Origin of the sequence: Clostridium rectalis (assembly GCF_900626095.1) — a bacterium.
Classification (GTDB): Bacteria; Bacillota; Clostridia; order Clostridiales; family Clostridiaceae; genus Clostridium_AS; species Clostridium_AS rectalis.
In genome coordinates, this window is record NZ_UYZZ01000006.1 from 115,344 (window position 1) to 173,014 (window position 57,671).

Sequence of the window (57,671 nt, forward strand, 5' to 3'; positions counted from 1 at the left end):
AATATAGTAGATGAGGATTAAATAATATAATGATTGAAGTTTGTCGATGTAGTTATACATTGACATTTTTTATATTTAAATTTACATTTAATTGTTATAAAGACACTAATTAATAAGAATTTTATATAAATTAGTTTTCAATTTTTTTATTTGTTATGTTATAATATCAATATCGAATATGTAAATATCAGATAGTAAAGTGGTAATAATTGTATAATAGAGGAGAGGTTCTAATGATAGAATTTAAGAATGTAAGCAAAATTTATAATCATAATATATTTGCATTATCTAATATAAATCTAACAATTGATAGAGGAGAATTTGTATTTTTGGTTGGACCTAGTGGAGCGGGTAAATCTACGTTTATAAAAAGTCTTTTAAAAGAAGTGGACCCCACTAGCGGTAATATTGTTGTAAATGGTACAGATATAACTCAATTAAAACGAAAGGACATACCTTATTATAGAAGAAAAATAGGGGTTGTTTTTCAGGATTTTAGATTAATTCCTAACTTAAATGTTTATGAAAATGTAGCTTTTGCGATGAGAGTGGTACAAGCTCCTATTAAAGAAATAAGAAAAAAAGTACCAATGTTCTTGTCTATGGTAGGATTATCTACAAAATATAAGGCATTTCCTCATGAATTATCTGGAGGAGAGCAACAAAGAGTAGCTTTGGCTAGAGCTATAGTTAACAACCCATCTTTATTAATTGCAGACGAGCCTACAGGTAACTTAGATCCAGAAACATCTATGGAAATAATGGACATATTAAATGATATAAATCATGCTGGAACTACTATACTTATGGCTACTCATGCAAGGAATATAGTGGATAGTATGAGAAAAAGAGTTATAGCTATTGAAAAAGGGGTAGTTGTAAGAGACGAACAAAGGGGTGTTTACGGATATGAAGATTAGTACCATTAAATATTTTATATTAGATTCATTGAAGAGTTTAAAAAGAAATAGGACAATAAGTTTAGCATCAGTTGCAACTGTTGCAGCGACTTTGTTTATTTTAGGTGTATTTTTACTAGCTATGTTGGATGTTAAAGTATTGGTAAAAGATGTAGAATCAAGAGTAGAAATAAGAGTATTTTTAAATAATGATATAACTATAGCCCAAGAAAAAGATTTAGGTAAAAAACTTAAGGGTATGAATGAAGTACAAAGTGTTACATATGAAACTAAAAATCAGGCTATGGATAAATTTAAAGATCAAATAGGAGAAAATAATAAAGCATTAGTGGAGGGTTTAGACAAAGATAACCCACTACCAAACGCATTTGTGGTTAAGGTTAAAACACCAGAAATGGTTGCAAGTGTTGTAAATAACATTAAGGACGCTAAAGGAATTTATGAGATTCAGGACGGAAGAAAAATAGTAGATAAAATTATTGCTATAACTAAAACTATAAAATGGGTAGGTATGGTATTGTTTGCTATCCTTATAGGAGTATCTTTATTCTTAATAGGAAATACTATAAAGATTACTGTTTATTCAAGGAGAAAAGAAATAGGTATAATGAAATATATAGGTGCAACAGATTGGTTTATAAGGTGGCCTTTTATAATTGAAGGTATGATAATTGGTATAGCAGGGTCTATAATAGGATGCATTGCATTATACTATTCATACAATATAGTTTATACTAAGGCGGCATCAAGTTTATTTTTAGGGCAGTTAATCTCCCCGAAATATGTGCTTACAACTATATCATGGGAATTTTTATTGGTAGGACTTTTAATAGGTTCAATAGGTAGTATATTATCCATGAGAAAGTTCCTTGCAGTTTAATAAAAATTTAATATAAATAACAATTTAAGGTGGTTTTATACCACCTTAAATTAATATTAGAACAATTTTATTTTTTAATTAATTATTAACTACACAAATATTTTTTAAATTTATTTTTTTTAATGTTATAATTATCTATGATTTATATAAACATATATATAGAGCTTATATTAAAATAATTACTGATTTATATAAAGGAGTGAAATAAATGGAGAGTGGTAAGAAGAAATGGATTGGTATTACTATATGTATAGTATTAATTACTAATATGCTCACTTTTTTTGGTAGTAATCTTATTTCTTTAAGTGTTCCTAATGGAAAGGTTATAGTAAGTAAACAGGATTATAATAGATTATTAGATTTTTCTAAAATGTTTCAAATAAGAGATGTGCTATATAAAAGTTATGATGGTAAGATAGATGATGCTGCATTGGAAGAGGGAGCAATTAAAGGAATGACAGCAGCATTGAATGATCCATATACTGTATTTATGAATAAAGAAGAATTTGGAGAATTTAATTCCCAAACAGAGGGAAATTATAGTGGAGTAGGATTACAAATACAAGTTAAAGACAATAAAATAGTAGTAGTGGACGTTTTTGAAAACTCTCCTGCTAAAAATGCAGGAATAATACCTAAAGATATAGTAGAGAAGGTTAATGGAACTACAGTAACTGGAAAAGATTCTGAAAAAGCTGTAACTATGATGAAAGGGCAAGAAGGTACTGAGGTTACTGTTACTTTTTTTAGAGAAGGCAAGGGTAGTTTTGATACGATACTAAAAAGGTCTAAGATAGATATGGTTACGGTAAAGGGAGAAATGATAGATAGCAATGTGGCATATATTCAAGTAAGTATGTTTGATGAAAATACATCTAAAAACTTTAAGAAAAAACTAGATAGTTTAAAAACTGAAGGAATGAAGGGATTGATTGTGGATTTAAGAGGAAATCCAGGTGGTGTATTAGATGAATGTGTAAAAATGGCATCTAACTTTATTCCTAAAGGCAAAGTAGTAGTTTCAACTATAGATAAATACAAGTCAGAAAAAAAGTATAAATCAAAAGGTGGAGATTTTATAGGATTACCATTAGTTATATTAACTAATGAGGGATCTGCCAGTGCCTCGGAGGTTTTTTCTGGAGCTTTAAGAGATTACAAATCTGCTACATTAGTGGGAGAAAAAACTTTTGGAAAAGGAGTTGTTCAAACGTTATTTGATACAGGAAGTGGAACAGCTTTAAAGGTTACTATATCAAAATACTATACTCCTAATGGTGAGAACATACATGGAATTGGAATAAAGCCTGATGTGGCAATTGAATATCCAAAAGAATTATTGAAACTACCATATAATAGAAGTACAGATCCTCAATTTATAAAAGCTCTAGGAGTAATAAGAGAAAATATAGAGAGAGGAAAGAAATAAGCATGAATATTATAATTCATACACTTAGGGTTATAGCCTTTGCGTTAACGGAGCCTTATTTTGTTTTATTTTTATTTATACTGGCTGTTATACTTTATAAACAAAATAGAAAAACTTCCGCAATGCAGAGGATGATTATTGGGGAGCAAGTAAACTCCCCTTTTGAATTAACTGTGTCTCAAGTAGTTATGGGGATTTTTGCAGGTGTTATAGCTAGCGTTATCATGACATGTTTAGGAGTAGTATTTTACGAAAATTCTATGATAGAAATTCTTTTTTTAACTTCTATACTTTTAATGGTTTGGAGTCCTAGATTCATGTGTTTTTCTTATTCTGCTGCCATTTTGGGGGGAATAAGTATAATAAATTCATTTATATCAGGAATTTACGGCACCACTGAGGTAGCGTATTTAAAGTTCAATATAACATCACTTATGACTATGGTAGCAGTATTACATTTTGTAGAAGGATTATTAGTAATATTTGATGGAAATAGAGGGTCGGTACCTGTATTTACCAAAAGAGAAGATAAAATAATTGGTGGATTTATAATGAAAAGATATTGGGCGTTGCCTATAGCTATAATTATGCTATATAATATGTCTTCATTAGGAGGAGATGTTACGGGAACAACACCAACACCAAATTGGTGGCCTATTCTAAATGGCACCATATCTACAGATATGCTAAAAAATACTGTACTTTTATTGGTTCCATTTTACGGAGTATTAGGTTATAATAGCGTCACTTTTACTAGAGATAAAACTGGAAAGGTAGTTAATTCAGGTTTATTTATAATTTTATATAGTATTATATTATTTATATTGGCCCAGTTGGCTAACTTGAATATATTCTTTAAAATACTTGTAGTATTGTTTGCACCTATAGGTCATGAAATAATGTTATATATTCAAAGGGTTATGGAAATAAAAAGGAAGCCTAAATATGTAAGCGATGAAGGAATAATGATATTAGATACAGCACCTAGTTCCTATGCTTATGAATTGGGAATTAGAAGTGGAGATTCTATAATACAAATAAATGATGAAGATATAGACACAGATTCCGATGCCATTAATATACTAACTAAAATACATTCTAATATTAAAATAAAATTAAAGAAAAAAAATGGGGAAATCAAAGAAATTATATACAAGTATAGTTGTGATAAACGTAAACTTGGAATGGTTTTTGTGCCTAAGTCCGTTCCAGAAGATAAAACAGTATTAAAATTTACTGAAAATACATTTACTGAAATTTTAAATAAAGTAAAAAATAGGAATAAAGATGGTGAGGAATAAGTTATGAATGATTTTAAAATTCATTCTAAATTTAAGCCTATGGGTGATCAGCCTAAGGCTATAGAGGATATTGTTAAAGGAATAAATAAGGGACAGAAGTTTCAGACTCTCTTAGGAGTAACAGGATCGGGAAAAACATTTACTATGGCAAATATTATAGAGAGAGTAAAGAAACCTACGTTGGTATTGGCTCATAATAAAACACTAGCAGCTCAGTTGTGTTCAGAATTTAGAGAGTTTTTTCCTGAAAGTTGTGTTGAGTATTTTGTTTCATATTATGATTATTATCAACCAGAGGCATATGTACCTCAAACAGATACTTATATTGAAAAAGATGCGTCAATAAACGACGAAATAGATAAATTAAGGCATTCAGCCACATCAGCTTTATTCGAGAGAAGAGATGTAATAATTGTTGCTTCAGTATCCTGTATTTATGGATTAGGAAATCCAGAAGAATACAGAAAACTTACCATATCGTTAAGAGAAGGTATGGGAAAGGACAGGGATGAAGTAATAAAAAAGTTAGTTGAAATACAATATGAAAGAAATGATATAAACTTTGTTAGAGGTACTTTTAGAGTTAGAGGGGATGTTTTAGATATATTCCCTGCTTCTTCAAGTAATAAAGGTATAAGAATAGAGTTTTTTGGAGATGAAATAGATAGAATAAAAGAATTTGATGTATTAACTGGTGAGATAATAGCAACTAGAAAGCATGTAGCTATTTTCCCAGCATCCCATTTTGCCACCTCTTATGAAAGGTTACAGGGGGCTATAGGTAAAATAGAAGGTGAGTTAGAACTAAGGGTTAAAGAATTAACTATGGAAGATAAAATTTTAGAAGCTCAAAGATTAAAGCAAAGAACTAATTTTGATATAGAGATGATGAGGGAGGTTGGATATTGTAGTGGTATAGAAAATTATTCTAGAATTCTAGATGGAAGGGATCCGGAAACTCCACCTAAAACTCTCATGGACTACTTTCCGGATGACTTTTTATTATTTATAGATGAAAGCCATGTTACTTTGCCACAAGTTAGAGCTATGTATGCTGGAGATAGATCTAGAAAAACCACTTTGATAGATTATGGGTTTAGACTAACTTCTGCATTTGACAATAGACCATTAAAATTTAATGAATTTGAATCTAAACTTAACCAGGTTGTATTTGTTAGTGCTACTCCAGGTCAGTATGAATTAGAACATTCTGAAAATGTTGTAGAACAAATAATAAGACCTACTGGGTTGTTAGATCCAGAAATTGTAATTAGTCCTGTTAAGGGCCAAATTGATGATTTATATTCCAGAATACGAAAAACTATAGATAAAGGTTTTAGAATACTTGTTACTACACTTACAAAAAAAATGGCAGAAGATTTAACACAGTATTTTAAAGAAATGGGTATAAAAACAAATTATTTACATTCGGACATTGATACAATAGAAAGAATGAAAATAATTAGAGACTTAAGAAAAGGTGAATATGATGTATTAGTTGGAATTAACCTTTTAAGAGAAGGTCTTGATATACCAGAAGTAGCACTAGTTGCTATTTTGGATGCAGATAAGGAAGGATTTCTAAGATCCGATAGGTCTTTAATCCAAATAATAGGAAGAGCAGCAAGAAATTCTGAGAGTAAAGTAATTATGTATGCAGATAATATAACCAAATCTATGGATAGAGCCATGAAGGAAACTAATAGAAGAAGAAGTATACAAATGGAATATAACAAGAAAAATAATGTGGTTCCAACAACTATAATTAAAGATATAAGGGATGTTATAGAAATAACTAATGTTGCAGAAGAAAAGGTAGATTATAATAGTTTAGAAGAGGCTATTAAGGCTAATAATGATAACATAGAATTATTAATAAAAAATTATGAAGAGGAAATGAAACAAGCAGCATCCAGCTTGCAGTTTGAGAGGGCGGCAGAAATTAGAGATATAATTTTTAAGTTGAAAAAGAAAAAGAAAGGCTATTAGTATTGATAAACTAAGGAGAGTGTGGTAAATAAACTATGATAGATAAAATAGTGATAAAAGGAGCTAAAGTACATAATTTAAAAAATGTAGATCTTGAAATACCAAGAGAAAAGTTTATAGTCTTCACAGGATTATCAGGATCTGGTAAATCATCTTTAGCATTTGATACCTTATATGCGGAAGGACAAAGAAGATATGTAGAATCTCTTTCTGCATATGCAAGGCAATTCTTGGGACAAATGAATAAACCTGACGTAGAGTATATAGAAGGACTATCTCCTGCTATATCTATCGACCAAAAAACCACTAGTAGAAACCCACGTTCAACAGTAGGAACGGTAACAGAAATTTATGATTATCTAAGGCTTTTATACTCAAAGATTGGTAAGCCTCATTGTCCTAAATGCGGAAAGGAAATACGACAACAAACTGTAGATGAAATGGTAGATAAAATTTTAGAATTACCTGAAAGAAATAGGATCCAAGTGTTAGCGCCTATAATAAGAGGAAGAAAAGGTGAACATGTAAAGGTATTAGAAAGTATTAAAAAGAGTGGGTATATAAGAGCGAGAATTGATGGAGTTACAATAGATTTAGAAGAAGAATATATAAAATTAGAAAAAAATAAAAAGCACGCTATTGAAGCGGTAATTGATAGACTGATAATTAAACCTGATATAAAAAGTAGATTAGCTGATTCTATAGAAACAGCCTTAAAATTATCTGATGGTATAGTTATTATTAATATATTAGATAAAGAGGATATATTATTTAGTGAAAATTTTGCATGTCCTGATTGTAATGTAAGTCTAAGTGAAATTTCTGCTAGAATGTTCTCTTTTAATTCACCATTTGGGAAATGTGATAAATGTGATGGTCTGGGAACCTTACTTGAAATAGATGAAAATTTATTAATACCAGATAAGAGTAAAAGTATATTACAGGGTGCAATATTACCCTGGGCTAATGCTGTGTTAAAAGAAGATTCTTGGACATATAGTATACTTAAATCTTTATCAAAACAATTTCATTTTGATTTATCTTCCCCAGTAGAAAATTTAGATAAAGACATAGTAAAAATATTATTATATGGACTTAATGGGGAAAAAATTAAGGTAAAATATGAAAAAGATAATGGAGTTATGGAGTTTAATCATGCTTTCGAAGGAATAATAAATAGTTTAAGACGAAGATATTTTGAAACCAACTCTGATTATATAAAAGATGATATAGAAAGGTATATGAGTAATAATTCTTGTCCAAAATGCAAAGGTGCTAGATTAAAAGAGGAGGCTTTAGCTGTAACTGTTGGAGGTAAGAGTATATTTGATTTTTGCACTTTATCCATAAAAGATGAATTGAAATTTTTAAATGAATTAATTTTATCAGAAAAGGATAGCATAATTAGCAATCAAATTCTCAAAGAAATTAAAAGTAGATTAAATTTTTTAATAGATGTGGGGTTAGATTATCTAAACTTAGCTAGGACTGCAGGCACTCTATCTGGAGGAGAAGCACAAAGAATAAGACTTGCTACTCAAATAGGTTCAAGTCTTGTTGGAGTATTATACATACTAGATGAGCCTAGCATAGGCTTACATCAAAGGGACAATGATAGGTTAATAGAGACATTAAAGCATTTAAGAGATTTAGGAAATACACTAATTGTAGTAGAACATGATGAGGATACGATAAAATCAGCAGATTTTGTTGTAGATATAGGTCCTGGTGCGGGAGAACATGGAGGAGAAATAGTTGCATCTGGTACTTTAGAGAAAATAGTTAAAAATAAAAAATCAATAACAGCGCAATATTTGTGTGGTATAAAGAGGGTAGAAATACCAGAGAAAAGAAGAACTTCTACGGATAAGATTATAAAGGTAAAGGGGGCTAGGGAAAATAACTTAAAAAATATAGATGTTGATTTTCCTATAGGATTATTTACATGTGTTACAGGAGTCTCTGGGTCAGGTAAAAGTACCTTAGTTAATGAAATATTATATAAAGGTTTAAATAAAAAGCTAAATAATGTTAAAGATAATCCAGGAGTGCATAAAGTCATATTAGGAGTAGAACATATAGAAAAAATTATAAATATAGATCAAAGTCCAATAGGAAGAACTCCAAGATCTAATCCAGCTACTTACACAGGAGTATTTGATATAATAAGAGAGGTCTTTACAAATACTTCTGAATCAAAAATGAGGGGATATAAACCTGGAAGATTTAGCTTTAATGTAAAGGGTGGAAGATGTGAGGCCTGTAAAGGCGATGGAATAATAAAGATAGAAATGCAATTTTTATCTGACGTTTATGTACCTTGTGAAGTATGTAAAGGTAAAAGGTATAATAGAGAAACTTTAGAAGTAAAATATAAAGGTAAAACTATAGATGATGTCCTTAATATGACTGTGGAGGAAGCATTGATTTTTTTTGAAAATATACCTAGGATAAAAAATAAACTTCAAACTTTAATGGATGTTGGACTAAGTTATATAAAATTAGGGCAACCATCAACCCAATTATCCGGAGGAGAGGCACAAAGAATAAAACTTGCATATGAACTATCCAAAAGGAGTAATGGTAAAACTTTATATATCTTAGATGAACCAACAACAGGTCTTCATGTTGATGATGTTAATAGACTAATATCTATAATACAAAGGCTTGTGCATCAGGGGAATACAGCCGTTGTTATTGAACATAATTTAGATGTTATAAAGTGTGCAGATTATATTATAGATTTAGGGCCCGAAGGTGGAGAGAAGGGTGGAACAGTAATAGCAAAAGGAACCCCAGAAGAAATAGGTAATAATGGAAATTCATATACAGGACATTATTTAAAAAAGATGTTATAATTTATCTTGGACTAGCATGGAAAAGCGATAAATGCTAGTCCTTTAATATAAGTATTGTTAATGTTAATTTTTGTATGGCTTCTATTATATAAAGATAGAGAAGGTGATTTTTATGTTAAATAAATTAAGCCCAATATTCACAGTTATGATAATAGCAATAGTTTATGTAATAATATTTACTGCACTTAGAATCATGAATAAGGATATTAAGTCCGGTACTAAAAGAAGGAATAAGAGAAGATTAGTGGGGTTAGAAATAGTGGAACCTGGTAATAGTATAAATTTGAAAAGAGGGGGAGTTATTCCTATTCAAGGGGAAATAACAATAGGAAGAAGAAATGGGAATACATTTGTACTTGATGACCCATATGTTTCAGGACATCATGCACGGGTGTATATAAGAAATAATGAATATATATTAGAAGACTTAGGTAGTACCAATGGAACTTTAGTTAATCAGGTAAAAATACATGGGAAAAAACATCTAAAAAGTGGTGAAATAATTAAAATAGGGAATACGGTTTTAAAATTTATAGGATAATTATGTTAGAAAATATTTATAAAAAGTTAGGTGGTGACTAGGCAGTGGACACTAGTAGAGATGAAAAAAAACTCTTAAGATATACTTATTTATTGTGCATAATAGGATTTCTCAATTTAGCAATACTAAAAGATCCTTTTGATAAAGGTGCAATGATTATGTGTTTAATTACTTGTGTACTTATAGGATATTCTTATTTTGTTATAAGAAAGTTTTTTTCAGATGGGGATAAATTTATATTTATTTTCTCTAGTATATTAGCGGTAATTGGGATAATTGTTTTATATAGAATAGACACGGCTATAGCTGTAAAACAGATTATATGGTTTGCAATAGGAGTAACTGGTTTTATATTAATTGTAGTGTTATTCCCTGATTTTAAAAAATTTTGTAAATTTAAATATTTATTATTAGGTTGTACAATAGTTCTTATGAGTTTAGGAACATTATTTGCACCTAAAATATATGGATCTAGAAACTGGATTAGCATAGGAGGGTTTTTATTCCAGCCTTCGGAGTTTGGGAAGCTATTTTTTGTTATATATTTAGCAGCAGCTCTTAAGGACTATAAGACTTTCAAGGATCTTATTGAACCAGGCGTAGTTGTTATGATTTCTTTAGGATTCATGGTATTACAAAAAGATTTAGGAAGTGCCCTTATTTTCTTTGGTATATCAATTACCATGTTATACATAGCAACATCTAAATTTAAATACATAATAGTATGTTTTTTATTATTTGGAGTAGGAGCTGCAATTAGTTACAAGTTATTTGATCACGTAAGGTTGAGGGTTTTAATATGGCAGAATCCATGGCCTTATGCTACGGATAAAAGCTATCAGGTTGTACAATCATTATTAGCAATTGCATCTGGTGGTCTTACAGGTAGTGGTTTGGGAAAAGGGTATCCTTCATATATACCAGCAAGAACTACAGATTTTATTTTTTCTGTAATATGTGAGGAATTAGGAATATTAATGGGATTTGCTATAATTTTATTGTACTTTCTGTTGTTTTATAGATGTATGAGGGCAGCAATATATGCAGAAGATAATTTTTTAAGGTTAATTACAGTTGGATACAGTGCTATGATAGCTTGTCAGGTTTTGGTAATAATTGGGGGAATTATTAATGTAATTCCTTTAACAGGTATAACTCTTCCAATGGTAAGTCAAGGTGGAAGTTCTATGCTTAGTACATTTTTTGCTCTTGGAGTAATTCAGAAAATATCAGAAGAGGGTAGATAAAATGAAAGATATATCAGGTAATATAAAAAAAGTTATGATTATATTTTTAGTATGTTTCATAGGTTTAATATCATATATGACTTATTTTGAAATAGCTGTTGCTCCCAAAATAGTTTCAAGTCAATATAACCAAAGACTATGGGCAAAAAGGAATGAGACCCTCAGAGGAACTATATATGATAGAAATATGAAGTCTTTAAGTAAAAGTATTAGAATCAGTGGAGGAAATCAAAAAAGAGAATATGAGGGGCCGGAATTTGCACACGCGTTAGGATATTTAAGTACTAAATACGGTATAACTGGATTAGAAAAAAAGTATGATGAAGAACTTTCTTCAAATAATATAAAGGATACTTTAAGTAGTCTTATAAAGTTTGGCGAAAAGGAAGAGGAAAAGTATGGTAATAATTTAAAAACTACTTTAGATTACAATATACAGAAAAAAGCCTATGAATTATTAGGAGATAATAAAGGTGCTGTGGTGGTATTAAATCCTAAGACTGGAGAGATATTAGGATTAGTTTCTAAGCCTTCTTTTAATCCTAACAAATTAGAGGAAAGTTGGTCAGATATAAATAAGAATAATGGGAGGCCATTACTTAATAGAGCTACTTCAGGTTTATATCCACCGGGATCTACATTTAAGGTAGTAACATCTGTAAGTGCTATGGAAAATTTAAATAATGTAGTAAATAGAAGATTTGACGATAATGGGGTGTTAGAATTTAATTCAAAAGAATCTTTACATAATTTTGGTGGGGCATCCTATGGAAATATAAGTTTTAGAGAAGCTTTTGTTCATTCAAGTAATGTGGTGTTTGGACAACTAGGATTGGATTTAAAAAATGATAAGCTTAAGCAAACAGCAGAAAAATTTTATTTTAATAAAAATATCCCTTCAGATGGAGTTGTCATAGAAAATAGCAGTTTCCCTTCATTAAAAAATTATGAAAAGGGTAATATAGCACAAAGTGCTATAGGCCAGAGCTCAATATTATCCACTCCTATGGAGATGGCATTGGTTGCTAGTACAATTGCTAATGATGGTATTATGATGAAACCATATATAGTCAATGAAGTTATTTCACATAATGAAGATTCATTAAAGAGGATTAAGCCAGAATCTATAGGTCAAATAACCACAAGAGAAATTGCAGGAACTATAAAGGGATATATGAGAGGTGTCGTAACAGAGGGCTCAGGTTCAGCAGCAGATGTTGAAGGATTAAAAGTTTGTGGTAAAACTGGTACTGCAGATCATAAAAAAGAGGGAAGTGGAGCAAAACCACACTCATGGTTTATTGGATTTGCACCATATGAAAATCCCCAAGTAGCATTAGCAGTAATAGTAGAAGATGGGGGTCAGGGCGGAATTGCTGCTGCTAGTATAGCATCAGGGATATTTAGAACAGCTTTAGTTAAGTAGATATTAATTTCTTAGAAGGTGGGGAGTATATTGAAGATTAAAGAAATAGAGGAATTAAGAAATGGGGAAAAGGTTCAATTTAATGCATTAGTAAGTGATAAGAGAACTGGTTGGAAAAAGGATGGTAGCCCATACTTATTGTTAATAATGCAGGATAATACAAGTACTATAGCTTTTCCTGTTTGGGATAATTATGAAAAACTAAATTCTATATTAGAGGTTAATTCCATTATAGAGGTTAAGGGGATCGTGGCAAGATTTAATGGAAGCATTCAAATAAGAAATCCTATAATTAAAACCTTAGATGAAGCAATAGATTACTCACAGTATGTACCAGTTTATAATATACCAGAAAGTTTGATAAACTATTTTAATAATGTTGTAAATGGATTGGAAGAAAAGTATAAAAAAATAGCTATAGCTGCTACAGGCGCATTAGGTTATGATGAAGAAAGATGGAATAATTTTATTAGCTGTGTAGCTGCTGAAAAATTTCATGGTAATAAAATAGGAGGACTATTTTTACATACTGTAGGTGTTATGAAAACTATGGAAAATATTATAGAGGATTATATAAATAATCCATTTTATATGAGTGCTAAAAATGTAATAAATAAGGATAGACTTATGTTAAAAGCTATAGTACACGATATTATGAAAACAGAGGAGTATGAATACCATGGCATAATAAGAAGGAAAGATCAAAAATTAGACCATTTAATATTAGGAGCAGCATACATAAGAGAGATAAATAAAGAAGTTGGTAATATAATATCCAATGATGAATTAGATGATATTTGCTATTCAATATTGGCTCACCATGGGGAATTTGGAAATTTTCAACCTAAAGGCATAGAAGATATTCTTTTAAATGTGGCTGATATAGTGGATAGTCAAATAGTAAATGCCATAGAAAATAAAATATAGTAGTGAAAATGGAGGATTCCTTTGATAATCCTCCATTTTTGTTTTATTTTACTGTATAATATATTAAAAAGTCATATAAATATATAAAGGAGAAGTTATGAAAGGGAAAACTCATGCTGGAATAGGTGTTTTGACATTTATAGCAATTTGCAACAGTATATCAGCAAGATTGAATTTTTCGGGATTGATTATAGTGACTATAGCTTCACTTTTACCGGATATTGATCACCCTAAAAGTATAATTAATAGGTATATACTACCATTTAGGAATAAAAGTACGAAAACTGTTTTTTATACCTGTGTAGGAATAGTATTTTTATGGTATAGTTTTTTACATAATGGTGAATCTTATTTACAATCTTTAGGTATTACCTTTGTACTAATAGCAATATCTTCACATAGGAAAGGTTTAACTCATAGTTTAACAGGTCTTATATTATTTTCATTTATTGCTGGATATACAGGTAATATATATAATATAGATAACGTTATATATTATTTTATGCTAGGATACGGGTTGCACTTAGTATGTGATATGGGAACAAATAGGGGCATACCGCTTTTTTATCCTTTTAGGAATAAAAATTTTAAGTTACCCATAACTTTTAGAACTAATTCAAAAGTAGGAAACATAATAGAAGAATTTATCATGATATTAGGTTTACTATATGTAGTATATCAGTTGCCTAGTATAATTTATAGATAATAAGAGGAATGGAGAGATTTTATGTTTGATTTTGAATATCAACTAAAAATACTTCCAGATAAGCCGGGAGTATATATTATGAAAAATTCTCTTGGTGAAATTATATATGTTGGAAAGGCGAAAATACTAAAAAATAGAGTAAGACAATATTTTCAAAACTCTAGAAATCATTCTGATAAAGTTAGAGCCATGGTTTTGAACATAGCGGAGTTTGAATATATAGTTACGGATTCAGAAATTGAAGCATTAATTTTAGAGTGTAATCTTATTAAAAAATATAGACCAAGATACAATATTTTGTTAAAGGATGATAAGGGATATCCATTTATAAAAATAACTGTTAATGAGGAATTTCCAAGGGTATTTATTACGAGAAATGTAATTAAAGATGGTTCTAAATATTTTGGACCTTATACTAATGCTGGTGCAGTTCATGAGACCATTGAATTAGTAAAAAAAATTTTCCCTATTAGAACCTGTAAAAAGTTGATAAAGGAGCATTTAACTAAGGGCAGACCATGTTTAAATTATCATATTGGGTTATGTAAGGCACCTTGTGCTGGATATGTATCAAAAGATGAATACAAAAGTATTATAAATTATGTAATAGAATTATTATCTGGAAAGGATAAAAATATTATAGAAAAATTAAAAAGTGAAATGAAAGATGCCTCAGAAAGGTTAGAATTTGAAAGAGCAGCATCCTTAAGAGATAAAATATTATCTATAAATGAAATAACTGAAAAACAAAAAATAATTACTGGTAATTTTGCAAATGAAGATTTTATTAATATATATAATGATGAGAAGGATAGTTGTATACAAATTTTTTTCTTAAGAGATGGAAAAATTGTAGGAAGAGATCATTTTATTATAGAAAATACTTCTGGTATGAAGGATAGCAGTATAGTTTGTGATTTTATAAAAAGTTTTTATGGAGGAACAGCCTTTATACCAAAAAGTATATATGTACCACAGATTGATGAACAGGAACTTTTAGAAAAGTGTCTAGCCATGAAGAAAGAATCTAAAGTGTTGATAAAAATACCTAAAAAAGGATATAAAAAAGATACCATAGAAATGGTTAAGAAGAATGCACAAATAACTTTAGAACAATTTAAATTGAAAATTTTGCAAGACAAGCAAATACATGAAACGGCACTTAAGGAGTTAAGTGAGGTATTAAATCTTAACCAAATTGCAGAGAGAATAGAAGCTTATGATATTTCTAATATTCAAGGAGTAGATTCTGTGGGTAGTATGGTAGTATTTGAAAATGGAAAAGCAAGATATAGTGATTATAGAAGGTTTAAAATTAATTCAGTCTATGGTGCTAATGATTATGATAGTATGAGAGAAGTACTAACAAGAAGATTTCAACATGGATTAGATGAGATAAAAAAGATTCAGGAAAATAATTTGGCTTTTAGTTCAGGAAAATTTTGCGTATTTCCAGATCTTATATTAATGGATGGTGGAAAAGGTCAAGTTAATGTAGCACTGGAAGTACTAAAAAGATTTTCAATAGATATACCCGTTTGTGGTATGGTTAAGGATGATAGGCATAATACTAGGGGCATTATATATAATAATAATGAGATAAAAATAGATAGAAATTCTAATGTCATGAGATTAATAACTAGAGTACAAGATGAGGTTCATAGATTTGCTATAAGTTATCACAGAAGTTTAAGGGATAAGAGAATATTGCACTCTATATTAGATGATATACCTAATGTAGGAGAAAAAAGAAGAAAAGAACTATTAAAAAAATTTGGAAGTGTGGAGAAAGTGAAATCAGCTACTTATGAAGAATTATTAGATACAACTTCCATAGATAAAAAATCTGCTTTAAGTATTATCGAATTTTTTAAAAATAAATCCGTATAAATTAGTGTAAGAAAGATTAAAATATAATACATAGGAAATAATGGTATAATTTCCTACTATAAAAATGAGAAAAAGTTACTTTGTATAATATTGATTAACAAAGATTTATACATTATACTTATTAATGATACATAATTTTAAGTTCAAGGAGATAAAGAAAGATATGAATCAGTATAAAGATTTTGCTACAGAATTAGTTGAAATGTTAGGCAATGAAAATGTAAAAATAGATGAACCAATGAAAAAGCATACGTCTTTTAGAGTTGGAGGTCCAGTGGATATACTAATTACTCCACAATCCTTTGAACAAGTTAAAGGAGCTATCAAGTTTTGTAGAAAAAATTTGATCCCATATTTTATTATGGGAAATGGTTCTAATCTATTAGTTAAAGATGGTGGAGTACGTGGTGTTATAATTAAGTTATGTAATTTGGATAAAATAGAAACAAAGGAAGAAAGAATAACTGCTCAGGGAGGAGTATTATTATCTAGAGTATCCAATGAAGCAGTTAAGAATTGTCTTACAGGTTTTGAATTTGCAAGTGGAATACCTGGTAGTGTGGGTGGGGCACTTACTATGAACGCAGGAGCATATAATGGGGAAGTTTCTCAAGTTATAGAAAATGCTTTAGTAATCGATAAAGAAGGAAATTTAATAACTCTTAATAAAGAGCAATTAGAATTAGGGTACAGAATAAGTTCAATAATGAAAAAAAATTATACTGTACTTGAGGCAACCTTTAAATTTAACAAAGGCGATTATGAAAAGATTATTGGAAGAATAAATGATCTTACTAGAAGAAGAAGGGAAAAGCAACCCTTAGAATATCCATCTGCAGGAAGTACTTTTAAAAGACCAGAAGGTTATTTTGCAGCAAAACTTATAGAAGATAGCGGGCTAAAGGGAGTTCATGTAGGAGATGCAGAAGTATCCAAAAAACATTCAGGATTTATAATCAATAAAGGAAATGCGGCAGCAAAGGATATATTAGATTTAATACAGATTGTTAAAGATACAGTAAAAGAAAAGTTTAATGTGGATCTTCATACAGAAGTAATGATAATAGGTGAAGATATTTAATCAAACATTTAATAAAAGTTAGGGATATTGTTTATAAAACATCCTTAACTTTTATTTTTATAAAAATAATTTATATATTATAACAGCCTATAAGTTAGGGTTAGTAAGCTATTTACTATAAATAGATAATTTAATATGATATAATAAAAACATTAAATATAAGGAATTTTGCAATAGGTATAAGGAGGGGCAAATATGAGGTTTGTAATAGTGACAGGATTATCTGGAGCAGGTAAAACCCAGGCAATAAGGAGTTTGGAAGATTTAGGATATTTTTGTGTAGACAATTTACCCCCCACATTGATACCTAAATTTGCTGAAGCTTGTTATCAGACTGATGGAAGAATAGATAAAATAGCTTTGGTTATTGACATAAGAGGTGGGGAGTTTTTTGACGATTTATTTGAAAGCTTAAAGTACTTAAAAGAGCAAGGATATAAGTATGAAATTTTATTTTTAGATGCATCAGACGAAGTGCTTGTGAAAAGATTTAAAGAATCTAGAAGAAAGCATCCACTAGCACCAGATGGGAGAATATTAAATGGAATAGTTCTTGAAAGAAATAGATTACGAGAGGTAAGAGATAGAGCAAGTAATCTTATAGATACATCCAATTTTTCTAATATGAAATTAAGAGAAGAAATAACTAAAATCTATGGTGAAAAGGGTCAAATAGAAACAGAGCTTATGATAACAATAGTTTCATTTGGATTCAAATATGGTATTCCTTTAGATTCCGACTTAGTTTTTGATGTAAGATTTTTACCTAACCCTTACTATATTCAAGAACTAAAGTATTTTTCAGGTAATGATAAACCTGTAAGAGATTATGTTATGAGTTATGGGGAAACTATACAATTTATAGATAAGTTGGAGGATATGTTAGTATTTTTAATACCAAACTATTTAAAAGAAGGTAAAAGACAGTTAATTGTATCTATTGGATGTACTGGCGGTCGACACCGTTCCGTAGCCATAGCTAACGCCCTATTTAGCAGGTTAAATAAATCTGGAAATAAGGTAAATATAGACCATAGAGATATAGATGAAGATGCAAATAAAGGTGGTAAAAAGCTATGAAGATAATAGATTGGCTGAGACCAGGGATAAAAGTTAAGCGATGGGTATTGCTTGCTGCTATGGGTATACTTTTTATCGCATTTGCTCTGCTAGAATTTGTAAAACACCGTTTGTATAGTTCTTATTATATGGCTTTTTATATATTCTTAATAATAGTAGGATTATTTGCTATATACATATCTGTAACTCAAGGTATGAAATCTATTATAGCACTTATTAATAGAGGTTATATAAATGTTTCCTTGGATTCTAAGAAGTTGGAAACACTTATATATGAAAAAAGACTACTGGTGAAAGGGCCCAAAATTGTAGCTATAGGTGGAGGCACAGGACTGTCTACCATGCTTAGAGGACTAAAATATTATACTTCTAATATCACAGCTATAGTAACTGTTGCAGATGATGGTGGAGGATCTGGGGATTTAAGAGAAGATTTAGGAATGCTTCCTCCAGGTGATATAAGAAACTGTATTTTGGCTTTATCAGATACAGAACCACTAATGGAAGAACTATTACAGTATAGGTTTAAAGATGGAAGGTTAAAAAATCAAAGTTTTGGTAACTTATTTTTAGCGGCTATGGATGGAGTATCAAATAATTTTGAAGAGGCTGTGCAAAAGATGAGTTCCGTATTAGCAGTAACTGGAAAAGTTATACCAGTTACTTTAGACCATGTTGTCCTAAAGGCTAAGCTTAATAATGGCAATATAGTAAAAGGTGAATCTAATATCCCTAAGCAAGCAATAGAACAAAATAGCCCTATAGAAAAGATATTTTTAGATCCTAAAGATGCAAAGGCACTATCGGAAGCTGTAAGTGCTATTTTAGAAGCGGATGCTATAATACTAGGTCCAGGAAGCTTGTATACTAGCATTATACCAAATTTACTGGTAGAGGATATAAGATCTGCAATACAAAAGAGTGAAGCGTTGAAGATATATGTATCTAATATCATGACTCAACCAGGAGAAACAGATAATTTTACTGTGGCAGATCATGTAAAAACTATAGTGAGTCATTCTGGGAATAGAATTTTGGATTATGTTGTTGTAAATGTGGGGAAAATTGGGGATGAATTAGAAGAGAAGTATAAAGGTCAAGCTTCACATTTAGTAGATATAGATAGAGAAAATATAAAAGATTTAGGTATAAAGCTTATAGAGGGAGACTTTGTAAGTATAAAAGAGGACCTTATAAGACATAATTCAGAGAAATTAGCAGCAATACTTATAGAAACTATAATGGACAAAAAATTATTATGCGATAGAAAGAAGATAATAGAATACTTCTACCTATCTGAAAGATTAAAGGAAAAAAATAAGAAATAGGAGAAGAGGTTATGTCATTTTCAGCTAAAGTGAAAAATGAAGTTTGTAGATATATAAATTTAACTAAAGATGAGGCATTAGCAGAACTATCAGCTATAATGAGAGTGAGTGGTACTCTAACATTTTGTGGAGGAAGACAGATAAGTTTTAGAATAACTACTGAAAATCCTGCAATAGCTAGGCTAATATTTAAACTTTTAAAAGAATATTTTAATATTCATACGAAGATTATGGTAAAGAAGGGCAATTCATTTAAGAAGAATAATGTTTACATGATTATAATAAACGAAGATATGAAAGTTAAAGAGCTTTTAAAGCAAACAGAAGTATTAAAAGGTGAAGAGGGAATATTAACTCTTAATTACTCTATATCTAAAAATATAGTAAAAGATGATAAGACTAAAAGAGCATATATAAGAGGAGCTTTTTTAGGGGGGGGTAGTATAAGTAACCCAGAAAAAACTTATCATCTTGAGTTTGTTACTCATAATAGCGAATATGCTATGAATTTTAGTAAGATAATAAATGACTATGGTTTGAATTCAAAAGTGATTCAAAGAAAAAGTAGTTATATAGTATATTTAAAAGAGGGAGAGCAAATTATTGATTTGCTAAATATTATAGGTGCACATACATCTCTTCTTGAATTAGAAAATGTTAGAATCATGAAAGAGATGAGAAATAATGTAAATAGGTTAGTTAATTGTGAAACTGCAAATTTGAGTAAAACTGTAAATGCAGCTGTAAGGCAGGTTGAAAGTATAAAACTTATAGAAAGAGAAATAGGATTAAAAAGACTTCCACAAAATCTTAGAGAAATTGCAGAACTAAGATTAAAATATCCAGATGAGTCTTTAAAAGAATTAGGAGAGATGTTAAAACCACCAGTAGGCAAATCTGGAGCAAACCATAGATTAAGAAGAATAGAAAAAATAGCAGATGAATTGAGAAAGGAAGGCAGGTAGAAGGGTATATGTCAAAACACGAAGATGTTGTTAAATATATTACTTCTCTAGATGTAGGGACTAAAATCTCTGTTAGGTCTATGGCAAATATTCTTAAAATCAGTGAAGGAACAGTTTACAAAGCTATAAAACATTGTGATGAACTAGGTATTGTAAGTACAATACCTAGAATAGGTACTATTAGAATTGAAAAACTTGAGAAGAAGAAAAAGGAAGTAGTAACCTTTGCTGAGATTGTAAATATAGTAGATGGCAATATAGTAGCAGGTAAAGCAGGAATTTATAAAACATTAAATAAACTTGTTATTGGTGCTATGACACCAGAAGCTATTGAAGAGTATATAGAACCTGGAGGATTACTTATAGTAGGAAATAGAGAAGAGGTTCAAAAATTAGCTTTATTAAATGAATGTGGGATAATAATAACAGGGGGATTTAAGTGTAGTGATCATATAAAAAGATTAGCTAATTTAAGACAAGTACCTGTGATTTGTTCCTTATATGATTCATTTACTGTTGCTACAATGATAAATAAAATTATATCAGAAACTTTAGTTAAAAAAGATATATTATTAGTAGAAGATATTATGAATAGTGAGTACCCTTATTTAACCACTAAGGACACAGTAGCAAAATGGAAAGCATTAATACAAAGCACTTCAGAAGTAAAGTTTCCAGTAATAAATGATGAAAGAAAAGTTGTAGGGATTCTTACATTAAAAGAAATGACATCATCAGTAAAAGATGATGATATTATAGAAAAAGTTATGAAGAAAACTTTTAGAGTTTTGGAGCCTAAGGTAACAGTAGCTTATGCCAGTCATATCATGGATAGTCTAGGTATTCAGTTTTGTCCAGTAATTCACAATAAAAAATTTATTGGAGGTATAAAAAGAAAAGATATTGTTAGAGCACTGCAGTATGCCGGAATGCAGCCTAAAGCTGGAGAAAATCTTGAAAGTATAGTTTTAAAACGATTAAAATATCAAGAAGAAGGGGAAAAACTTCATTTTTATGGAAGAATAGCTCCAGAAATGTTAGATCCTATAGGAACAGCTTCATGGAGTTCACTTAATATGCTAATGTCAACTATGGCTATAACTTATTTAAAAAAGAAGAATAGCATAAGTGTTTTTATAGATAATGTATCTACATATTTTATGAAACCTGTACAAATTGATACAGATATAGACGCATATGTTGAAATAATAGATAGGGGAAGAACATTTTGTAAGGTAATGGGAAGAAGTTACTACAAGTTAGAAATAAGTATGTATAATGATAAAAAAGATTTAGTAGCTAGATCGATAATATCAGCTAGGGTAATAAGAAAATAACTAAAAAGAAGGGAAGGAATGTATGGAGGACAAGAAAGATACTGGATATGAATGGGTAAGTTTACATCAACATACGGAGTACTCACTACTAGATTCATCTGCTAAAATTCCTGAACTTATAAAAAAGGCAAAAGAATTAGGAATGAAAAGTATTGCCATTACAGATCATGGAGTTATGTATGGATGCGTTGAATTTTATAAAGAAGCGGTTGAACAAGGAATAAAACCTATAATAGGCTGTGAAGTATATGTGGTGCCAAAATCTATGAGTCTTAAGGTAAATGATAAAGATAATCAAACATATCATCTTGTTTTACTAGTTAAAAACGAAGTTGGATATAAAAATCTAATGGAAATTGTAAGTAAGGCTTCTACTGAGGGCTTTTATTATAAGCCAAGAATAGATCATGATTTTTTAAGTGGTCATAGCCATGGACTAATTGCACTTAGTGCTTGCTTAGGTGGAGAAATTCAATCCTACATATTAAATGGGAATTTAAAAAAGGCTGAAGAAACAGCCTTATTTTATAAGGCAATATTTAAAGAAGGATTTTACTTGGAACTTCAATATCATGGTATGCAAGAGCAACTAAAGGTTAATAAGGAGCTTATTGATATGTCTAAAAGACTTGATATACCTTTGGTAGCCACTAATGATGTTCACTATATAAATAAAGATGATTATAAACCCCATGACGTACTTTTATGTATACAAACGGCTAAAACTATTGATGAAGAAAATAGGATGAAATATCCTTCTGATGAGTTTTATCTTAAATCTAAGGAAGAGATGTATAGCTTATTTTCTCATGTTCCAGAAGCTTTAGAAAATACAATAAAAATTGCAGATCAATGTAACTTTAATTATAAATTTCATGAATCTAAACTGCCCAATTTCCCTTTGCCCGAAGGCACAGATCATTATAATTATATTAAAGAACTATGCTATGATGGATTAAAGGAAAGATATAAAAAAATAACTAAGGAATTAGAGGATAGGTTATTATATGAACTAAAAATAATTAAAGATATGGGATATGTAGATTATTTCCTTATAGTGTGGGATTTTATAAGATTTGCAAGGGAGAGTAATATAATAACAGGTCCAGGAAGAGGTAGTGGAGCAGGGTCTATAGTAGCATATACACTTGGAATTACTAAAATAGATCCTATTAAATATAATTTAATATTTGAAAGATTTTTAAATCCAGAAAGAGTTTCTATGCCAGATATAGATAGTGATTTTTGCTATGAAAGAAGACAAGAAGTTATAGATTATGTGGTAGAAAAGTATGGAGAAAATAATGTGTCACAAATAATAACCTTTGGAACTATGGCTGCTAGGGCATGTATAAGAGATGTGGGAAGAGCTATGAACTATAGCTATGCGGAAGTGGATAGGATCGCTAAAATGATCCCTACTGTACCAAATATCACTATAGATACAGCATTAGATTTAAACCCTGAATTTAAAACTTCATATGATGAAGAAGAAAGAGTAAAAGATTTAGTAAATATAGCTAAAAGGCTTGAGGGTCTACCAAGACATACTTCTACCCATGCTGCAGGAGTTGTAATAGCATCAAAGCCACTTGTTAATTATGTCCCATTACAAAAAAATGAAGAAAATGTAGTTACGCAGTTTACTATGGGCACATTAGAAGAATTGGGACTTTTAAAGATGGATTTTTTAGGTCTTAGAACTCTCACTGTTATGAGAGATGCAATAACAATGATTAGAGAAAATAGAGGGGTAAAAATAAATTTAGATGATATAAATTTTGATGATAAAGAAGTATACAAGATGATAAGCGAAGGGAAGACCGTTGGGGTATTCCAGCTTGAATCTCCTGGTATGACAAGTTTTATGAAGGAATTAAAGCCAGATTCATTGGAGGATATTATAGCAGGAATAAGCCTTTACAGACCTGGTCCCATGGCAGAGATACCTAAATATATTTCTAATAAGAAAAACCCTGATAAGATTCAATATTTAACTTGTGAACTGGAAGATATACTATCTGTAACATATGGATGTATGGTATATCAAGAACAGGTAATGGAAATTGTAAGGAAATTAGCAGGTTACTCAATGGGAAGAAGTGATCTTGTAAGACGTGCTATGTCAAAAAAGAAGCATAAGGTAATGGAAGAAGAGAGAAAAAATTTTATATATGGTATAGTAGATGATGAAGGGGTAAAAGTACCTGGATGTATTAGAAATGGGATAAGTGAGGTTGTAGCAAATAAAATATTCGATCAGATGATGGATTTTGCTTCTTATGCATTTAATAAATCCCATGCAGCAGCATATGCAGTTGTTGGATTTCAAACAGCGTATTTAATGAAATACTACCCTACGGAATTTACAGCGGCTATGTTAAATAGTGTTATAGGAAACAATGAAAAAATTGCTCACTATATAAGATTCGCAAGTGACAATAATATAGAAGTTTTACCACCAGATATTAATGAAAGTTTTACTAAGTTCACTGTTAATGGAAATAAGATAAGGTTTGGAATGGCTGCTATAAAGAATGTAGGAGTAAATGTTATCGAAAATATGGTGAAAAGCAGAGAAGAAAAAGGAAAGTTTGAAGATTTAATAGATTTTTGCAATAAAATGGATTTGAGTTGTATAAATAAAAGGGCTTTAGAAAGTTTGATAAAAGCAGGAGCCTTTGATTGCTTAAAAATATATCGTTCTAAGCTTTTAGCTGTATATGAAAAAGTATTGGATGGGATAAATAAAGATAGAAGAAAAAATATAGCAGGTCAGATTGATTTATTTGAATCTTTTAAAGAGGAAAGCAATATTGAAGTAGAATATCCTAAAATAAAAGAATTTGATAAAAAATATAGGTTAGCTATGGAAAAGGAAATGACAGGTCTATATTTATCAGGACATCCTTTAGATGAGTATAAAGATGTATTGATAAATAAAGTAAGTACCAATATATCAGACATAGTTTCTGTGGAAACCTTAGAAGATGATTTAGTAGACATAGAGAAGCAAATTAGAGATGGAGAAAAAGTAAAAATAGGTGGAATTATTACAAATGTAAATAAAAAAATTACTAAGAATAATGATATGATGGCATTTACTACATTGGAGGATTTATACGGTTCAATAGAAATAATAGTTTTTCCTAAGGTATTTAACCAATATAAAAATTTACTTAATGAGGATAAAATGATTTTAGTAACAGGTAGGGTAAATATAAGAGAAGAGGAAAAACCTAAAGTATTGTGTGAAAAAATAGAACCATTAATAAATACGTCCTATAATGAAATATATATAAAATGTTTAAAAGAAGAAGACTTAAATGATACTTTAAGTATAATAAAACCAGTGTGTTTACAATATAAAGGATGTATTCCTATATATATTGTAATAGAGAAAACAAGAAAAAAATATATAATAAACAAAGAACTATGGGTAAATGAGGATTCAGTGTTTTTAGATTTCTTGAAAAATAGATTTGGATCAGAAAATATTAAAGCTATTTAATTTTGAAGTATATTTTTAATGAAAATAAGCAAAATATTAGGGAAACACATAATAATAAAATTAAACCTAATATTTTGTTTATTTTTGTAATATATTTTGTTTAAATCATTGCATATTTGCTATACTTTTATTAGAATTAATAATATAAAGATAAATTATATCTTTTTATTTATAAGGCTAGTGGGACTAAAAATGTCCAAGCGGTCGCGGAGGAGGTATTTCTATGAAAAAAATAGCTGTTTTAACAAGTGGTGGAGATGCTCCAGGTATGAATGCTGCTATAAGAGCAGTGGTTAGAACAAGTTTAGATAAAGATTTAACGGTAATGGGTATTCAAAGAGGATTTAGCGGATTAATAAATGGCGAAATATTTGAAATGAATAGAAGAAGTGTGGCAGACATTATTCATAGAGGAGGAACTGTGTTAAGAACTGCTAGAAGTCATGAATTTAAAACTGAAGCTGGACAAAAAAAAGCTGCAGCTATATTGAATGCTTTTGGCATAGATGGTCTTGTTGTAATTGGAGGAGATGGTTCATTTCATGGAGCTCAGGCTCTGTCTAAGTATGGTATAAAAACAATAGGAATTCCAGGAACAATAGATAATGATTTATCTTATACAGATTATACTATAGGTTTTGATACAGCAGTAAATACCGTTTTAGATGCCATAAATAAATTAAGGGACACTTCGACTTCTCATGAAAGGGTAAGTATAGTGGAAGTCATGGGAAGGGACTGTGGCGATTTAGCCCTATATGCAGGATTAGCTGGTGGGGCAGAAAGCATAATAGTTCCTGAGAAAGGCTACGATATAAACATATTATGTAAAACTATCCTTGAAGGAAAATTAAGAGGAAAGATGCACAATTTGATAATAGTAGCAGAAGGTGTTGGTGGTGCTAATGAGATAGCCCAGAAAGTGGAAGAGGTTACGGGTATTGGAGCTAGGGCTACTATACTTGGTCATATACAAAGAGGAGGAAGTCCTACTGCTAATGATAGAATACTAGCCTCTAGATTAGGTTTTAGAGCTGTTGAACTATTGTTAGAAGGTAAGTCTGCTAGAGTACTTGGTGTAAGGGGAGGAAAGGTAATAGATTTAGATATAGATGAAGCTTTGGCTATTGATAGAAAATTTGATAAACAATTATATGATATAGCTACAGCATTATCATATTAACAAAGATAAAAGAGGAGGAACATATTATGCAAAAAACAAAAATGGTATTTACTATAGGACCGGCAAGTGATAAAGAAGAAACATTAAGTGAATTAATTAAAGCGGGAATGAATGCGTCTAGACACAATTTCTCACATGGAACTCATGAAGAACATAAAATAAGAATAGATTTAGTAAGAGAATTAAGTCAAAAGTTTAATAAACAAATAGCAATAATTTTGGATACAAAGGGTCCAGAAATAAGAACTGGAAATTTTAATGGAGATAAGGTTTTATTAAAAGAAGGAAATAATTTTACAATTTACTGTGGGGAAGATGTAATTGGGGATAACACAAAATGTTCAATAACCTACGACGATTTATGGAAAGATGTAAAAAAGGGAGATATGATTCTTATTGATGATGGTTTGGTTGGATTACAAGTAAAAGAATCTGAGAAAAATAAGATTCATTGTATAGTTAAAAACAGTGGAATGGTTGCTAATCATAAAGGTGTAAATGTACCAGGGGTAGTAACATCACTACCCTCGTTAACGGATAAAGATAAAGATGATTTAAAATTTGGATGTAGTATAGGAGTAGATATCGTAGCGGCATCTTTTATAAGAAGAGGTTCTGATGTTTTAGCTATAAGAAAGCTTTTAGAAGAAAATGGTGGAAGCGAAATACAAATCTTTTCTAAAATAGAAAATCATCAGGGTGTGGATAATATAGATGAGATAATAAGATTATCCGATGGTATTATGATTGCAAGAGGAGATATGGGAGTAGAGATTCCAATTGAACAAGTACCTATTGTACAAAAAATGATTATAGAAAAGTGTAATAGGGCTGGTAAAGCAGTAATAACAGCTACTCAGATGTTGGATTCTATGATTAGAAACCCTAGACCAACAAGGGCAGAAGCATCTGATATAGCAAATGCTATATTAGATGGAACAGATGCTATTATGCTAAGTGGAGAAACTGCAGGGGGAAAATATCCTATTGAAGCAGCAAGAACAATGGCTAGAATTGCAGTGGCTGCTGAGTCTAAGATAGATTATAATATTAATTTTACTAAAAGAAAAGAGAGTCATGTTTTAAATGTGGCTAATGCTATAAGTATAGCAACTTGCACTACTGCAGAGGAATTGAATGCATCTGCTATAATAACAGCAACTCAGAGTGGTCATACTGCAAAGATGGTGTCAAAGTATAGACCAGGGTGTTCAATTATTGCAGTAACACCTAACAAGAGTGTAGCAAGGAAATTAGCTTTAAATTGGGGCGTATTCCCTATACTAACTAAAAAAGTAGAATCTACAGATGAACTTATTGAAACATCTGTAGAAATGGCATTAGATACTGGGTATGTTTGTAAAGGTGATCTAGTAGTTATTGCGGCAGGAATTCCTGTAAGCTATTCAGGAACTACAAATATGCTTAAAGTACATGTAGTAGGGGATATATTAGTACAGGGAAGAGGAGCTGGAACTTTTAACGGATCAGGTCCTGTAAAATTAGTTAATAGCTCTAAGGAAGCAGAAGAAATAATAGAAAAAGGAGATATTCTTGTAATAAAAGATTCAGATATAGAATATATTAGAGTAATGGATAGAGTAGCTGGAGTAATATCACAAACAGGTGGATTGACATCTCACTTGGCTATTGAATGTATTACTAATGAAATACCATTTATATGCTCAGCTGGTGGAGCTATGGAAGTATTAAAGAATGGTTCTTATGTAACAATGGATGTAAAAAGAGGAATAGTATATAACGGAAAAGTATCCATTTCTTAATAAAAAAAAGGACCTATATAAATTATTATATAGGTTTCTTTAAAATTATTTAATTTTTATTATAAAAATGCATACAAAGTTTAAATTTTGATGTATAATAAAAAGATATCTGGTCAAAATAAAATGATAATGAGAATAAGGACAACTGATTCTATACTAAGCACCTATTAGTCTAAGGTGCTATTTTTTTATTTAAAAATATTTTTGTTTTAATCAGTTATTAAATGTGATTTATTTATATTGAAATTCAGATATATTTACTATAGTATATTAATTGTATTTATGTAGAAAAAATATGAATTTAAAGGTGATTATTAGTATGAACAGACTTCCAGTAGAAAAAAATAAAGATTATAAAATAAAAATTACAGGTATGGGATATTCCGGTGAAGGTGTAGGTAAAATAGATGAGTTTACTATATTTGTTCCGGGAGCTATTAAGAATGAGTATGTAGAAATTAAAATAGTTAAAGTAAATAAAAGGTTTGCTTTTGGTAAGTTAATAAAAATTATAGAGCCATCTGAATTTAGAGAAAAACCTATCTGTCCTATATATAATAGATGTGGTGGATGCCAAATACAACATATGAAATATGAGGAACAGTTAGATTTTAAAACTAAAAGAGTAGAAGATTCTATTAGAAGAATAGGCACTTTAGATATAAAAGTTAATAAAACAATGGGAATGAAGGATCCTTATAGATATAGAAATAAAGTTCAATTGCCAATAGGTAAAGAAAATACAGAAATAGTTATTGGATTTTATGCTAAAAAAAGTCATAAAATAATAAATATAGAAGAATGTTTTATTCAAGACAAAATATCAGATAAGGTTCTGGAAATAACAAAACAGTGGATAAAAAAATATAAGATATCTATATATAATGAAGAGAATCACTCAGGAATCCTAAGGCATTTAATGATAAGAAAGGCATTTAAAACAGGGCAATTAATGATAGTTTTAGTTACTAATGGACAAAAACTTCCCTTTAAAAATGAATTTGTAAATACTATAAAAGATAATATAAAAGAAGTAAAAAGCATAATACATAATATAAATTCTAAAAAAACTAATGTTATATTAGGAGATGATTGTTTTACTCTTTGGGGTAAAGATTTCATAACTGATTATATAGGAAAGTTTAAGTTTAATATATCTCCATTATCATTTTTTCAAGTTAATCCTATGCAGACAGAAATATTATATAATAAGGTATTAGAATTTGCTGACTTAAAAGGAGAAGAAACAGTTTTCGATGCTTACTGTGGAACAGGCACCATTTCATTATTTCTTTCACAAAATGCTAAAAAAGTTTACGGGGTAGAAATAGTTGCTGAAGCCATTGAAAATGCAATAATAAATGCAGAAGAAAACAATATAAAAAATGCAGAATTTTTTGTAGGTAAAGCTGAAAATGTTATTCCTGAATTAATAAGTAAGGGAATTTATGCAGATGTAGTAGTAGTGGACCCTCCAAGAAAAGGATGCGAAACATCTCTTCTAGAAGCAATTGCAACTATGAAACCGAATAAAATAGTATATGTATCTTGCGATCCAGGCACATTAGCTAGGGATTTGAAAATTTTAAATGAATTAAATTATAAAACTATAAAGGTTCAGCCTGTAGACATGTTTCCTCAAACTAGCCATGTGGAGACGGTAGTATTGATTTCCCACAAAAAATCCTGATAGTCATTTCAACGTAAGAGTAGAGTTTGCCGAGGGTGGTGATAGTATATAAGTATGGGTACAGAAAGTTGAATATCCTATTGATATAGAGTTGTCAATAAAATCCCCGGCTTTGCTCCTTGACTTTATCAATCAAGGAGGAAGCTTGCATATGAAATATATCAATGCAAATGTAATTCTCCCTGATGCGTTGGTCGAGTAACTGCAAAAATATTTGCAAGCAGGTTATATCTGTGTTCCTGGGAAAGATGAGGAGCGTAAATCTTGGGGAGAACTGTCAGGCTATGGGGAACTGCTGTATAACGACAGCTCTCTTTTTTATTGTTTATGTATTAAGTATAGAGTTTTCTGTGCGTAAACTAATAATGTATTACAAATAAACAAGGAGAATGAGAAAGTGGGAGAGTACACAAAAATATATTCACGGAAGGACGATATGCAAACGGTTTATTTAAAAAATATGGTTTTCAATCTCAATATAGTGGTTGGTGATTATACAATGTATAATGACTTTGTTGATGACCCGAAAAATTTTAAAAAAAACAATGTGCTTTATTAATATCCAATCAACCACGATAAACTCAAAATCGGTAAATTCTGCTCTATTGCCTACGGAGTAAAGTTTCTTTTTAACAGTTAAAACCGTACGATGGCATCATTATGTACATATCCCTTCTCTTTGTTTTTTCAAGAATAGGGACTTGAAAAAAAACGATGTTACTGAAGCGTAGGATAATAAGGATAATATTATCATCGGCAATGATGTGTGGATTGGATATGAAGCTGTTGTATTAGCAGGCGTTACGATTGGCGATGGTGCTATTATAGGCACTCGTGTTGTTTTTACAAAAAAGGAAAAAGGATTGTAGACCCAGGCACTTGACTTTTACTATTAATAATAGTACTCTTAGGGATAGTGAAAATGGAGGTGGAGACAATAGATTTAGTAATACTCAGTATGGTGATTAGCATGGTTAGTGTGCTTTTTATCGTGTTCATAACAATGTTGTATGCTATTAGTAAAATAAAAAGAGAAAATATTATTGATGCACTTCCAGAGGATATGACTTGATAAAATCAAAATACATTTAGTAAAGAACCCCACAATTTTTCAAAAATATGATTTAGTTTTTGAAAAGAAGGAGTGCTACTTTGTAGGAACAAAAAAAATTGGTTGTGGCAAAGGATGTTTTGTTCACAAATATATCAACATGGTGGTTTTGAAAGAAGAATCAAAACCGCCATGTTATTTAATTTTATCTTGTTAATTCCAGTACTATAGAGATTTATGGGGTTAGATAAATTTTTTGTAATTTAAATTTATTAGTAATATAAGCTTTTAGTTTTAAGTATTATAAGAAAGCAGTTTATTTAAAAAAAGCTAAATAAACCAACACTAGCAGCTCCCATGATTAGTCCTGCTGTCAAAACTCCAAGCATAACGGCTAAAATGCTAGTTTTAAAATCCATATCAAGTAAGCTGGCTGCTAAAGTGCCTGTCCATGCACCAGTACCAGGCGCTGGGATTGCAACAAATAATAACAATCCCCAAAATAAACCTTTTTTACCGGTCTTGCTTTGTAATTTTTTCCCTGCTTTTTCCCCTTTGTCTAGACACCAGGTAAAGAATTTAGAAGTAATAGGTTTATCAGCACCCCAAATAAGAACTTTTCTTGCGAATAAGTATATAAAAGGTACAGGTAACATATTGCCTATTATTGCAATAATATAAGATTGAAGTAAAGGTAAATCTAGCATTTGAGAATAGGGTATAGCTCCACGTAATTCTATAATTGGAACCATAGATATAAAAAACACCATTGCATATTTTATCATTATATAAACTCCACCTTTGTTTAAATAAGTAATTTTAGAAATAATATATCATAAAACATAAATAACCACAAATAGTTTATTTATAATAAAAAATATATAAATTAATTATGGTATTGACAATGAGAAAATTAAAGTATAACATATAAACAATAAATAATTGAAAAATAAAATAAGTTCTATGAAGAGAAAAAGTAAGCATTATTTTGTTCCAAAGAGAGTTGGTGTTTTGCTGTAAACCAATGTTCAAAATATAGCCCAAAATCATCTCTGAGAAGTAAAACTGAAGGTAGTTTTAGTAAGTTTTACCGGAGTCTTTCACCGTTAAGAGATAAGCGTATTGATTGATACGTAACTAAGAGCTATAAAAATTTACTAGTATAGATTTTTATAGAATTAGGGTGGTAACGCGATTTAACTCGTCCCTTATTTAAGGGATGAGTTTTTGTTTTATAAAAATTTATAAGGGGGGCGATTATATGGAGATAGGTGATGGCATTATCAATTATAAAATCAAAATATTATTAATTGAGGGGGAAACTATAAATGAAAAATTTATCAAAGGAAGGTTTATCAAATAAAGACCTGTTACTTGTAGGACTAATGCTTTTTTCACTATTTTTTGGGGCTGGGAATTTAATATTTCCTCCATTTTTAGGTCAATTGGCAGGAGGAAACACTTGGATATCTATGACTGCATTTTTTATTACTGCAGTAGGTTTCCCAATTTTAGGAGTCATATCTGTTGCTAAAGCTGGGGGCTTAAATAAACTTGCTAAAAGGGTTAATCCAATCTTTGCAATGATTTTTACAATATTAATATATTTATCAATAGGTCCTTGTTTGGGCATTCCAAGAGCAGGGAGTCTACCTTTTGATATGGTGGTAGCTCCATATTTACCAGAAAATATGTCAAAAGAATTGGCTTTGTTAGTATATACATTTGCATTTTTTTCAGTAGCTTACTGGCTTTCATTATCGCCGGCTAAGTTAGTAGATAGAATGGGTAAGATATTAACACCTACATTGTTAATATTAATTTTGATTATATTTTTAGGGTCTTTATTTAAACCCTTAGGAGGCTATGGGTATGCTACAAAAGATTATATGACATCTCCTTTTGTTAAAGGTTTTTTAGATGGATATCTAACTATGGATACTATAGCAGCTTTGAATTTTGGGATAGTAATTTCATTAGCAATAAAATCTAAAGGGGTAAAGGATAAAAAGATTGTAATTTCATCTTCAATTAAGGCAGGAGTTATAGCTGGTATTTTATTAGTTGTTATTTACTCAATGCTTGCACATTTGGGAGCCAGTAGTGCCATGAAATTTGGAGGGACTGAAAATGGGGCGCAAACATTAACTAATGTTACAACTTATATATTTGGTAAATCAGGAGCAGTGCTTTTAGCAGCGGTATTTACATTAGCTTGCTTAACTACAAGTATTGGACTTATAAGTTCATGCAGTCAGTATTTTCAAACTGTAAATAGTAAAATATCCTATCAAAATTGGGTTAGAATATTAAGTGTTTCTAGTATGCTTCTTGCAAATATGGGATTAACTAAAATACTATCAATTTCAGTACCAGTACTAAATGCTATATATCCAATAGCGTTAATGCTTATAGTACTTTCAATGCTAGACTGGATAATTAAAGAAAGTTATATAGTATATACTTTGACAATACTATTTACTGGAGTTATAAGTGTGGTTGATTCTTTACAGCAAGTAGGAATACAACTAGGCATAATAACAAAATTATGTAATGATTTGCCTCTTTACTCCAAGGGATTAGGATGGATAACTCCAGCAGTATTTGGAATGATTACAGGATTAGTGGTTAAAATTATGAAAGAAAAGTCATTGATAACGGTAAAATAATTTTCAGTAATACTTTAAAGTAAGGGTTCAGGTACTATGACTTAGAGTTAACTCTCTTTTGCAAAATAATTAAATTTATTTATCATTATATGCGAGCTCTCTTTAAATTAATGTAAAAAGAATCATAAGACTTTATATGGATACAATAAGGTTTATATGGGAAAAATAATATGGAAAATTTTAAGAAGGGAGCCAGGTATATGTCAAAGATAACTAAAAAGGTTGTATCATTAGGTATTCTAGCTACTGGAATCATAGGTACTGCATCATATAGAAAGCATATTGAAAAAGTGAAAAGTATGTCTAAGGAGGCCTCTATTAAAGAAAGAGATTATGGGAATATGCAAGTTTATTTTGTTGGTGGTGGTCTTGCTAGTTTAGCAGGTGCTGCATATTTAATTAGAGATTGCAGATTTAGAGGTGAAAATATTCATATATTTGAAGGGATGCAAATGCTAGGTGGAAGTAATGATGGAATTGGAACACCTAATAATGGATTTGTTTGTAGAGGTGGAAGAATGTTAAATGAAGAAACTTACGAGAATTTTTGGGAATTATTTTCATCTATACCATCTATTGAAAATCCTAAAATCAGTGTAACTGAAGAAATTCTAAATTTTGATCATTCACACCCAACCCACTCTAAAGCACGTTTAGTAGATAGGGACGGTAATATTTTAGATGTAAGTAGCATGGGTTTTAATAATAAGGATCGTATGGCTCTTGCTAAGCTAATGATTACTCCAGAAAAGGAACTTGACAATTTGACAATAAATGATTGGTTTAAACATACACCTCATTTTTTTGAAACTAATTTTTGGTATATGTGGCAGACCACTTTTGCATTTCAGAAATGGAGTAGTTTGTTTGAATTAAAGCGTTATATGAATAGAATGATATTTGAGTTTAGTCGTATTGAAACACTGGAGGGAGTAACTAGAACAAAATTTAATCAATATGATAGTGTGATCATGCCCATTAGGGAATATTTGAAAAAATTCTCTGTGGATTTTAAAACAAATTGTACTGTAAATGATTTAGATTTTAAAGAAGGTGAAAGTATAACAGTATCATCAATACTTGTAAATGAAAATGGAGATGATAAAGTTATTAAGTTAGGGAAAAATGATCTTTGCTTTATGACTAATGGATGTATGACTGATAGCAGCACATTCGGTAATTTAAAAAATCCACCTTCTAGAACTAACAAAGAATCTATTTCCGCTAAACTTTGGTCAAAGGTGGCAGAAAAGAAACCAGGACTTGGGAATCCAAAGCCTTTTTTTGGAAATATATCAGAGACCAATTGGGAAAGTTTTACTGTAACGCTAAGAGGGAATAGATTATTAGAATTAATTGAAAATTTTTCAGGAAATGTTCCAGGAAGTGGGGCACTTATGACGTTTAAAGATTCAAATTGGCTCATGAGTATTGTAGTGGCTGCACAACCTCATTTTAAAGGTCAAGATACTAATACTACAATATTTTGGGGGTATGGTTTATATACAGATAAGATAGGAGACTATGTTAAAAAACCTATGAAAGAATGTTCGGGAGAGGAAATTTTATATGAACTTATCCATCATTTACACATGGAAGAGTATTGGGATGAAATATTAGATACTGTGGTGAATGTAATACCTTGTATGATGCCATACATTGATGCCCAATTCCAGCCTCGTAAAATCAGTGACAGGCCATGGGTGGTACCTAAAAATTCAACAAATTTTGCTATGATAAGTCAATTCGTAGAGATACCTGAGGATATGGTATTCACAGAGGAGTACTCAGTACGTGCTGCACGTATTGCTGTATATAAATTAATGGGAATAAAAAAAACTGTTTGTCCTGTTACTCCTTATAACAAAAAACCATCTGTATTATTAAAAGCTTTAAAAACATCTTTTAGATAAAATATTATAAGGTTTTGTTTATATAATTTATATTTATAGTTGCCTTATATATTTTAGTTTCCTATAGAATATATGAAAAGATTTTGAAAAAGTGTGAATGAACAAGAAATTAAATTAGAGGCAGTAAGCTTTAAACAACTTGTGGTTAGCTATAATATGAGTGTATTTATATATTAAAAAATAAAACACATCTATAGTATAAAAGGTTATAGATGTGTTTTATTACTATGGACTTTTAATAAATCTTTTGATAGAATTTATAGAAATATTTGAATAGAATTAGATTAACATTATAGTAAATCATATAATAAAGAGGTAGAAAATATGAAAAATAAACTTATAAAAGAAGAGTTTTTTAAAAAATATCCTTTTACAGAGAAAGAAGTTACTAAAAATAAAATAATATGGAGTAATTTAAATGATATATATAATGATTTTAATAGGTATAAGGATACTTATGAAACTCAATGTGATTTTATATCAGATATATTAAGGACTCATGACAAAATACATTCTGTTAAATCTAGAGTTAAAGATGGTGAAAGATTAATTGAAAAAATTATAAGAAAAACCCCTAGTAGAAAAGCTAAGTATGGAGATGAATTTCAGTTTACTCTTCATAATTACAAAGAAGAAATAAATGATTTAATAGGTATTAGGGCGATTCATATCTTTAAACAGGACTGGGAAGATATACATGAATTTATTTTGAAAACATGGAAAGTTATAGAAATAACTGCAAATGTAAGAGAAGGAGATGATACAAGAAGATTTGAAGAATTAAACATTCAGATTCAATCTAGAAAATCGGGATATAGGTCTGTTCATTATCTTATAGAATTTTTCCCTACTAATCAAAGAGTTATAGCTGAAATTCAAGTAAGAACAATATTTGAAGAAGGTTATGGGGAAATTGATCATCAACTAAGATATTCTCATAGAGAAATCCCCGAGGTTTTAGCGTTAAATCTTCTTTTATTTAACCGTATATCAGGAAGTGCTGATGAAATGGCGTCATTTATAAATCTACTTAATGAAAATTGGTGTGAGATGGAGGATAAGTATAAGAGAGTAATAGAATATAAAAATAAAGAGATAGAAAAATTGAATAATCAAATAGAAAGTTTAAAGAAGTATAAATAAAGTTAAGATTTACTTTATCTGAACTTAATAAAATATTAATATATTTATAAGTTTTTCCCAACTTTTATAAAGGATAATAGGATTAACAAATAAAGTTGGGGGAACAAAAGTATATGAAAATTTTATTAACTAGTGATACATATTTACCATCTATAAATGGAGTTGTTACATCTGTAAATACTTTATATAAAGAACTTAAAAAAAGAGGTAACGATGTAAGGATATTAACTTTATCACCTAATGGAAAGGAATATGTTAATGGAGATATTTATTATATAAAATCTTTTAATGTAAAATTATATCCAGGAGTGAAAGGTAGTTTTTCCTTTAATAGTAAATGTTTTAAAAAGTTATTATTGTGGAGCCCTGAAGTGGTTCATTCTCATACGGAGTTTATCACTATGCACTATGCAAATAAAATAGGAAGGTTATTAAAAATACCTCATGTTCATACTTACCATACTATGTATGAAGATTACGTAGAGTATATCTGCAAAAAGATAAGAATAAGTAAAAGGACCGTAGGTTTTTTATCAAAATGGGCAGTTAGGTATGTTGATAGAATAATAGTACCAACTAAAAAAGTGCAAAATGTTTTAAAAAGTTACGGTATAAAACAACCTATAAGTATAATACCAACAGGAATAGATTTGAAAAAATTCAATATAGAATTTAATGAGTATGAAAAAGAGCTATTGAAAAAAAAGTTAGGAATAACAAAAGATGAAAAGGTATTATTATATTTAGGAAGAATAGGTAAAGAAAAAAATATAGAAGAAATTATTAAAAATTTTAGTATGTGTACTATAGGAAAAAAGCTAATTATAGTTGGTGATGGACCTTATATAAATAATTTAATAAAACAAGTAGAAAGTTTTTCTTTGGAAGATAAGGTTGTCTTTACTGGGATGGTTAGTCCTGATGAAGTGGTTAAATTTTATAAGATAAGCCATGTGTTTTTAACTGCATCTATTACTGAAACTCAAGGACTTACTTATGTAGAGGCTTTAGCAAGTGGTGTGCCTATAATATGCAGAAAAGATGAAGCAAATGAAGATTTAATTAAGGATAATTTTAATGGATTTAAGTACTATAACAAAGAAGGGTTTAAAAGTGCGTTAAGTGAAGTTTTAAATAATAATGATTCATTTAAAGAAAATGCAAATAAAAGTGTATATAATTATTCAAAAAATATATATGCAGAAAAAGTAACAGCGATATACTATTCATTAACACATTATAAAGATATATATGGTTTTATTAATAATAAAAAGGAAAATTTAAAAAACACCTGTGTATAAAATTATGAAATTATGGGTAGGTAGTATTATATGGAATATATAGTTGTATTTTTTATAATTTTCATTATTCTTCTAGAATTTTTTTCTATATATATTGTAAAAAAGTTTAGTTATCCTAAAGTAAGAAACATAAAAAATTTACCCACAGATTATGGTATGAGCATATATGAAGAAGTTGTGTTTAAAAGCTATGGGGATGATTTAAAACTTACTGGCTATTTAATTAAGAAGGTTAATAGTAAAAAAAGTATTATAATTTGTCATGGATACGGAGATAATAAATTTATTGTAGGTGGGAAAGGATGTAAACAAAAGGTAGATAATTTAAAATTAGCAAAATTATTTTTACAACAAGATTACAATGTTTTATTATTTGATTTTAGAGGACATGGTGATAGTTATAAAAATGCTGCTGTAACAATAGGATATAATGAGCAAAGAGATCTTTTGGGGGCAATAGAGTTCATACAATCTTTGAAACTAAATGAAAAGATTGGGATTATAGGATTTTCTATGGGAGCTGGCACAGCATTAAGTATATTAGATAAAGTGGGGAACATTGACTTTGTTATTGCAGACTCGCCTTTTAGTGATTTGAAAGATTATTTAATGAATAACATTAAAATTTGGACTGGATTACCTAAAATCCCTTTTGCGCCATTAATAGTTTTAAATTTTAAATTATTATATAAAGTTAAGTTTTATAAAGTTAGTCCCATAAGTAGTGTGAGAACATCAAAAGTACCTATTTTATTAATCCATGGCAAAAAGGACATTACCATACCATATAAGGAAAGTGTAAAATTAAAGAGAAATTGTAAATCAAGTAAGAGCAAGTTGGTATTATTTCAAAATTCAGCTCATATAGGTTCATTTTATTTGTATCATATAGAGTATGAAAAGGTTATAAAGGATTTTTTGAAAGAAATATAGGACAATTATAAAGGGATTATAGAATATATGTGAAAAATTAATTGAAAAATAATGAATTATGTAATATAATGAAAAATAATTATATTTAGCGGATATAAGATTAAAATAAAAAAGCTTTACTATATAGTAAAGCTATTTTTTATTAAAGGGGGGTTAGTTAATGGAAGAATTAAGTAATATCATAAGTAAAATAGACAATTTTTTATGGAACTGGCCGTTGCTTATTTTATTATTGGGTACACATATATTTTTAACCATTAGGTTAAAATTTATTCAAAGATATATAGGAAAAGCTATAAAACTTTCAGTAACTAAAGATGAGGATGCTAAAGGTGATGTAAGTCAATTTAGTGCATTGACTACGGCATTAGCGGGAACTATTGGTACAGGAAATATAGTTGGAGTTGCTACTGCTATATCTTTGGGAGGTCCAGGAGCTGTGTTTTGGACTTGGCTTACAGGAGTTTTTGGTATTTCTACTAAGTATGCGGAAAGTTTATTAGCTACTAAATATAGAGTAAAAACTAAAGATGGAACTATGGCTGGAGGGCCAATGTACGTATTAGAAAATGGACTTAATAAGAAATGGTTAGGAGTTTTATTCGCCGCATTTACTAGCATAGCTGCTATCGGTACGGGCGGTATGGTGCAATCTAATGCAATATCAACTATGGTAAATGATACATTTAAAATTCCTACACAAGTAATAGGTATAATTATTGCTATTCTTACTGCTGTAGTTATTTTGGGAGGAATAAAGAGTATTTCAAAGGTTTGTCAAGTATTTGTACCATTTATGGCAGGCTTTTATATTATAGGATGTATTATAATTCTTGTAATAGGGTATAAACAAATTCCTAATTCCTTACATACTATAATTACATCGGCTTTTACAGGACAAGCAGCTGTAGGTGGATTTGCAGGTTCAAGTGTTATTATGGCTATGAGATATGGAGTTTCAAGAGGATTGTTTTCTAATGAATCCGGTTTAGGTAGTGCACCAATAGTATCAGCTGCTGCTCAAACTAGAAATCCTGTAAGACAAGCATTAGTAGCGTGCACAGGTACATTTTGGGATACAGTTGTAGTTTGTGCTATGACTGGATTAGTATTAACAAATACAGGTGTGTGGAATAAAGGACTTCAAGGAGGTCAATTGACTAAAGAAGCATTTTCATCCATACCTGTAATAGGGTCTACAGTTTTAACTATAGGACTTATGGCTTTTGCATTTTCAACTATATTAGGATGGTCTTATTATGGAGAAAAGTCTATTGAATATCTTTTTGGAAAGAAAGCAATTTTGCCTTACAAAATTGTATGGATAATAATGGTTTATATTGGTGCTATTTTTTCATTAGATTTTGTATGGAATTTTGCAGATTTAGCTAATGGTCTAATGGCTATACCTAATTTGATATCATTGATTGCTTTAAGTGGTGTTATAGTAAAAGAGACTAAAAAATACTTATGGGAAAATAATTTAGATCAGGTTGCTATAGAAGAAGATAAGGTGGCAAATTTATAATAAAAACGGCTGCATAATTTTAATAGGGTTATGCAGCCGTTGAATTAATTTTTAGTATGTTTTAAAAAGGGTAATATTATATTATAATATAGTTGTATGAATTTTAGCAAAAATAAAATATGTTTCTTTAATAAAAATATATTTTATATCTATTGTTAATAATATCTTAAAGGGTAGAATTATTTAATATAATTATATTAATATTTAGAAACAAAATGGAGGAGACGAATGTTCAAGGATAATAAAAAACCTGAGGATAATAATAAGTTTAACAAAAACAAATTTAAGTACATGATATATTATGCAATTGCTGTAATTCTTGTTGTATATTTAATAAATGATTATATTGTTAATACAGGAAGCAAACAAATAAAATACACTAACTTTATCAATATGGTGTCTCAAAAGCAAGTAAAAGAAGTAAAGTTTACAAAGGATAAAATAATTATTTATCCAAACAAGGATACTGAATATGGAGATAAAATACTTTATACAGGAAGGTTAGAAGAAGATAAGGAAGTATTAGATAGATTAAATAAATCTAATGTTGCTTATGATCAGGTTATACCAAAACAGGATGGACCTATTAGAAGTTTTATTTTTAATGGATTATTACCATTTTTATTGCTTATGATGATAGGGAGATTTTTCTTTGGGAGAATAGATAAAAAACTTGGTAGTGGAGTTATGTCTTTTGGGAAAAATACCGCTAAAATTTATGCGGAAAACGAGACCGGTGTTACTTTTAAAGATGTAGCAGGGCAGGAAGAAGCGAAGGAGTCCTTAGTTGAGATAGTGGATTTTCTTCATAATCCTCAAAAGTATTCACAAATTGGTGCAAAATTACCTAAAGGAGCGTTATTAGTAGGTCCTCCAGGTACAGGAAAAACTTTACTTGCTAAAGCTGTTGCTGGAGAAGCAAAGGTCCCATTTTTCTCCTTATCTGGTTCTAGTTTTGTAGAGATGTTTGTAGGTATGGGTGCCGCAAGAGTTAGGGACTTATTTAAACAAGCTCAGGAAAAAGCTCCATGTATAATATTTATAGACGAGATTGATGCTATAGGAAAGAGTAGGGAAGGAAATATATCAGGTAATGATGAAAGGGAACAGACTCTCAACCAATTGTTAGCAGAAATGGATGGGTTTGATTCTTCTAAAGGAGTTGTTATACTAGCAGCTACTAATCGACCAGAAATTTTGGATAAAGCATTACTTAGACCAGGTAGATTTGACAGAAGGGTTATAGTAGATAGACCAGATTTAAAAGGAAGAGAAGAAATACTTAAAGTTCATTCAAAGGGAGTTAAAATTTCAGATACTGTAGATTTAAATTCTATAGCTAAATCAACACCTGGTGCAGTAGGTGCAGATCTTGCAAACATAATTAATGAGGGTGCATTAAGAGCAGTCAAAAATAATAGAGAGGAAGTTATTCAAGAAGATTTGGAAGAGGCAGTGGAAATAATAATAGCAGGAAAAGAGAAAAAGGATAGAATACTATCAGGTAAGGAAAAGAGGGCTGTTGCCTTTCATGAAGTAGGTCACGCATTAGTAGCAGCACTTTTAACTCATACAGATCCAGTACATAAAATAACTATAGTACCAAGAACTATGGGTGCACTAGGATATACTATGCAACTTCCAACAGAGGAAAAATATTTAACTACTAAAGAGGAAATGTTTGATCAAATTTGTGTTATGCTTGGAGGAAGAGCGGCAGAAGAGGTAGAATTTAAAAGTATATCAACTGGAGCTTCAAATGATATAGAAAAAGCAACTGAGACTGCTAGAAGCATGGTAACTATATATGGAATGACAGATAGATTTGATATGATGGGTCTAGAATCAATGTCAAATAGGTATCTTGATGGAAGGCGTGCTACAAATTGTAGTGAACAAACAGTAGCTGAAATAGATGAGGAAACTTTAAAGATAATAAAGGCTGCTCATAAAAAATCCATACAGGTTTTGGAAGAAAATAAAGATTTATTAACTAAGATAGCAGTAAGATTATTAGAGAAAGAAACTATTATGGGGGAAGAATTTATGTCCCTTGTAAAAGGTGAGGAAAATGATTCAATGGAGTCTATAGAGGAATTTGACACAAATAAATAATTTAGGCTGGTGAAAAAGTATGTATAATTCTGAATTAGAAAAAGATATACAGAGGGAAATTCAGGTAAATTTAGAGAAAGAAAAATTAGATAGTACCATATCTATTATAAATAAAGAAATAACTAGTTATTTAGAAAAGAGAAGACAAATATCTGATTATATAATGGATTATAGAAAAAAAGTCTTAGATGAGTATGAGGATGATGAAGATAAGGTAACAGAATATTTTGATCACGAAAGATTTGTTATAGAAGAGCAGTTTAGACACATTGATAAAAAATTAAAGGAACTTACTATATTATCTACATCACCTTATTTCGGTAAGGTAGATTTTACCGAAGAGGATATGAATGAATTATATAGTATTTATATTGGAAGATTTGGTATTACTCTAGATGATACATATGAGCCATTAGTAATAGATTGGAGGGCCCCTGTTGCATCTTTATTTTACACTGGGAAGTTAGGAGATAATAGTTATAAGTCTCCAGTTGGAGAGATAAAAACTGATATATTAAATAAAAGACAATTTATAATCAAAAAAAGTAAACTTTTGGGAATGTTTGACTCTGCTATAGATGTTAAGGATGAAATACTACAAATGGTTTTAAGTAGCAATTCTTCTGATAAATTAAAGGATATAGTAATGACAATTCAGAGTGAACAGGATAATTTGATAAGGCAATCTAGAAATAAAACTATAGTAGTTGATGGAGTTGCAGGTAGTGGAAAGACTACTATTGCATTACATAGAATAGCTTATTTATTATATAACTATAGAAAAGTATTAGGGGATAAAGTACTTATTTTAGGTCCTAATAATATATTCATTGAGTATATTTCATCAGTGCTACCAAGTTTAGGTGAAGTGGGTGTAAAACAATCAACTTTTAGAGAATTTGCTTTGGATTTAATAGATTTAGATTGTATTATGAATTTTAAAGAATATATGGAAAGCATTATTAATGGAGAGGAAGATTTTATAGAAAATGTATTAAAAAAGACCTCTATAGAGTTTATTGGGGAATTAGATAACCTTATAAGAAATTTAGAGTATAGCTATTTTAATATAAGAGATGTAAAGTTTTTAGATGAAACAATAGTAGAATCTAAAGAGATAGATAAGATGTTTGGTGAATATTTTAAACAGATGCCTTTATTTAGAAGAAGCAAAAAAATAAAAAGAATATTATACTCTAAAATAAAGGATTATAGGGATAAAATAGTAAGAAGAATACAAAAAGAGTATAGGGATAAATTAGATAGACTCTCTAAAGAAGAAGTGAATTTATATGGAAATGATTTAGAGTTTAAAAGGAAGTTGGAAATAAGAAGTGTTATTAAAGAAATAATGAAGACTAAGCAAAAATTAACATGGATCGACAATCCAGATATTTTAGAAATATATAATAAATTTAATAATAACAATACCTTAATATATGATGACTTAGCGCCAATATTATATTTGAAAATAAAATTAGAAGGAATAACTAGTAAAGATGAGATAAAACATATTGTAATAGATGAGGCTCAGGATTATAGTATGCTTCAGTTTATGGTTATAAAAGAAATAACTAAGTGTCAACACTATACTATTGTTGGAGACAGCAATCAAAGGATTATCCCTACAAAAGAAAACATATCGATGGAAGAATTAAATACCTATATAGAGTTTAAGGATATAGAATATTTTAAGCTTCTTAAGAGTTATAGATCTACACAAGAAATTATGAATTATGCCAATAGGTATATTAATAGCAATGATATAGTACCATTAGTTAGAAGCGGTAAAGAGGTAGTTCAGGAGAATATAAGCTCTAAAAAGGAGTTAGAAGATAGGTTAGTTTGTATACTTAAGGATTTAAAAAACAAAGAATACGAAAATATTGCTGTAATATGTAAAGATGCAAAACAAACTAATTATATAGGGAAAATTTTAAAGAAAAGTATGTATATAAAAATAATTGATAAAGAAGAAAATTTGTATACATCAGGTGAATTAGTAATCCCATCATATCTTGCTAAAGGATTAGAATTTGATGCTGTAATAGTATTAGATGAGGGGTATAATAGGGTAAATTATGAAAAAATGATGTATGTTATGTCAACAAGAGCATTACATGAATTATACGTATTAAAAACAAAATAAAAATTGTCTCAAAGTATAATATACTTTGAGACAATTTTTATTTTCCATCACTTTTTTTCACAGGATAGAAGATTTGATATAAGGTTTTCTGAAAGCATATCCACCTTTTGGAAATCTATATTTGAGACATAATATTTTTCAAGTTCATCATGAAGTTTTTTACAATTATTAAGGTGTTTTATAGCTTCATCTACTAAACTATTAAAAGTTTCTGTATTTTTTTCTATAGAATCTTTTTTGGTAGCAAGATACCTTTTATCCATTATATTACTCATATAAACTTGAGTTCCATGGAAGGTACGATTATTTATTTCATTTGATGTTAAAACTGCAGTATCTAAATCCGGAATAATTATATGCTCTAATCTATCAGGAATAAACGGATCATGATATATTTGCACGTCATAGCCGCTATTTATAGCCTCATTTTTTATTGTGTTTAAAATATTAGTCTTGCCAGTACCAGCACCACCATTTAAGGTATATATATTTTTACATTTAACATATAATGTATCTATATAAGAAATTATACCATTTGGGGTAAAAGCAGTAGCAAAAAGATGTCTTTCATTTCCAGAACCTATTCGTGGATTCTTAAATATACTTTTGATGAGAGATTGTTTTATTGTATTTAATTTAATTATATCTAGTGAATTATGATTATAGTAAGACAAATTCTCGTGTAATGATTTAGCACTTGCTAAGTAAGAGTAAGCTTCTTTAAATGAATCACTAATATCAGAGGAAATCTTAATTATTTCTTCTTTATAATTAGATAAATTTTTTTCATCTAAACATTCTCCTAAATTTAAAATGCCATCCATTGCTCCTGGGACTTTAGGATCATTTATATGAGGTGCAGTTCCATCAATTAGAGCAAAATTTAATCCTTTAATTACCACTCCATCTAAGGATTCATTATCAGATGAACAATGAAAAAATTCGATTTCATAGCCCTTATCATTAAATATAGATCCTATTTTTTTCATAAGAGATGATTTTCCTGTTCCAGGACCACCTTTTATATAAATAACTTTTTTAGCATTTTCGTTAGGTAATATATATTGAAAAAATGAATAAAATCCTTGCGAAGTATTGCTACCTGGAAAGATATGATATATGTTTTTACTCATAAAAATTCACACTCCATAATAATATAAAATCAATATATAATATGCTAGAGTGTGATGAATGTGTTAATTATATTTAAGTAAAATCTCTATCGATAGTTATTATAGCATTATATTTAGGATGAATTTTTTTAATTTCATTATCTAAGTCTCTTTTGATTTTATCCTCAAATTCATTTGTAAGGTTTTGGCTATAATCTATAACAATATCAAATATCAGATTTTTAGATTCTCCTTGACCTACAATTCTAAAATCATGAATTGATTTTATCATAGGATAGGGTTCAATTAATTTTTCTAGTTCATTTCTTGCAAAGGTAACTTCTTTATTATTTGTATTAATAGGGTCCATATGTATTACCAAAATTATATTTAAATCATCAGAAAGTTGTCTTTCTGCCATATCTATTATTTCATGTATTTTTACTATAGATATTGTATCTGGAACTTCTGCGTGTACGGTAGCCATACATTTACTTGGTCCATAATTATGAATTATTAAGTCATGAACACCAGTTATATGTTTATAACTTAATATCCCGTTAATGATTTTATTTACTAACTGTGGATCAGGAGATTCACCTAAAAGTGGATTTAAAGTATCTTTTATTAAAGAATATCCTGAGTATATTATAAACAAAGAAATTAAAATACCAATATAACCATCAATGGGTATAGAAGTCCATTTGGATATTATAAATGACAATGCAACACAACTAGAAGTTATTACATCACTTAATGCATCAAAGGATGAAGCCTGTAATGCAGAAGAGTTTATTGTTTTACCTATATATTTGTTGAATCTACTTAACCACACCTTTATAAGTATGGATAATAGAATTAGAATAAATGGAAGAAGTTGAAACTTAACGTTTACTGGGTTTGTTATTCTCGAATAAGAAGATTTAATAAATTCAAATCCTACTAGTATAACCATAAAAGAAACAAATAAGCCAGATATATATTCTATTCGTCCATGTCCAAAAGGATGTTCTTCATCTGGAGGCTTAGATGCTAATTTAAATCCTAACATAGTAATCAAGGATGAAGTTGCATCAGAAAGATTATTGAATGCATCAGCAGTTACTGAAATACTATGAGATATTATTCCAATAAACAATTTAACAGCAAAAAGAAGAGAATTTGATATTATTCCTATAATACTTGCTAAAAAACCATAAGCATTTCTAACACTTGATTTATCTGTATCCTGATAATTCTTAATAAATTTTTTGACTAAGAATTTAGATAACATATTATACACCTCTTATTTTAATATAAATACAGTTAACCATTATATCATATTATTGTTAATACTAAAATAAATATATTTTATTTTCTGAAATATACTTATATTGCTTAATTTGAAACCGAATTATAAGTATGTTATTCTAATAATAAAGAAAATTTAGGAAGTAGGAGGAATATGTTTATGGAAGAAAAACTTAAATTATCTGAAGAATTAATAGATTTTATTTATGAAAGTCCAACAGCATTTCATGCTGTGAAAAGTATAGAGAATATATTAAAGAAATATAATTTTATAGAGTTAAAAGAAAGTGATAAATGGGCATTAAGTAAAAATGCAAGGTATTATGTAAAGAAGAATAATTCAGCTATAACTGCATTTATAACTGGCAACTGTAGTGTGGTTGAAAATGGATTTAAAATTATAGGGGCACACACGGATTCCCCTACTTTTAGAATAAAACCTTCATCAGAGATGATTTGTGAGGATAGATATATAAAGTTAAATACGGAGGTATATGGAGGTCCAATATTAAGTACCTGGATGGATAGGCCGTTATCAATTGCTGGTAGAGTTATACTTAAAAGCGAAGATATAATGAAACCTAAAGAAGAATTTATTAATATAAATAAACCTATCTTAATTATTCCTAATCTAGCTATACATATGAATAGAGATGTAAATAAAGGATTAGAACTAAATCCACAGAAACATACACTTCCTTTAATGGGGATTATTAATGAGACCATGGAAAAGGATGATTATTTATTAAATATATTATCTGAGGAATTGAATGTAAACAAATATGATATAGTAGATTTTGATTTATTCCTATATGAATATGAAAAAGGATGCATAATAGGATTGAATAAGGAATTTATATCTAGTCCAAGGTTAGATGATTTGGCTATGGTACATGCAGCACTTAATGCATTACTTCAGTCAGAAGAAAGCAATTCTACTAAAGTTTTAGCATGTTTTGATAATGAAGAGGTTGGAAGTTCTACTAAGCAGGGAGCTGATTCTATTATGCTTTCAAGCATTTTAGAGAGAATAGTTGAAAATGAACAAGTTGGTAAAGAGGCATATTATAGGGCATTAGCTAAATCATTTTTAATATCATCAGATTTAGCTCATGCAGTACATCCTAATTGGCCTGAAAAATCAGATCCTGTAAATAGGCCTATGTTAAATGGGGGACCAGTTGTAAAAATAAGTGCAAAGCAAAGTTATACATCGGATGGTTTTTCTACGGCAGTATATGAACAGATATGTAACAAGGCTAAAGTTCCAATACAAAAATTTGTTAATCGCTCTGATGAAAGAGGCGGATCTACCATTGGTCCAATTTCTTCAACTCATATAAACATACCATCTGTAGATATGGGGACTCCAATACTTGCTATGCATTCTATCAGAGAGCTTGGTGGAGTAGATGATCATCTATATGTTACAAAGTCTTTTAGACAATTTTATGGGATATAAATTTAAATGTTGAAATTTAAAGAATATTATGTTAAACTAATTTAAAACTTAATAGGACTTATTTTACCTTTAGTAGAGGTGCTATAATTAAGAGTATTTATCTAGAGTTGCCAAACTGGGAAGGATAGAGAAAGGAATTATAGCCGAAGGAAATAACCAGGCAGGTTATTTATCTGGCTTTGCATAGAATATATGTAAGGTTGTCACTAATATGTGGAGAGCTACTAAGGTCACAATAGATGTTTAAATACAGCTATAGGTGTACCTTTGCTGTATTTTTTTTATTTAAAATAAAGGGGGAATTCATTTTGAAATTATTTGGAACAATGGAGATATTAAATAATACTTTGCATATAGGAGGGAACAATACAGTAGATTTAGCTAAAAAGTATGGCACACCTTTATATGTTATGGATGAGGAACTAATAAGAAAAAATTGTAAAGATTATTATAAGAATTTTAAAGTAGAGGAAATGAATAATAAAGTAGCATATGCAGGAAAGGCTTTTTTAACACTTGCAATGTGTCAGATAATTAATGAAGAAGGGTTATATTTAGATGTAGTTTCTGGAGGAGAATTATATACTGCGTTTAAAGCAAATTTCCCTATGGAAAGAGTATATTTTCATGGGAACAATAAGACTTTAGAGGAAATAGAGATGGGAATACAATTAGGTGTGGAAAGATTTGTAGTCGATAACTTTTATGAAATCAATACAATAAATGAAATAGCTAAAAGGTTAAATAAAGTTCAAAAAATACTTTTAAGAATTACTCCTGGAATAGAGGCGCATACTCATGAATATATAAAAACTGGACAGATTGATTCAAAATTTGGATTTACGCTTTTAAATAATCAAACTTTGAATGCAGTAGAAAGAGCAATTAAATTATCTAATATTGATTTAATAGGGCTTCATTGTCATATAGGTTCTCAAATTTTTGAAATAACTCCTTATGAAGATGAGGTAGATATAATGATGAACCTTATAAAAAATATAAAGAAAAAGTTAAACTATGATATATTAGAGTTAGATTTAGGAGGTGGATTTGGTATATATTATACAGAAGGTGATACTCCTAAAACTACTGAGAACTACTGTGAATCCATATTAAATAAAGCCATAAGTAAGGCTAAAGAATTGAATATAGATTTACCAAGCTTAGTTATTGAACCAGGAAGATCTATAGTTGGAAATGCAGGAACAACTTTATACACAATAGGAGCTATAAAAGAAATACCAAAGGTAAGAAAGTATGTTGCTGTAGATGGTGGAATGACTGATAATATTAGACCTGCATTATATAGTGCGGAATATGAGTGTATGATTGCAGATAAAATAGATAGTAGTACAAAAGAAGTTGTAACTATATCTGGCAAGTGTTGTGAATCAGGGGATATATTATTAAACCATGTTACTTTAGCAAAGTGTAAAAGTGGAGATGTTTTATCCGTGTTATCAACTGGTGCATATGGATATTCTATGTCTAGCAATTATAATAAGATACCTACTGCAGCAGTAGTTATGGTTAGTAATGGGGAGGATAAACTTATATGTAGAAGGCAAAGTTATCACGAGCTAATTTCAAATGAACTATTTTTATAAAAGTATTATGGAGAAACTTTTAAATGTTTCTCCATAATATTTTTTTGATTTATTGGAAATAATAAGCTAAGCAATTGATTTAAATAGCATAGAAGGGGTGTATTATTATGTACTATTATGGAATTGCTTCTGTTTTGTTCATAATTTCTTTGATTATAGTATTTTATTTTATTTGGGATAACAAATATTTAGATAATGAAGATATAGAATTTGATTGGATAGATGTTAAAGAGTTTCATAGTGATGAGGTGGAAGAAAGTCCATACAATTCCTATAGAAACAGCATAAAATCTAAAATTAAACTTCTGAAAAGTTTGGATAGAAGTTACAAAATTATAATAAATGGTCATGATTATATTAATAAGGAATCAAAGGCCCAAAAAGAAATATTACCCGCTGCAGAATGGCTTTTAGATAATTTATATATAATTCAAAGAGAGTATAAAGAAATAAAAGTAAGCATGCCTAAAAATTACTATAATAACCTTCCAATAATTCAAAGTGGGGCTATGAAGGGTTATCCTAGGATATACTATATTGCTAAAAGATTAGTATATAGTACAGATGGAAAAATAAATAAAGAAAATATAAATGTATTTATAGAAGAATATCAGAAAAATGTGATATTGTCCAGTGGAGAACTATGGGCGCTTCCTATTATGATTAAAATAGCTTTAATACAAAATATAGGTAAGATTACATCTAAAATTTTGTATGCTCAAAAGGAAAAAAATAAAGGGGAAGACTTAGCAGATAAATTGATAAAATCTATGGATAATGAAAAAGAATTAGATGATATTTATGCTAATAAATATAGTTTTAATATTTATTTTACTGAAAAATTATTAAGAGTTTTAAGAGAAAATGGAGTAGATAACCCTAGGATTTATAAGTGGATAGATGAAAATCTGTCTAAGGAGGAAACTGATTCGGAAAGAATAATTATTTTAGAACATAAAAAACAAGCTTTTTTTAGATTAATTATAGGTAATAGTATTACAGGAATAAGGGAGATATCTTTATTAAATTGGAAGGAATGTTTCGAAAGTTTGAGTCATTTGGAAAAGATTTTAATAAATGATCCTGCAAAAGTATATGAAAATATGGATTTTCAATCTAGGGATTATTATAGACATATGGTAGAAAAAATAGCTAGACATATGAAATTAGGAGAAACTTTTGTAGCAAAAAAAATTATTGAATGTGCTAAAGAAAATATAGAAAGTCAAGATAAAGCCTATCTTTCACACGTGGGGTATTATTTATTAGACCAGGGTATAGAGTGTTTAAAAAGAAAAATAGGGTTTAAGGATAAGTCATTTTTAAAATTAAGATATAAAAATATAAAAAAGAGAATTAATTATTATATAAATTTTGTATTATTTTTAACAATTATAATATCGTTGGGTATTGTAGTGGTAATTTTATCTAAAAATAATAATGTTAATATTGGGGAATACATTTTGGCCTATTTAGCTGTAATTATACCTGTAAGTCAGATAGTAGTTTCAATAATTAACTGGAGTATAAACCATTTAGTAAGACCAACTTTTATACCTAAGTTGGAATTTAAAGGTGATATACCAGAGAAATTTAGTACAATGGTTGTAATACCTACACTATTAGATAGTGAAAAAAGGGTAGAGGAATTAGTTAAAGACTTAGAGGTATATTATCTTGCTAATAGGAGTAAGAATATTTTTTATGCTATATTAGGAGATTTTAAAGATAGTAAACATGAAAAAGAGGAAAATGATGAAAAAATTTTAAGTTGTGCTTTAAAAAATATAAAAAAATTAAATGAAAAATATGCTAAAGAACAGGAGATTTTTTATTTTTTTAATAGATATAGACAATTTAATGATAAAGAGAACTTATGGATTGGCTGGGAAAGAAAAAGAGGAAAGCTTGTGGAGTTTAATAAACTTATAAGGGGGGAAAAGAACACAAGTTATAATACAATAAGTTCTGATATAAATAATCTATCTAAGGTTAAATATATAATAACTTTAGATGCTGATACAAAACTTCCTAGAGAATCAGCAAAGAAACTTATCGGGGCTATGGCACATGTATTGAATGAACCATATATAGATAAAAACAGTAAAAAAATCTTTAGAGGACATGGGTTAATGCAACCAAGGATAAGCGTAAGTATTGAGAATGCTACAAAGACTATGTTTTCTAAGGTATTCTCTGGAGAAACAGGTATTGACTTGTATACTACGGCTATATCTGATGTATATCAGGATTTATTTGATGAGGGAATTTTTACTGGAAAGGGTATATATGATATAGATGCATTTAATTATATGTTAAAAAATGAAATTCCTGAGAATACTGTGCTTAGTCATGACTTATTAGAGGGATCGTATTTAAGGACAGCACTAATTACAGATGTAGAATTAATAGATGGGTATCCTGCATACTATAATTCTAGTGCTAAAAGACTTCATAGATGGGTTAGAGGAGATTGGCAGTTAATATTGTGGTTATTTAAAAAATCTCCTTTAAATAAATTATCTAAATGGAAAATATTTGATAATTTAAGGAGGAGCTTATTAGCACCATCTATAATTATACTAATTATTTTAGCATTAAGTCTACTAAATGGCAGTGAAAAATGGATTATGGTGGCTATTATATCTTTATTAGCACCTATTTTGTTTAATGTATCAGATGTGGTAGTAGCCCCTATAAAAGGGATAAATCTATCTGGTAAGATAAAAAGCTGGAATGTGGCTATTGAACAGTTCTTTCTTATATTTTGCTTTTTGCCTTATCAATGCTATTTAATGTTAGATGCAGTAATAAGAACATTGTATAGAGTATTCATTAGTAAAAAACATCTATTGGAATGGCAGACTGCTGCAGATGTAGAGGCTACATCAGGTAGGAAAATAAAAGATTATATAAGTTCAATGTGGATGGGCAGTTTAATAAGCATTATTATTGTAGTATTAGCATTTAATGCATCATTAAATATAGGTATGATAATGCTTCCATCATGTGTTATATGGTTTATAAGTCCATACATAGCTTATTTTATAAGTAAAGATAAGTTAAAAGAAAGTGAGTATTTTACACAAGAACAGATTAATTTGTTAAGAAGAATAAGTAGAAAAACCTGGGCTTATTTTGAAGACTTTATAAATGAAGAAAATAATTATTTAGCTCCTGATAATTTTCAGCAAGACCCTTATAAAGGCATTGCACATAGAACATCACCAACTAATATGGGTATGGGATTAACCTCTAATTTAGCAGCATTCGACCTAGGATATATTGATATTATAGAGTGTATTAACAGAATTGATAATATAGTTAAGAGCATGAATAAATTAGAAATATATAAGGGCCATTTTTATAATTGGTATGATACTAAAACAAAAGAACCTCTTTATCCAAGATATATATCTACAGTAGATAGTGGAAATTTAGTAGGTTATCTATGGGTAGTCATAGAAGCTTTAAATGAATTTATTAACTCACCAATAATAAATAATGGATTTAATAAAGGATTATTGGATCTGATTTATTTATGTGATATGGAATTAGTATATAATGGGATGAATAATTTTTATGATGAGATAATATATGAATTAGAAAAATGGGATTCAAACATAAATAAGCTAAAGGATATACTTCAAAATATACAGAAAAAAGTTAAGGAATTAGATAAAATTAAAGAAAAAGATAAATTATACTGGAATGTAAAACTTAAAAATGAAACAGATAAATATTTAGAAAATATATTTAAATTATTCCCATGGGTAAACTTATTAACAAATAAAGAGTTTGTAAATAAATTAAATTTTAATGTGGATAATGTAAGTAGAGTAGATATATTAGAGGATTTAGAAAAGGTTACAGGAACTTATACATTGCACGATGTTATAGAGAAATTGGGAGAGGTAAGTGAAAAATTATCAGAGATTAATAAAAATGAATATATGAATAAATTGTATGAGGATATTATTGATGGAAGAGCTGAAGTATATTCATTATATGCAAAAATAATAGGTTTAAAAAACAAACTACAATCTATATGTAATAATACTGATTTTAGTATATTATTTAGTAAATCTAAGGGATTATTTTCTATAGGTTACGATGTAGATAGAGAGAAGATGGATAATTGTTATTATGATTTGCTTGCATCTGAAGCAAGGCAGGCAAGTTTTATTGCTATAGCAAAAGGAGAAGTTGATCAAAGTCATTGGTTTAGACTAGGGAGGGCTTTAACAAAGGTAAACAAAAGAAAAGGTTTGGTTTCTTGGAGTGGAACTATGTTTGAATATCTCATGCCATTATTAATAATGAAGAGATACTCTAATACACTACTAGATGAAACATATGAGTTTTTAGTAGAAGGACAAAAGTATTATTCCGGTATTAAAAAAATACCTTGGGGGATTTCAGAATCAGCTTTTTATAACTTTGATGTTAATTTAAATTATCAGTATAAAGCATTTGGGATTCCAAAGATAGGATTAAAGAGAGGACTTGGAAATGAATTAGTAGTATCCCCATATTCTACTGTAATGGCTTTACAGGTTAATAAGAAGGATGCTTACGATAATATTAAAAATTTAATTGAGTTTGGTCTTGAGGGTAGATACGGCTTATTTGAAGCGATAGATTTTACTAAGGAAAGACTTCCCAAAGGAAAAGATTTTGCACTGATAAAATGCTTTATGGTTCATCATCAGGGTATGAGTTTAATGGCTTTAGATAATGTATTAAATAATAATATATTTCAAGACAGATTTCATAATGTACCACAAGTAAAGGCTACAGAACTATTATTGCAGGAGAAAGTCTCTACTTCGGTTGTATATGATAGAGAAGAAAATTATAATTACAAAGTGGTAATGAGTGATAAGGATGTAAGTATATTAAGAAGATATAATAATCCTCTTTCTACTTATCCTGATACTCATATATTATCTAATGGTAGCTATTCTGTAATGGTAACTAGTACTGGGAGTGGGTATAGTAAAAATGACAATATTATGCTTTATAGATGGCGTGAAGATATAACAAATGATAACACAGGAATGTTTTTTTATATAAAGAATTTAAATTCTAATGAGTATTGGAGTAATACTTATGAACCATGCAAATATAAGGGAGAATATTACGAAGCAATATTTTCATTAGATAAGGCAGAATTTAAAAGAAAAGACGGGAATATAGACACCACTACAGAAATAACTGTATCCCAAGAGGATAATGCAGAAGTAAGGAAATTAACTATAAGTAATAAAAGTAATAGTAGTAGGATTATAGAAATAACAAGTTATTGTGAAATCACATTATCACATTACAGGGCGGATTTAGTTCATCCTGCTTTTGGAAACTTATTTGTAAATACTGAATTTTTAGAGGACCCATTATGTGTTTTAGCTAATAGAAGAAAAAGAGGAGAAGATGAAAAAGAATATTGGGTTATGCAAACAGTAATATCAGATAGAGACATAGTGGGCAACATACAGTATGAAACAGATAGATCTAAGTTTATAGGAAGAGGTAATGATATATATAAACCCAAAATTATGGAAAACAATGAACCCTTATCCAATACCATTGGAGCTGTTTTAGATCCTATTATTAGTTTAAGAGTAAGGATAAAACTACCACCTAAATCTAGTACTAAAGTAGCTTATGTAATGGGGATGGCTGATTCAAAAGAAGAAGTTATAAAATTAAGCGAAAAATATAGAGAGTGGGGAAATATAAACAGAACATTTGAACTAGGACTAACTCAAAGCATTTTAGAAACAAGATACTTAGGTATTAAGTCTTCAATGGCTAATTTATACCAGAAGATGGCAAGTAATATAATTTTTTTAAATAGCTCTATGAGAAAAAGAGAAATGTATATTCAATCTATCAAAAAGGGTCAGTCTGCTTTATGGTCCTATGGAATATCTGGTGATTTGCCAATAGTACTTTTATTTATTAGGAAGGAACAAAATATAGATATAATCACACAAATGTTAAAAGCACATGAATATTGGAGACTAAAAGGTTTAAAGGTCGATCTTGTGATTTTTAATTTGCAAGAAAGCTCATATGTACAAAATTTACAAGACATGGTCAGAGATATTGTTAGTTCAAGTCATGCAAGGGATAAACAAAATTTATCTGGAGGAGTATATTTGTATAACAAATCTACAATGACTAAGGAAGATATAGATTTTATAATTGCCATAGCAAGAGTAGTTATTGATTCGGATAAAGGGCCATTAAAAAACCAAATTGAAAATGAAGAATCAAATGTTTTTCAGGACAATTTACTACAAACTAATGTTATAAATTATGATGATTATTCTAGTGAATTGGAAAAACCGAAGTTGAAATATTTCAATGATATAGGTGGATTTGATATGGAAAGCAGTAACTATGTTATTGTTTTGGATAAAGGCAAGAATACTCCGGCACCTTGGATAAATGTAATATCTAATAAAAAATTTGGCTTCCATATATCTGAAAGTGGTGTAGCATATACTTGGTATAAAAATAGTAGGGAAAATAAAATTACCACTTGGTCTAATGACCCTGTAAAAGATGGTGAGTCTGAAGCATTATATATAAGAGATGAGGAAAGTGGAAATATATGGAGCTTAACTCCTAAACCTATTAGAGATAATAATAGATATATAATAGAACATGGATTTGGTTATTCAAGTTTTAAACACAATATCCATGGGGTAAATGGAGTATACACAACTTTTGCATCTAAAGATAATAGTGTTAAGTTCGGATTAGTAAAACTTAAAAATAATACCAATATAGATAGAAGTTTATCTATAACTTATTATGCTCAGTTAGTTTTAGGAGTAACGCCTCAGCAAACTGCACAGTATATAACTACTTATTTTAATGATAATAAAAAATATTTATATGCTAAAAATCCATATAATAATAGTTTTGGAGAATATATAACCTTCTTAAGTATAAATGGAGTAGAAAATATATGTTATACAGGGGATAGAAAAGAGTTCATAGGAAAAGGTGGAAATATAGAACATCCCAATGCCCTAAAAAGAAAAACTTTTTCAAATACTACTGGCTCCGGATTAGATCCTTGTATGGCTATAAATGGTAAAATAAATCTAAAACCTAATGAAGAAAAGTATATAGCTATTCTTTTGGGGGAAGATGAAAACTTAGATGAAGTAAATAATTTGATAGATAAATATAATAATATAGATATAATAGTTGAGGAGTTAAAATTAATTAAGGAACATTGGAGTGAAATATTGTCAAATATACAAGTAAAAACACCAGACACTACAATGGATTTAATGATAAATGGT

At 29.3% G+C, this 57,671-nt stretch carries 37 protein-coding genes, 2 pseudogenes, 1 riboswitch and 1 other annotated feature (2 of these 41 cut by a window edge); of the genes and pseudogenes, 36 read left to right on the forward strand and 3 right to left on the reverse strand.

Going from position 1 to position 57,671, the window contains the following annotated elements; genetic code table 11:
- The 25 genes and pseudogenes from EJL03_RS10870 to EJL03_RS16840 form a co-directional block, all read left to right on the forward strand.
- Positions 1-21, forward strand: the 3' portion of a protein-coding gene (locus EJL03_RS10870; RefSeq protein ID WP_125154003.1) for a YitT family protein. 834 nt of this gene lie to the left of the window's left edge; 21 of the gene's 855 nt are visible here — the last part of the coding sequence; its start codon lies beyond the left edge, outside the window; it ends in the stop codon at positions 19-21.
- A 212-nt stretch (positions 22-233) separates the two neighbouring features.
- Complete coding sequence (ftsE, locus tag EJL03_RS10875; protein WP_125154004.1) at positions 234-920, forward strand: cell division ATP-binding protein FtsE; 687 nt, start codon at positions 234-236, stop codon at positions 918-920.
- Complete coding sequence (gene ftsX / locus EJL03_RS10880) at positions 910-1,800, forward strand: permease-like cell division protein FtsX (protein ID WP_125154005.1); 891 nt, start codon at positions 910-912, stop codon at positions 1,798-1,800. Before ftsE ends, ftsX begins: the two co-directional genes overlap by 11 nt.
- A gap of 208 nt (positions 1,801-2,008) precedes the next feature.
- The gene (locus EJL03_RS10885) at positions 2,009-3,229 is read left to right on the forward strand and encodes a S41 family peptidase (protein ID WP_125154006.1); all 1,221 of its coding nucleotides are present in this window, start codon (positions 2,009-2,011) and stop codon (positions 3,227-3,229) included.
- A gap of 2 nt (positions 3,230-3,231) precedes the next feature.
- Positions 3,232-4,530 carry a PDZ domain-containing protein gene (locus EJL03_RS10890; RefSeq protein WP_125154007.1) on the forward strand — a complete coding sequence of 433 codons (1,299 nt, stop codon included), beginning with the start codon at positions 3,232-3,234 and terminating at the stop codon, positions 4,528-4,530.
- 3 nt (positions 4,531-4,533) lie between these two features.
- On the forward strand, positions 4,534-6,519 hold the full coding sequence (gene uvrB / locus EJL03_RS10895; protein WP_125154008.1) for an excinuclease ABC subunit UvrB: 1,986 nt from the start codon (positions 4,534-4,536) through the stop codon (positions 6,517-6,519).
- Positions 6,520-6,554: 35 nt separating this feature from the next.
- A complete protein-coding gene (gene uvrA, locus EJL03_RS10900; RefSeq protein ID WP_125154009.1) occupies positions 6,555-9,377 on the forward strand; it encodes an excinuclease ABC subunit UvrA in 2,823 nt (940 codons plus the stop codon).
- 112 nt (positions 9,378-9,489) lie between these two features.
- Positions 9,490-9,918 carry an FHA domain-containing protein gene (locus EJL03_RS10905; protein WP_125154010.1) on the forward strand — a complete coding sequence of 143 codons (429 nt, stop codon included), beginning with the start codon at positions 9,490-9,492 and terminating at the stop codon, positions 9,916-9,918.
- 44 nt (positions 9,919-9,962) lie between these two features.
- Positions 9,963-11,165, forward strand: a complete 1,203-nt coding sequence (locus EJL03_RS10910; RefSeq protein WP_125154011.1) for an FtsW/RodA/SpoVE family cell cycle protein — start codon at positions 9,963-9,965, stop codon at positions 11,163-11,165.
- A 1-nt stretch (position 11,166) separates the two neighbouring features.
- Positions 11,167-12,591 carry a peptidoglycan D,D-transpeptidase FtsI family protein gene (locus EJL03_RS10915; protein ID WP_125154012.1) on the forward strand — a complete coding sequence of 475 codons (1,425 nt, stop codon included), beginning with the start codon at positions 11,167-11,169 and terminating at the stop codon, positions 12,589-12,591.
- A 30-nt stretch (positions 12,592-12,621) separates the two neighbouring features.
- Positions 12,622-13,518 (forward strand): HD domain-containing protein, encoded by an 897-nt coding sequence (locus EJL03_RS10920; RefSeq protein ID WP_125154013.1) that lies wholly within the window; start codon positions 12,622-12,624, stop codon positions 13,516-13,518.
- A 97-nt stretch (positions 13,519-13,615) separates the two neighbouring features.
- Positions 13,616-14,224, forward strand: coding sequence for a metal-dependent hydrolase (locus tag EJL03_RS10925; protein ID WP_125154014.1), 609 nt, complete (start codon positions 13,616-13,618; stop codon positions 14,222-14,224).
- A gap of 21 nt (positions 14,225-14,245) precedes the next feature.
- Positions 14,246-16,114 (forward strand): excinuclease ABC subunit UvrC, encoded by a 1,869-nt coding sequence (uvrC, locus tag EJL03_RS10930; RefSeq protein ID WP_125154015.1) that lies wholly within the window; start codon positions 14,246-14,248, stop codon positions 16,112-16,114.
- A 163-nt stretch (positions 16,115-16,277) separates the two neighbouring features.
- The gene (murB, locus tag EJL03_RS10935; RefSeq protein WP_125154016.1) at positions 16,278-17,195 is read left to right on the forward strand and encodes a UDP-N-acetylmuramate dehydrogenase; all 918 of its coding nucleotides are present in this window, start codon (positions 16,278-16,280) and stop codon (positions 17,193-17,195) included.
- 195 nt (positions 17,196-17,390) lie between these two features.
- The gene (rapZ, locus tag EJL03_RS10940) at positions 17,391-18,275 is read left to right on the forward strand and encodes an RNase adapter RapZ (protein ID WP_125154017.1); all 885 of its coding nucleotides are present in this window, start codon (positions 17,391-17,393) and stop codon (positions 18,273-18,275) included.
- Positions 18,272-19,603 carry a gluconeogenesis factor YvcK family protein gene (locus EJL03_RS10945; RefSeq protein WP_125154018.1) on the forward strand — a complete coding sequence of 444 codons (1,332 nt, stop codon included), beginning with the start codon at positions 18,272-18,274 and terminating at the stop codon, positions 19,601-19,603. Before rapZ ends, EJL03_RS10945 begins: the two co-directional genes overlap by 4 nt.
- An 11-nt stretch (positions 19,604-19,614) precedes the next feature.
- The gene (whiA, locus tag EJL03_RS10950; protein ID WP_125154019.1) at positions 19,615-20,568 is read left to right on the forward strand and encodes a DNA-binding protein WhiA; all 954 of its coding nucleotides are present in this window, start codon (positions 19,615-19,617) and stop codon (positions 20,566-20,568) included.
- A gap of 8 nt (positions 20,569-20,576) precedes the next feature.
- Positions 20,577-21,905 carry a DRTGG domain-containing protein gene (locus EJL03_RS10955; RefSeq protein WP_125154020.1) on the forward strand — a complete coding sequence of 443 codons (1,329 nt, stop codon included), beginning with the start codon at positions 20,577-20,579 and terminating at the stop codon, positions 21,903-21,905.
- A 22-nt stretch (positions 21,906-21,927) separates the two neighbouring features.
- A complete protein-coding gene (locus EJL03_RS10960) occupies positions 21,928-25,416 on the forward strand; it encodes a DNA polymerase III subunit alpha (protein ID WP_125154021.1) in 3,489 nt (1,162 codons plus the stop codon).
- Between the two features lie 223 nt (positions 25,417-25,639).
- A complete protein-coding gene (gene pfkA / locus EJL03_RS10965) occupies positions 25,640-26,599 on the forward strand; it encodes a 6-phosphofructokinase (RefSeq protein WP_125154022.1) in 960 nt (319 codons plus the stop codon).
- Between the two features lie 26 nt (positions 26,600-26,625).
- Entirely contained in the window at positions 26,626-28,383 is a 1,758-nt protein-coding gene (pyk, locus tag EJL03_RS10970; RefSeq protein ID WP_125154023.1) for a pyruvate kinase, read from the forward strand.
- Positions 28,384-28,702: 319 nt separating this feature from the next.
- Positions 28,703-30,073 carry a 23S rRNA (uracil(1939)-C(5))-methyltransferase RlmD gene (gene rlmD / locus EJL03_RS10975; RefSeq protein ID WP_125154024.1) on the forward strand — a complete coding sequence of 457 codons (1,371 nt, stop codon included), beginning with the start codon at positions 28,703-28,705 and terminating at the stop codon, positions 30,071-30,073.
- 436 nt (positions 30,074-30,509) lie between these two features.
- Positions 30,510-30,632, forward strand: a complete 123-nt coding sequence (locus tag EJL03_RS16830; protein ID WP_423243347.1) for a hypothetical protein — start codon at positions 30,510-30,512, stop codon at positions 30,630-30,632.
- Positions 30,633-30,822: 190 nt separating this feature from the next.
- Positions 30,823-30,924, forward strand: a pseudogene (locus tag EJL03_RS16835) (DapH/DapD/GlmU-related protein); the annotation flags it as partial.
- A 104-nt stretch (positions 30,925-31,028) separates the two neighbouring features.
- Positions 31,029-31,145 (forward strand): annotated as a pseudogene (locus EJL03_RS16840) (ABC transporter permease); the annotation flags it as partial.
- Positions 31,146-31,444: 299 nt separating this feature from the next.
- On the opposite strand, the gene EJL03_RS10995 reads toward EJL03_RS16840, so the two are convergent.
- The gene (locus tag EJL03_RS10995) at positions 31,445-31,909 is read right to left on the reverse strand and encodes a COG2426 family protein (RefSeq protein ID WP_125154025.1); all 465 of its coding nucleotides are present in this window, start codon (positions 31,907-31,909) and stop codon (positions 31,445-31,447) included.
- A gap of 169 nt (positions 31,910-32,078) precedes the next feature.
- Positions 32,079-32,336: a binding site (T-box leader), on the forward strand.
- 116 nt (positions 32,337-32,452) lie between these two features.
- Between EJL03_RS10995 and brnQ the strand changes: the two genes are divergently transcribed.
- From brnQ to EJL03_RS11035, 8 genes are all read left to right on the forward strand, one after another.
- Complete coding sequence (gene brnQ, locus EJL03_RS11000; RefSeq protein ID WP_125154026.1) at positions 32,453-33,793, forward strand: branched-chain amino acid transport system II carrier protein; 1,341 nt, start codon at positions 32,453-32,455, stop codon at positions 33,791-33,793.
- 200 nt (positions 33,794-33,993) lie between these two features.
- Complete coding sequence (locus EJL03_RS11005; protein WP_125154027.1) at positions 33,994-35,706, forward strand: oleate hydratase; 1,713 nt, start codon at positions 33,994-33,996, stop codon at positions 35,704-35,706.
- Positions 35,707-36,030: 324 nt separating this feature from the next.
- Positions 36,031-36,849 (forward strand): RelA/SpoT domain-containing protein, encoded by an 819-nt coding sequence (locus tag EJL03_RS11010; protein WP_125154028.1) that lies wholly within the window; start codon positions 36,031-36,033, stop codon positions 36,847-36,849.
- A 113-nt stretch (positions 36,850-36,962) separates the two neighbouring features.
- Positions 36,963-38,150, forward strand: coding sequence for a glycosyltransferase (locus EJL03_RS11015; protein ID WP_125154029.1), 1,188 nt, complete (start codon positions 36,963-36,965; stop codon positions 38,148-38,150).
- Between the two features lie 30 nt (positions 38,151-38,180).
- Positions 38,181-39,083 carry an alpha/beta hydrolase gene (locus tag EJL03_RS11020; RefSeq protein WP_125154030.1) on the forward strand — a complete coding sequence of 301 codons (903 nt, stop codon included), beginning with the start codon at positions 38,181-38,183 and terminating at the stop codon, positions 39,081-39,083.
- Between the two features lie 160 nt (positions 39,084-39,243).
- Entirely contained in the window at positions 39,244-40,611 is a 1,368-nt protein-coding gene (locus tag EJL03_RS11025; RefSeq protein WP_125154031.1) for an alanine/glycine:cation symporter family protein, read from the forward strand.
- Positions 40,612-40,839: 228 nt separating this feature from the next.
- A complete protein-coding gene (ftsH, locus tag EJL03_RS11030; RefSeq protein ID WP_125154032.1) occupies positions 40,840-42,726 on the forward strand; it encodes an ATP-dependent zinc metalloprotease FtsH in 1,887 nt (628 codons plus the stop codon).
- 19 nt (positions 42,727-42,745) lie between these two features.
- On the forward strand, positions 42,746-44,875 hold the full coding sequence (locus tag EJL03_RS11035) for a HelD family protein (RefSeq protein WP_125154033.1): 2,130 nt from the start codon (positions 42,746-42,748) through the stop codon (positions 44,873-44,875).
- Between the two features lie 47 nt (positions 44,876-44,922).
- Here EJL03_RS11035 and EJL03_RS11040 read toward each other — a convergent pair whose 3' ends face one another.
- Both EJL03_RS11040 and EJL03_RS11045 read right to left on the reverse strand, forming a co-directional pair.
- Positions 44,923-46,008, reverse strand: coding sequence for a PRK06851 family protein (locus EJL03_RS11040; RefSeq protein WP_125154034.1), 1,086 nt, complete (start codon positions 46,006-46,008; stop codon positions 44,923-44,925).
- 73 nt (positions 46,009-46,081) lie between these two features.
- A complete protein-coding gene (locus EJL03_RS11045) occupies positions 46,082-47,260 on the reverse strand; it encodes a cation diffusion facilitator family transporter (RefSeq protein WP_125154035.1) in 1,179 nt (392 codons plus the stop codon).
- Between the two features lie 177 nt (positions 47,261-47,437).
- Between EJL03_RS11045 and EJL03_RS11050 the strand changes: the two genes are divergently transcribed.
- From EJL03_RS11050 to EJL03_RS11060, 3 genes are all read left to right on the forward strand, one after another.
- Positions 47,438-48,739 carry a M18 family aminopeptidase gene (locus EJL03_RS11050; RefSeq protein WP_125154036.1) on the forward strand — a complete coding sequence of 434 codons (1,302 nt, stop codon included), beginning with the start codon at positions 47,438-47,440 and terminating at the stop codon, positions 48,737-48,739.
- A 65-nt stretch (positions 48,740-48,804) separates the two neighbouring features.
- Positions 48,805-48,971, forward strand: a riboswitch (Lysine riboswitch).
- Positions 48,972-49,047: 76 nt separating this feature from the next.
- Complete coding sequence (gene lysA, locus EJL03_RS11055; protein WP_125154037.1) at positions 49,048-50,346, forward strand: diaminopimelate decarboxylase; 1,299 nt, start codon at positions 49,048-49,050, stop codon at positions 50,344-50,346.
- A 107-nt stretch (positions 50,347-50,453) separates the two neighbouring features.
- On the forward strand, positions 50,454-57,671 hold the 5' portion of the coding sequence (locus tag EJL03_RS11060) for a glycoside hydrolase family 94 protein (RefSeq protein WP_125154038.1). The gene runs 1,422 nt beyond the window's last position; 7,218 of the gene's 8,640 nt are visible here — the first part of the coding sequence; its start codon is at positions 50,454-50,456; the stop codon falls past the right edge of the window.

Bases quoted from the DNA above. Each gene is read 5' to 3' on its own strand.
- EJL03_RS11015 (WP_125154029.1), top strand. From the start codon at position 36,963: ATGAAAATTTTATTAACTAGTGATACATATTTACCATCTATAAATGGA.
- ftsE (WP_125154004.1), top strand. From the start codon at position 234: ATGATAGAATTTAAGAATGTAAGCAAAATTTATAATCATAATATATTT.
- murB (WP_125154016.1), top strand. From the start codon at position 16,278: ATGAATCAGTATAAAGATTTTGCTACAGAATTAGTTGAAATGTTAGGC.
- whiA (WP_125154019.1), top strand. From the start codon at position 19,615: ATGTCATTTTCAGCTAAAGTGAAAAATGAAGTTTGTAGATATATAAAT.
- EJL03_RS11035 (WP_125154033.1), top strand. From the start codon at position 42,746: ATGTATAATTCTGAATTAGAAAAAGATATACAGAGGGAAATTCAGGTA.
- EJL03_RS11005 (WP_125154027.1), top strand. From the start codon at position 33,994: ATGTCAAAGATAACTAAAAAGGTTGTATCATTAGGTATTCTAGCTACT.
- EJL03_RS10960 (WP_125154021.1), top strand. From the start codon at position 21,928: ATGGAGGACAAGAAAGATACTGGATATGAATGGGTAAGTTTACATCAA.
- pfkA (WP_125154022.1), top strand. From the start codon at position 25,640: ATGAAAAAAATAGCTGTTTTAACAAGTGGTGGAGATGCTCCAGGTATG.
- EJL03_RS10955 (WP_125154020.1), top strand. From the start codon at position 20,577: ATGTCAAAACACGAAGATGTTGTTAAATATATTACTTCTCTAGATGTA.
- EJL03_RS10995 (WP_125154025.1), bottom strand. From the start codon at position 31,909: ATGATAAAATATGCAATGGTGTTTTTTATATCTATGGTTCCAATTATA.
- EJL03_RS11040 (WP_125154034.1), bottom strand. From the start codon at position 46,008: ATGAGTAAAAACATATATCATATCTTTCCAGGTAGCAATACTTCGCAA.
- EJL03_RS11020 (WP_125154030.1), top strand. From the start codon at position 38,181: ATGGAATATATAGTTGTATTTTTTATAATTTTCATTATTCTTCTAGAA.
- uvrB (WP_125154008.1), top strand. From the start codon at position 4,534: ATGAATGATTTTAAAATTCATTCTAAATTTAAGCCTATGGGTGATCAG.
- rapZ (WP_125154017.1), top strand. From the start codon at position 17,391: ATGAGGTTTGTAATAGTGACAGGATTATCTGGAGCAGGTAAAACCCAG.
- rlmD (WP_125154024.1), top strand. From the start codon at position 28,703: ATGAACAGACTTCCAGTAGAAAAAAATAAAGATTATAAAATAAAAATT.
- ftsH (WP_125154032.1), top strand. From the start codon at position 40,840: ATGTTCAAGGATAATAAAAAACCTGAGGATAATAATAAGTTTAACAAA.
- EJL03_RS11050 (WP_125154036.1), top strand. From the start codon at position 47,438: ATGGAAGAAAAACTTAAATTATCTGAAGAATTAATAGATTTTATTTAT.
- EJL03_RS11025 (WP_125154031.1), top strand. From the start codon at position 39,244: ATGGAAGAATTAAGTAATATCATAAGTAAAATAGACAATTTTTTATGG.
- pyk (WP_125154023.1), top strand. From the start codon at position 26,626: ATGCAAAAAACAAAAATGGTATTTACTATAGGACCGGCAAGTGATAAA.
- EJL03_RS10905 (WP_125154010.1), top strand. From the start codon at position 9,490: ATGTTAAATAAATTAAGCCCAATATTCACAGTTATGATAATAGCAATA.
- EJL03_RS16830 (WP_423243347.1), top strand. From the start codon at position 30,510: ATGCAAACGGTTTATTTAAAAAATATGGTTTTCAATCTCAATATAGTG.
- ftsX (WP_125154005.1), top strand. From the start codon at position 910: ATGAAGATTAGTACCATTAAATATTTTATATTAGATTCATTGAAGAGT.
- EJL03_RS11010 (WP_125154028.1), top strand. From the start codon at position 36,031: ATGAAAAATAAACTTATAAAAGAAGAGTTTTTTAAAAAATATCCTTTT.
- uvrA (WP_125154009.1), top strand. From the start codon at position 6,555: ATGATAGATAAAATAGTGATAAAAGGAGCTAAAGTACATAATTTAAAA.
- EJL03_RS10915 (WP_125154012.1), top strand. From the start codon at position 11,167: ATGAAAGATATATCAGGTAATATAAAAAAAGTTATGATTATATTTTTA.
- brnQ (WP_125154026.1), top strand. From the start codon at position 32,453: ATGAAAAATTTATCAAAGGAAGGTTTATCAAATAAAGACCTGTTACTT.
- EJL03_RS11045 (WP_125154035.1), bottom strand. From the start codon at position 47,260: ATGTTATCTAAATTCTTAGTCAAAAAATTTATTAAGAATTATCAGGAT.
- EJL03_RS10925 (WP_125154014.1), top strand. From the start codon at position 13,616: ATGAAAGGGAAAACTCATGCTGGAATAGGTGTTTTGACATTTATAGCA.
- EJL03_RS10885 (WP_125154006.1), top strand. From the start codon at position 2,009: ATGGAGAGTGGTAAGAAGAAATGGATTGGTATTACTATATGTATAGTA.
- EJL03_RS10945 (WP_125154018.1), top strand. From the start codon at position 18,272: ATGAAGATAATAGATTGGCTGAGACCAGGGATAAAAGTTAAGCGATGG.
- EJL03_RS10890 (WP_125154007.1), top strand. From the start codon at position 3,232: ATGAATATTATAATTCATACACTTAGGGTTATAGCCTTTGCGTTAACG.
- uvrC (WP_125154015.1), top strand. From the start codon at position 14,246: ATGTTTGATTTTGAATATCAACTAAAAATACTTCCAGATAAGCCGGGA.